Raw genomic sequence first — 57671 nt, 5'->3', positions numbered from 1 at the left:
TCGATCTGAATTTTCTTTAAACCGAGCATTTGATATAGTACGTTAGAACTTGTGTTTATTGTTTGGACACGCTCTTTATTTAAATAGCTCTCCTTCTTCACGAAGAGCCCCTGTTTAACATGTAATACATTATTTTCGACCCAGTATGTTGTGTAATACCATTTTTCAAATGCTGAAAAGATGGTGAGTAAACCGAATGCCGCGGGAATTAAATACCAAAACGGGAATTTTCCGTTTAAGCTAAACATGAAAATAAGTAATGGTATAAAATCTGTTATTTTTAATTCTAATAACATCGTGATTGGATGCTGCCTCTTATACATCCTCATCACTCACTTTCGCTAATTCTGCGATTCTTGTTTTTAACATTTCAGCTTCATACATTGTTAAACCGGGAATACTATGAGAAGTTGCCGCTGTTGAAATATGTAATTCTGCTAATCCATGTTTTCTCATAATTGGCCCTTGTTCAATCGTAACGTGTTGCACACGAATCATCGGTACTAATACGCGCTTTACAACGAAAAGACCGTGCTGAATTTCAAGCTCTTCTTCATTTAGTTGATAGCTGTAATAACGTTGACGCAGTTTCGGAAACGTAAAGTAATCAAACGGCGTATATACAATTGTTAATCCGACGAGCACATAGAAAATCCAGGCCCACCAATTAAACTTAATCATAAAGAAAAGATATGCCAAAATGACTATAATACTAATTCCTAGCTCAATTAAGGAACGCGTTTTCCACACCTTGACCATGTCAGGGTGAATTTCATTTTTCAATGGATCCATGTAACCACTCCAAATCTATTAATCTAATATATGAATTGTCTCAATCTATATTTTACATAACTTTACATAAAATTGAAATTTTATTATTTATCTTCTTTTTTCTCAGGAATAAAATATCCGAACCAAAGTAGCCAAACTAAACTAATTAATGCGAACCAACCTTTATCCGCTTGAAAAGCTTCAATCATACCTGGAATTTTATACACTCCAACGAAGCCAAGAAAACCGAGCCACCAGTTTTTTTGCATTTTCATTTTTACTCCCCCTTCATTACATTTTTCACATTTTGAATCCAAATTTCTTTATACTTTAAATCGAATCCTATTAATATGTAATTACTCATGTTATCAATAACGAGTGCTAACGTATGAGCATTTTCTTCTGTTGCATGTTGTGATACAACGCCAAGTTCCACACCTTGCTTCAATAAATCGTGGAATCCATTTAAAAACTCCTCTTGTATTTCAAATAAACGTTTCTGATACTTTTCATTTCGCGTCGCACTTACGATGAATTCATTTATAACGCGTAGTATACCTTCTTGGCCTCTATACTCAGACAACATATGTAAACCATCTGTGATTAACTTCTCTGCAAAGTTTTCTTTCGTATATTGGTCTTTAACGAAGTAATTGACGAAATGATATCCAGAAAAAATTTCTTCAAATAAAAAATCAATTAATGCTTCTTTAGACGGGAAATGATAATAAATAGCTGGCTTTGATATGCCTACTTCTTTCGCAATCATTGAAAGACTCATCTTCTCAATACCGTGCTCTGCCATTAATTTAAATGATGCCTCTACAATGTGCTGCGATGTTTGTAAATTCTTTGTCATACTGTACCTCACTTATTTTTACTTACCGGTCGGTAAGTAAATTGTAAAATGAAAATGAATGATTTGCAAGTTAATTAGAGTTTTTAAAGGAACTTCTTGATGAACCTAGAAAAATATAAAGTAAAAACAACATATAACAATACGGGGGACATTCATATGGGATATGGCGGTAACGGTGGTAACGGCGGCGGTGAAGATGGCAAAGATGGTACGAGTGGGCTTTTATTACTCATTCTGCTCGTTATCGTATTCATTATAATTGGAGCTAGTTATAGTGTGCTTAGCTTCTAAGAAAAGACACAATTCAGTTAGTTATAGTAGCGTAGAAAACTGAAACAGATTAAACTTTTCCTTCTTAGGGTTTCTTCACCAGTAAGGGCACGCAAAATAAAAAGCCCCGGTTATATATAACAGCCAGCGCTTTCTATTTTTAGCATTCTTATTTTTGTGTGTTTCATCTATATTTCCAACTCGTATACGTGGGTGCTCTGTCACAAACGTAAATCATTATTGATCATCGACAATAATATACGCTGTTCTGATTGGCCCATGTACACCTACGACAAGGTTCATTTCAATATCCGCGCTATTTGACGGACCAGAAACGAAATTTACACAAGCTGGCAGTTTTTCTCCCGCTTTATTTTGATTATGAATCAGTTTTGTAGCTTGGGTTAATCTTGGTACGATCGTACTTTTAGGAACAATTGCAATATATGACTCCGGAAGAAGACTAACATGCCTTCCTTTTAACCCATCATTAAATAGCACAACGGTTCCTGATTCTGCCAAAGTCATATCACTGAACGTAATGCCAAGGTCAGCAGCTTTCGCAAATTCTATGTCCTCTTCTTTATGTTCTAATCCCCATGTACGAAAATGTGTTGTACCTTCATTGCTGAAACATGGAGTAAGACCGTACTCATTAAAGCGCTCATCATTCGAATACATAACAGATTTGATATTCCAGTCTTTTATAAAAGACCCCAATGTTTCAACAAGATTTCCCTTTGTTGTTCGCTTTACTTCTGTATGAATCACTTCGCAGTGCTCCATTAACTTTAATACAAGTTCGTCTTGTGTGAGTCCGTCAAAAACATTCCACTGCGGGGAAAAAGACCATTTCGGTTTTTTCACTGCTTCTGGACGTTCCCTACCAAGCTTTTCTAATAATTGGAATAAAAATTCCTCACGATTTTGGATGGCCATCATCGTTCTCCTTTTCGTGTTTTTTAAACCACTCTCGAAACGGTTGTTTTTTCGGAACTGGAAAATCTCTCGCATCCGTCCAAGCTTTTAACGGTCCAATGCCGCGCTCGATCTTATCTCCTTTTGCAAGAGGCCTTAATGCATACGGAGCACTCTTCGCAGCAAAAGAAAATAGTCTAGGACTCTTCACCGTTTTTTCAAAACCTTTCATAGCCACGTTCCAAGCTACAGGTGATTGTTTTTCTTCTACAATGCGGCTGCGATGTTTAATTAATAAATCGTGTAACGGGATTTTCACTGGACACGCTTCTGTACAAGCACCACAAAGGCTAGATGCATAAGGTAAATCCTTATATTCATCATATCCCCCTAAAAGCGGTGTCAACACAGCTCCAATTGGTCCTGGATAAATAGAGCCATATGCATGTCCCCCAATATGCCTGTAGACAGGACACACATTAATACATGCCGCGCAACGAATGCACTGAAGAACACTTTGGAATTCTGTCCCTACAATATCAGAACGGCCATTATCAACAATGACTAAATGAAATTCCTCAGGCCCATCTGTCCCGCCAGGCTCAGTTAACCCTGTAATATAACTTGTTAACTTTTGTCCTACAGAACTTCGGCAGAGCAGCGTTACTAAAACATCAAGCTCTTCCCATGTCGGAACAATACGTTCCATCCCCATAACTGTAATCAACGTTTTCGGAAGTGTCGTAGTAAGTCTTGCATTTCCTTCGTTTGCTACGATAGAAATTGACCCAGACTCTGCAACAGCAAAGTTACATCCAGTCACCCCTATATCCGCTGCAAAAAAATCATCACGTAAATAATCTCTTACAAACCTCGCCATTTCCGTAGGATCAGATGTTCCAGTATAATCTAACTTTGTTTTAAATATTTCACAAATGTGTTCTTTATCCTTGTGAAGGCATGGAACAACAATATGTGACGGGGGATCGTGGTCGTTCACTTGTAGAATAAATTCAGCAAGATCTGTTTCTAACACTTCCGCTCCAGCTTCTTCAATCGCTTCATTTAAACTAATCTCTTCCGTTACCATAGATTTTGATTTCACAATTTTTTTCGCGTTTTTCTTTTTTACAATCTCTTTTACATATTCCCTTGCGTCTTCTGCAGTCTTTGCAAAATAAACAAAACCACCGTTTTTCTCAATATTTTCACTTAGCTCATATAAATAATAATCCAGGTTTTCTAATGTATGCTTTCGAATTTCTTCTCCTAAAGCTCGCCATTCCTCCCAATTCCCAAGACTCTCAGTAGCTTTTAATTTCTTGACTCTAAGACCATCTTGCGCTTTCCTGACAGCCTTTCGCATAAATTGATCCCCAATGCCTGTTTCAGTACGCTTATGAAAGGGATCGTTCCCAATTTTCATTCCCATCTCTATATCCCCCTCCTATTTTCGATCTTCATTTAATACTTGAGCAATATGTTTTACCTCAATTGGATAACCATTACGAGTTAAACGTCCTTTTATATTCATTAAGCAGCTACAATCCATCCCAATTAACACTTCCGCACCGGTTTCCATAATATGCTTTACTTTTTCATCAACCATTTGCTCAGAGATTTCTGGCATTTTCACCGAGAATGTCCCTCCAAATCCGCAGCAATCATAATTATGCGGCAATGAAACAACTTCCAGTCCCTTTACACATTTCAATAATTTTTGCGGCGGTTCCTTAATCCCCATTAATCGGCTCATATGACAAGATGTATGAACCGTTGCTTTTTTATGAAGCTCCGCACCTAAGTCTTCTTTCCCTAATACTTCAACAAGAAATTGTGTGAATTCATATGTTTTATTTCCAAGTTCAGTAGCTTTTTTCTTCCACTCTGCTTCACTTTCAGAAAATAAGCTAGAAAACTCGTGAACCATCATAGCGCAAGAGCCCGATGGTGCCACAACATATTCTGAACTAGCAAAGGCTTCAATCATATGTTTTGCAGCTGTTTTTGTTTCTTTCACATACCCGCTATTATAAGCAGGTTGTCCGCAGCAAGTTTGACTTTTAGGAAAATCAACTTCACACCCTAAATCTTCAAGAATTTCCACAACATCTCTTCCTACTTCTGGATAAAAGATATCTGCAACACAAGTAATAAATATTGATACTTTCATATTTGCACCCCTAAATACAGTAAAGTAACTTCATATACAAATCTGCCTTATTTGTATATTATTGGTAAAAAAATAAAAAATATGAATAAAAATATAAAAAAAGTGATTGAGAACTATCTCAATCACTAAATGCCAAAGTCGGAACAAACAACGTTCTTGCTTCTGCAAGTGTGTCAACGAGCGAACTTTGATACTGTCTCTTCTTTGAGATGTGTATGAGCCAATCCCGAAATATCGTATATTGATATATCTTGGTGTGAAGAAGGGATATGTGTCAGGACGTGGAATATAGAAGTATCTATGCGATGAAGGGAGTTTTGCATCTTGAAGAAACAAATCGGCATGATTGTATCTGCATTCACTTGTGTATCCATCCTTTTAAGCGGTTGTGGAACAACAAAAACCAACGAAACTCCGAAAACAGAAACGGTACAAACGACAAAGGATGTAAGGGAATTGGTTTGGAACTCGTTATCGCAAGCAGAGAAAGATGAAGTAGATGGCAGTTGGAAAGATGCCAAAGTCAGCAAGGTAATAGCGGATACAACCAAATATCAACTCGATGATGCGTCATTCAAAGGAAAAGAAGTAACACTCGTTACCATTCCGTCTAAACAGCGAGAGTTGTTAGGCGATGTAAATAGACTCGTGGACGAACCATCAGGTAAGGTCGTAGGAAGTTCGATGAGGAAGTAGGAACGAAGAGGGGGAAAGCCCCTCTTTGTTTTTGCATCAAAAGCAACAATATCTACGAAAACAGCCAAAATAATAAATAGAAAAGCCTCCTAAATTACCCATTTAAGAGGCTTTCTTTTTTGATAAAACAAATTAATTTCTATTAAGCAATCGCATACGATAACAATTCATCGTTACTTCCCCAAGTCTTTGCAGTAATTGATAATTCGCATACGCTCCGACCGGGGCACCGATGATTGGGACGAGCTGAAGCATTTTTGCTAAATCGATATAGTCTCGGTATTCTGTTTGGAACTTTTCCCAGTCCATATGGTTTTCTTCTTCTGTATCCCACGTTTCAATTGCTTTCCATATTTCTTTTCTATAATCATCACTCGAAAAAGCAAGTTGGAAAACGTGAAGGATAAAGAGGCGCTCTTCTTTATTACTCGTATCAAATCCGTACAATGTTGCTGCATCAAATAAAAATTTTATTTTAATGGTAAGTAGAAGCGGAAAATCAGCAAGGCCGAGGAGAATACCACCTGCTCCTGTTCCGGCCCCTTCTGCCGCTGCTATTTTTTTGTACTCATCCATTTTTTTACGTACTTCATCGTCTCTTCTTTGCAGTGACCAGTTCGTTTCTTTTAGCTTCGGTTTTATGAAGTTTGATCCAGCACTAATTGTTTGCACCATCATCCGGATCGTTTCTGTTAGTACCTTTTGTACTTTCGCGGGTACTAGTTGTTGCACTTTCACCTGCACTTTTTTAGAGAACCGTGTCATCATAGAAGAATCTTTCATGAATGTAGCTTTCCACTGCTCCAATTCTTTTATAACCTTCTCTTCATATGTAATCATAGGTTCATTCCTTTCAGTTTAAACGCTCAATGCGTTTCGCACCGTATTGATAAACGAAACCAATACTAAATAATATGCTTACGACAAATAAAATGCCGGTCATTATGAATTCCTTCGTCGCAAGTGCAAATACAATTGTAAACACAACGCTACCGATGATGAGAATCGCATTTAATAAAGTAAGAAAATCGTTCTTCTTCTCATCTCCCCCTACTGGATATAAATCAAGCCAAATTTTCATGCGATGATGTTTCCAAAGGGTTAAGAGCTGATAACCGATTAAGTATAAGAAAACAAGGCTTACGATAAATCGCCCATATAAAAATGGAATAAAGTAAAGAATGACTCCTCCAAGAGCGAGTAAGCGCATATATAATCCAAAATAGTTACCTGATCTTAAAAATGTTCTCGTATATAAGTATAAATATGTACGTTTCTCACCAATCATCGAAAGAATGAAATCAAGCCATTTTCGGCGTGATACTCTCTCTTTTAACGCTGGTACATCGACGAACATATTCGCAATGCGGTACAGCAGCATCATTTTTTTACCTTCTTCAGAAATTAAATACTCCCAGTTCAGCGGCTTTCCCTTCACCTTTTGATGCATAACAGCAAGGTATAGCGCCATTAAAAAGACAATTACACCGGTAAAAATGACTGAAGTACGTTCTACAAGGAAATACACAAATAAGCCGTTTAAGATAAAACGAATGAACCAATCTGCTTTTTGAACGCTTTGATCTGTTAAAAATGATTTTTCCCACGCTACGAATAAATTCCACGCCTTTACAATGACAAACGCGATTACAATCCATATGTACACCGCTCCTGTTTGTTTCATTTGCTGGAAATATAACGGGGCAAGCGCAGCTGCTACCATTGCGATTATGTATAACTGAATCATAAACGTAAAGAGAAATGCCTTCGTAAAATAGGGCTTTAACTTTTCTTCAACTGGCAGTAAATAAACGAGGTCTGCTTCTTTTAATAACGTTTGGATTGATCCAGCTGTTAATACGATACCAAGTAAGACTGCCATAACAATCGCTGTCGGAAACGAAGGTGTTAACGTTTGTAACCATTGCTGGTAATAATACGCTCCTGCGCCGATGATAAATACGAAAATAAATTTCAAATGATCATTAAATACGTATTTACTATATGTACGAACTTCTTTTAGAAAGTGCCGAAATCGTTCTTTCCATAACGCTGTGCTATTCATAATCTTCTTCCTTTGTTAATGCAATGTAAATATCATCTAACGTTGCACCAGGCATATTAAACTCGGATTGAAGTTCAGATAATGTTCCCATCGCTCTCACTTCACCTTGATGCAAAATAATGAATGAATCACAATAGCGCTCTGCTGTCGCTAAAATATGTGTACTCATTAAGATGCCCGCACCACTCTTTTTCATTTGATCCATCATTTGAAGCAGCGATTGAATCGCTAACGGATCAAGACCAACGAAAGGTTCGTCCACAATGTAAAGAGATGGTTCCACTAAAAATGCACTCATAATCATCACTTTTTGTTTCATCCCTTTTGAAAAATGAGACGGAAACCATTTCAAGCGATTTTTCATGCGAAATTCTTGTAATAGTTGTCCTACACGTTCTTCGTACTGTTTTTCATCTACACCGTACGCCATCGCTGTTAATTTCAAATGCTCTTCTAACGTTAGCTCATCATATAATACTGGCGTTTCTGGAATGAAGGAGAAACTAGAACGGTACGCTGTCATATCATCACGAATTGTTTTCCCGTTAATTGTGACAGTTCCTTTTTTCGGCTCCATTAAACCGATGATATGTTTAATTGTCGTACTTTTCCCAGCTCCATTTAAACCGATTAAGCCGACAAGTTCGCCTTTATTAACAGAGAACGAAACATTTTGCAGTACAGGTCGTTTCGTATATCCTCCTGTAACATTTTCTACACGCAATAACTCGCTCATACGACACCACTTTCTTCATTAGTATTCATTCTATATTCATCTTACCAAAAATGGCGCTGTACCACATAGTATCGATGTCTTAAAAAAAATTTAAATTTCTTGGCATATATTTTTACGAAAGCGGACATCATAATTAGTGAAGAAGGAACACATTGAAAAAGCAACCACCAATTGATGAGTACAACAACATAGTGAAGTCATCATGAAATGGGGTGTCCAAGTTGGACAATGAAATTTACACATAACCAGATAATTTGTTTCATTTTCGAAACGGGGTGTCTCCGAAAGAGCATATACTGTTTTAAAAAATAAACAATTTCATTTTAAAAAAGATTGCAATTCATTTCACTTGAAAATGGGGTGTCTACGGCAGAAACTTTAGCCGATTTACCGTGCATTTCTTATATAAATGAGGTGTCTGCGAACCGTAAATTATAAAAAATGCTTTTTCAATCCCTCTTCAGAAAACAGGAAGCTGAGTCAGCTTCCTGTTTTTCGTGTTTGTTCTCCTATGTAATTATGGTAAAATACGGCTAAGGCTATTTGAAAGGATGAGATCGATGAATCATACAGCGGACAATTGTATTTTTTGTAAAATCATTGACGGGCAAATCCCTTGCTCAAAAGTATACGAAGATGAACATGTACTCGCATTTTTAGATATTAGTCAAGTAACAAAAGGACATACTCTTGTTATTCCGAAAGTACACAAACAAGACATTTTTGCGTTAACGCCAGAAATCGCATCACATATTTTTGCGGTCGTTCCAAAAATCGCAAATGCAATGAAAGCAGAATTTAATCCAGTTGGCTTTAACTTACTTAACAATAACGGCGAGAAAGCTGGACAAACTGTGTTCCACTTCCACCTTCATTTAATTCCACGCTACGGTGAAAACGATGGTTTCGGTGCTGTTTGGAAATCACATCAAAATGAATACACAATGGAAAATCTACAAAACATCGCAAACACAATTGCAAATAGTGTGAAATAGTGCCACTATAATAAGAAGTAATACATAACAAGCCGATTCCTCTGGCATTTATTGTATAGCTTGTTTCTTCACAAAAAATGCCGGGGATATGTTTTTTTGTGCATAGCATGTACAAGAGAGAAAAGCTCCCTTGTCTTAAAGATATGCACATTTTTATACATCATGAATACGAACGAAAAATAAGGAGGTTTCCTTTTATGTCAAAAGCTAAATCCTTTATTACAGGTGTACTTTGCGGCGGAGCAGTTGCTGGACTAGCCGTTCTTTTCTCAACTCCTTCTTCTGGCAAAGCTATGCGCGGTAAGCTGAAAGAAAAAGGAACTGATATTAAAAAGACATTAGCTGATATTACGGCTGATACAAAGTTATTAAAGCGTCAAATCGTTGAAACTGCTTCAGAAGGTAAAGAAGTATTCCAAGAACTAAAAGACGATATGCATGACACTCTTTCTAACTGGAAACAAGATATTTCTCAAAACAAACGACATATTGAAAAAGAAATTTTAGACATTCAAAAGTCGATTGAGAAACTACAAGAAGCCGTTCCAGAAAAAGCGTAAACATATTCCTGCTTAGTTTTTTGCATATAACAAATATTTTTCATACGAATTGACCTTAACACGGCATATCACATAGATATGCCGTGTTTTTATGCATTTACAATATATGTTATCCCTTAACATGTAAAGACAACACATGTATTCTTGACTCATAAAACGCTTCCATAGTTATGCATGATTTGTATAGAATGTTGTTTTTCCGAAAAATTTTCACAATTCTCACAAAAAGACTTTATTAATTTTTATTTTACTGGCATAATAGATAATAATGAAAAAAGAATGTTAAAGTGGGTGAGTAAATGAAAAGTGGAGAAAAAAATTACTCGGTAAAAGAAGCGATGATTTTCAGCCAACGTATTGCTCAATTATCGAAAGCGTTATGGAAATGCGTAGAGAAAGATTGGCAACAATGGATTAAACCTTACGATTTAAACATTAACGAGCATCATATTTTATCAATCGCTTATCATTTAAAAGGGGCTTCTATTTCTGAGATTGCTAAGTTTGGAGTTATGCACGTATCAACGGCATTTAACTTCTCTAAAAAGCTAGAAGAACGCGGCTATCTTGTATTCTCTAAAAAAGAAGATGATAAACGAAATACGTACATTGAAATTACAGACAAAGGGGAAGAATTACTACTTCGCTTAATGGAGGAGTATGATCCTGAAAATAATTCTGTGTTTAATGGGGCACTTGAACTTCGTAATTTTTACGGTAAGTTCCCAGAAAATATCGAACTTATTGCGATCCTTCGCAATATTTACGGACAGGACTTCATCGATATTTTTGAGAAATCATTAGAGAATATTGAGGAGAACTTTACGGAGACCGATCAAAAATTAGTTAAGAAATAATCTATTTATCCTTTCGCAATCATGCGTAAGAATTCATTCATAAGTGGCACAAATAAGTCCTGTTTTGCTAGCGCTTCCGCAGTTTCGTGTACTTCGAGCTGATGTGGAAGCGCTTTTTCAAATTGATCTAATAGCGCATCGAACAAAAGCAGGCCTTCTGCTTTCTCCACTACATATTGTTCGTTCAGCTTTTCACAAAGTTTTAGTATACGTTCAATGTCTTTTTTACGAGCTTTTTTCTTTATGATTAAAGAATAAAATGGACACTTTTCTTCATCAATCATTTTAAATAGTAGGTCTACGTAGTATTCAGCTTGTTCTAGTCTTCTTACAACGTCCATTTTCTCCCTCGCTTCCTAACACAAAGTCTTCTATTTCTGAATTTTGTAACACGAACAAAATATCGTATGATACAATATATAAAGTATATGTATTTTAGCCAAAAGGAGGTCTCGCCTCATGACTCTTATAACCGTTGTTTTTGTCGCATTCGCACTTCTTGTTATATTTTACACGAATTTCATGACACATACACTGTGTGAGCGAAAACAAATAGCTGCGAGCCGCCAGCCCGGTGTCTTTCGAGTTATTAATGTATGTATTACCATTCTATTAATTTCTAGTTATATAGAAATTATATTTCATGGAAAGTGAGGAAGGAAAGCCCCTTCCTCATTTTTTTCCTCTATAAGCAAATTATACCTACTATAACCAATAAAATAAACAGTACAAGTAATAAAATAAGTTTTGAATTCATCCCCCATCCCCTCCTATTTTCTGTATATGCAGCATGCGCCCAATATGGTACCCTTTCAAAATCTGACACAAACTGGTTAAAATTTCTTTATCAATAGGAAAACCCGTCGAAATATGATATATTAAATTTTGTACATATTGCTTATACTATGAAATAAACGACACGCATCTAAACTTTATCCCAAAGCCGCGGTAAGCCCTGTTAAGCGTGCTTTTACATATAAAAAAAGCAAAGACATCAGTGAGACTTAATCGGGCTCTCATGAACGAAAATAACCTATCATAAGGCAGTTCTTCATTAGGTGGGATAAATTAAAAATACATAATAGTAGGAGTGTTTATTGAATGAAGAAAGCTATGCTTGCCTTAGCCGCAACAAGTGTAATCGCATTATCAGCATGTGGAACATCATCATCATCAGACAAAATTGTTACATCTAAAGCTGGTGACATTACAAAAGAAGAGTTCTACACTCAAATGAAGACACAAGCTGGTAAACAAGTACTAAATAACATGGTTATGGAAAAAGTACTTATCAAAAACTACAAAGTCGATGAAAAAGATGTAGACAAAAAGTTCGATGAAATGAAAAAGCAAGTCGGTGACCAATTCGATACACTAATGAAACAACAAGGCCTTAAAGAAGAAACAGTCAAAAATGGTGTTCGCGCTTCATTAGCTCAAGAAAAAGCTATTGAAAAAACAATCACTGATAAAGAACTAAAAGAAAACTACAAGCCTGAAATTAAAGCAAGCCACATTCTTGTAAAAGATGAAGCTACTGCGAAAAAGGTTAAAGAAGAGCTTGGACAAGGTAAATCTTTCGAAGATTTAGCGAAACAATACTCTGAAGATACTGGTTCAAAAGAAAAAGGCGGAGACCTTGGCTACTTTACAGCTGGTAAAATGGTTAAAGAATTCGAAGATGCTGCTTATAAAATGAAGAAAGATGAAGTAAGCGAACCTGTAAAATCACAATTCGGTTACCACATCATTAAAGTAACAGATATTAAAGAACAAAAACCATTTGATGAAGTAAAAGGCGACATCAAAAAAGACCTTGTTCAAAAGAAATCACAAGATGCTCAATTTATGAACGATCTTATGATGAAAGAAATCAAAAAAGCTGACGTAAAAGTTGACGACAAAGATTTGAAAGATCTTTTCGAAGAGCCAAAAGCTGACGCTAAAAAAGACGAAAAGAAATAATGAAGTGAAAAAAGCTTGGGAATATCCCAAGCTTTTTTATTTTGTAGTAGTTTTTTTGCCGATAAATCGATATACTCCCCCACCTTACTCCATTCAACACAAAAAAACCTTGATTCGCGCAGAACGAAATCAAGGTTTATCTCATTATCATTGATTAAATTAAAAAACTATGTTAAATTAGTACAGAAACGCATTCATTAAAAACAAAAGAATGTATTTATCCGTATCTTAATTTTACACCAAAACACATCTTCAGTCAACCTCTATTTTCACTTTTAAAGGAGTGCTTACGTATGAACAAAAAACTTGATCAAGAGCAAAAACGATTGGATACCGTAATAGAAACAATTACGGAGCAAATTGATAAACTGGAAAGCGAAACTGGCAGACGCCGAGCAGAAGTAATCAACATCCGTAAACACTTCTGGGATGATGTGAAAGTTAATACTGATACTTTTGACGATTATCTTGAAACAGTTATCAACTTAAGACAACAAGCTCAGTCACTAGCCGTAACACAAATCACCCATAAGCACACCTTCAACCGGCTTGCCGCACTAAGGCGTATGCATAAAGCACCTTACTTCGGACGAATCGATTTCAAAGAAGAAGGAGAATCAGGCGCAGAACAAATTTATATCGGGGTGGCTACACTTACCGATGCAAGCGGAGAAAACTTTCTTATATACGATTGGCGCGCACCAATTTCTAGTGTTTACTACGATTATCCACCAGGACCTGCTGAGTACAGTACACCAGGAGGCGTAATCCGCGGTAATGTGGAGAAAAAGTTACAATATATTATTCAAAATGGCGAGATTGATTCCATGTTCGATACGAGTCTCACAATTGGAGATGAAATACTGCAACAAGCGCTCGGAAAAGGTACGAACAAACATATGCAAAGCATCGTTGCTACTATTCAGCGCGAGCAAAATGAAATTATAAGGCACGATAAAGGGCGACTACTTATCGTTCAAGGAGCTGCTGGCAGCGGGAAAACATCAGCTGCCCTGCAGCGAATCGCCTATTTACTATATAAATATCGCGAATGGCTAAAAGCAGATCAAATCATTCTCTTCTCCCCTAACTCTATGTTCAACAGTTACGTATCTAACGTACTACCAGAACTCGGCGAAGAGAATATGCAGCAAGTGACATTCCAGGAATATTTAAACCATAGACTAAGTAAGTCATTTGACGTTGAAGATCCTTATGAGCAACTAGAATATATGCTAACTGAAACGAATAGCCCTGCCTATAAAACTAGAAATGCGAGCATTCGCTTTAAAGCATCTACTCAATTTTTTGAGATGATTAAAACCTACAGACAATCACTCGAATCATCTGGCATGTTATTTAGAGGAATGAAATTTAGAGGAAAAGCCATTGTCTCAGCTAAAGAAATTGCGGAAATCTTTTACAATACTGATAGCTCCCTCCGCTTCCATAGTCGAATTGAGAAGTTAACGGATTGGCTAAACAAACAAATAGATGCACTCGAAAAAACAGAACTGAAAAAGCCGTGGGTAGAAGAAGAAATTGAATTACTTAGTAAAGATGAATATCAAAAAGCTTATAATTACTTACAGAAAAAAGGAGAGTTTGGCGACGACTCCTTTACTGATTATGAGAAAGAAACGAAAGTACTCGGACGAATGATTGTCCGCAAAAAGTTAAAACCGTTGCGCAAAGGCGTTCAAACGCTACGTTTTATCAATTTCACAGGAATATATAAACAGCTCTTCACAGATGCATCATGGGTTACTGAAGAAAAACAGAAAGAATGGGACGATATTTGCTCACTAACGGTGAACACGCTCGATGAAGGCAAGTTATATTACGAGGATGCGACCCCATTTTTACTTTTAAAAGAATTAATTGAAGGATTCCAAACGAACAGATCCATTAAACATGTACTCGTAGACGAAGCACAAGATTATTCTCCGTTTCAGTTCGAGTTTTTAAAGCGTCTCTTCCCTGCCGCAAAAATGACCGTACTTGGAGACTTCAACCAAGCGATATTCGCTCACGCTAGTGAAACAGTTGATTTCCATACACTTACTAGCTTATACGGGCCTGATGAAACAAACGGCATCAACTTAACTCGTAGCTATCGCTCAACAAAACCGATCATTGAATTTACACGTGATCTCGTACCTGAAGGAAAGAACATTAACGCCTTTGAACGTGACGGTGAGAAACCTACAGTGACTACAGTTTCTGATCACAGTGAACTGCATAATTGTATCACTTCCAAAGTCGCTGAATTACAAGAACAACAGCACAATACGATCGCAATTATATGTAAATCCGCAGCTGAAAGCGCCGCTGCATACGAGGCACTCAGTCATATCGAAAATATTAAACTTGTGAAAAGTAACTCAGCCGAGTATGAGCAAGGTATTGTCGTTATCCCTGCTTACTTAGCGAAAGGTATCGAATTTGATGCCGTTATTATTTACGATACTTCTAAAGATGTGTACAGTGATGAGAGCCTTCGTAGACTGTTCTACACTGCTTGTACACGCGCAATGCATGAGTTGCATATGTATAGCATCGGTGAGGTTAGTCCTTTTGTACTTGGGGCTGATTCGGAAAGTTTTAAATGTATAACGAAAACACCTTGATTTTTATCAAGGTGTTTTTCTCATTCTAAATGACATATCTTTACGTCGATATACACTCAGCACGATTCCCATTAATAGCGCATGAAATAAAGTTGGCGTTAATCCATAACTAATAAAAGGCAATGATATAGAAGCAATCGGCAATAAGCCTAGAATCATGCCAACGTTATAAATGAACTGGACTACAAAAAGAGTCATTCCTCCAACGAGAAGCAATTTACCATACCGATCATTTATTTTATAAAATATGACCACTAACCTTGCTACAAAAAGAGAAAGAATCAATACAAGGATTAACGCAAGCACATATCCATAATAGTAAGTCAAACTTGCAAACACAAAATCAGTATCCGGAGCAGGGATGAACTTTGTATCTCCAGATGTACCAAACCAACCTGCTGACGACATTACCTCTTTTAAACGTACATACATAAACCCTGCGCCCCCTGCATCACGCTCTGGGTTTAAATATCCTAAAAATCTATCCAAATGATATCCTTTTACTGCGGACCAGGAAAAGAATACTCTTATACTCAATAAACAAATTGGTACAATTGTAATAATCAATGCTTTTTTCTTTCCTAACTTACTCCACCAAAGCATAACAAATATCATCGTGATATAGATAAAAATTGTTGAAAGAGTTGATACAATGAAGAATAAATACAAAGAAAATAAATACAAAACCACAAGATGCATGACCTTTATCCTACTATTATTAAAAAAAGAAGCCCAAGATAGAAAAAAGAACGGTACTGCCATTAAACAGTCAATTGCAATGGGACCAATTTTTATTAACGGTTCGCCAGCCATCGAAGCGTTTGGAAAACAGTATAGTATTAATAGGATGAGTACTCCGATTGTATAAAAGAGCCATCCCATTCTCTCTAATTTCCGGTAATCAATCAGCATCATCCCAAGGGCTGTTACAACACCGAGAATAACAAATATCACTTTATTCATTATTACATCATTCGTATATCCAAAAGCTAAAACTGGCAAAAAGCCTAGCCCCATAGCAGCCACTAACAAAATAATTAAGAACCAATCAACCTTTGGCTTATGAAGTTTATTAAGTTCTTGCCCTAGTTTAATTGGACTTCCCATTTGTTCCACAGCTTTATTTTCAGCAACTTCCTCACTTAACCCTTTTTCTATCCACGTGTTCTTCGCCTGCTTCAAGTGAAAATCTAGTTCAGTTGCCACAAAGCTCTTTGCTTCTTTTGATTTAATATGATTGGTAACTTCGCTTAAAAAACGCTCCCCTTTTTTATTCAATTCCGCCTCACTCCTGTACTAAGCCTTTTAATATAAACCGTGCCTTTGTAGAATTTTTTTCTGCCTTGCGTAGCATCTTTCTTCCCTTATCATTCAATTGATAATATTTAGCTCCTGAATGATCCCAACTTGATTGGATAAAACGATTCTGTTCCAATCGATGTAATACGGTGTATAAAAAACCTTCATTTCCTTCGAATTTTTGAATCCCTCTCCCCCGCAATAGCTGCGCCAGTTCGTACCCTGTTTTTTCATTCATGAGAAGTTGTAAAACCGCTACAGAGATGTCTTCTTCATTTTCGTGTGATTGATTGATTTTTTCACGCACCTGCTTCCGATGCTGATCAGAAAAACTCAAATGTTTAAAAGTTGTGTTCTCCATTGATTTTCGCAAGCCTTTTAATCGATCTTCCATTTGATTATTCCTCCAATCCTTTCTTCAATAGTTCCTTAGCTCTTTTCAGTCTTGTTTTTATCGTATTTTCATTCATTTCTATGACCATAGCAATATCTCTAATTGGTAATTCCTCATAATAAAATAGGTAAATGACCTCTCGATATTTGATCGGTAAATTCATTACTGCAGAAGCCAGCCTACGGTCTTCTGCATTTTGAATGACAGTTTGTTCAACACTTTCTTTTTGACTCCCAATATACGTAAATTCATCCTCTGTAACGATTACCTTTTTGTTATACCAACTTTTTATATAGTCTTTACAATGATTAATGGCAATTCTCCACAACCACGTTTTTACATTTGATTTCCCTTTGTATGTATGAAGAGATTTATAACATTTAACAAATATATCTTGCGTTAAATCCTCCGCAACCTCTTTATTATTCACATATGAATAAACAAGCTGTAAGATCTCCTGTCCATACTTGTTCATTATTTCGTCGATAAGGTCCTCCTTATCTTCTATTTCAAATGCTTCTACCGTTAATTCATCCACATCATTTCCTCCTTCCCATTTATTAGACGACGCACTCTATGGAAAAGTTTTATAAAGTGAAACTTTAATCAGTGGGGGTTTTGTTCATCCCCCACTGATTATTAGTTGAACCAATCGGGCATTTACGGGCAGTTGATCTCCCACCTGAATTTTGAGTTTGGAGTTTTACTGCCCGTTAATGCGGGATAAATTCATAAAAAATACGGTTGGTAATGTCCATACCGTTTTTTGAAACCTTAATTTTTCTTTACCTATTGTCCCCTCGCACTAACGCTCTGTTTAAAGACAGGAATTTTTAGATAAACCAAAATAACAAGCAAAAAATCCCTTCAAATTTTGAAGGGACTTTTTAGTATATAGAGATTAGCTTAAACCCAAGATAACATCTCTTGAAAGGGGGCATTTTTATGTTATTCAGGTTTATTGAGGAGCTTTCGTTTGAAGCAACTTTAACCCCATACCAATAAAAATCATTCCTGTTACCTTATTTAGAATCATTCCTACCTTTTGATTTCCTCTTAATTTTTTTGTGACATATGAAGAGAAATAAGCAACAAATAAACACCACAATAGTCCAGTTACTGTAAAAGTAAGTCCTAAAATGATAAAAGGCATAGGACCTGAAGCCTTTGTATCTATAAATTGCGGAAGAAACGCAATAAAGAATAAAGAGACTTTTGGATTCGTAAGACTTGTTAAAAGTCCTTGTAAATAGATCTTTTTAATGTTCAATTTATTGGATGAAGCTTGGAAAGCTACATTTGTCTTATCAAGTATCATTTTAATCCCTAAATATACAAGATAAATAACACCTATAACCTTAATGATGTTAAATAACACAATGGATTTTGTAAGTATAATAGATAAACCAAAAGCAACCAATAACGTATGAACTAAAGAACCAGTAATAATACCAAAAACAGAATACACACCTGCTTTTCTACCTTGTGAAATACTTCTCCCCACAATATACATGGTGTCCGCGCCAGGGATTAGATTTAATAAAATCCCTGTTAGTAAAAACACTTCATAATTAATAATACCGTACATTCTAGCACCTCTATCCATTTTTTTGGTGCCCTTATTGATATTAAAGTAACTAAAAGAAAAAGAAAAGTATTTTCTTTTTCTTCAAGAAAATCAGTGACTTTTTGATTTCCAACCAATAACACTGATTATGTGAATAGAAAATTCCTTCATTACTTCTGAAGGGACTTTTAAATGTTTTGCGAGACTTTTTATGTTAGCGAAAAGTACTTTCATGTACAGAAAACACCTTTTCAGTCTACAACTATTTTTTAACAGTCTAATACTTTTTTCTATAGTCTAAAACATTTTTTTAATAAGACAGGTGTGGCTATCATCTCTTCCATTTCGCAAAAAGGGGGAGGTGATATAATGATCGCGATGTTTGTCCCGCATTAACGGGCAGTAAGACTCCCACCTCAAAATCCGGCTGCATAGTATAGAAGTTAGGCGAGAGATCAACTGCCTGTAAAAGCCCGATTGGTGCAGGCTAATAATCAAATTAGTGTATGGTATCCTAACCGGAACTGGCGTTGTCATCGGTAGAAGATACGTCGGTCCGTGGCTAATTTCTGTATACAAAAAAGCGAGAACCACCCTGCTTCGTGGAAAAGGTAAGGGCGGTTCTCGGCTAAAACGTTAATGTAATTGTCTTATAACCGCACCTACTACCACCACAATAGCAAGTTAGGTTACAAAAGGCAGAAGTTTCTCAGGCTTCTGTCTTCTTTATTTTATGCAAAATTCATACGAAATACTCTATCATTATAGTAACACGTTATATTTATTTGTAGTCAAAATAAAAACCACCTAAAGGCTCCCCTTCAGGTGGTTCTCTATTTTACGCTAACGCAGCTGCCTGTTCTTGTTGATCGACAGGAATTACAGCGTCTCTTAATGCTTTTTCTAGTTCAGCTGTGTATTTCATTTGCTCTTCTTTGCTCCAGCCTAGTTTTGCAGCCATGTAGTTGATTACTGCTTCTTTCCACTCATATACCCAGTGGATGTTGAAGAATACAGCGCCTCTGCGGCGTATGAAGAAGTCAACTGGTTTCGCTGTCATTTCGTAGTCCATCGCATATACAAGCGGGATTAGAACATCTAATGGCATGTTGTATTCTTTTGCTTCGCCTTTATGCTTTTTCGCTAAGTCGAACAGTACGTCAACGTTAGAGCCGTAGAATTTCGCGAATTCTTCCGCTTGCGCTGTTGTTAAACCGTATTTCGTACCTTCGCCTGCTTTTTTCGCGATAAATGCCGGGAAACCGTGTGAACCACTTACATGCCCACCAGAGATTGGCATATGTTTCGTATCGCTCTTCGGATATGCACTATGTCCTTCTTTTTGTAATAGATTCGTTACGTAATCTACTACCATTTCAGCCATTTTACGGTATCCTGTTAATTTACCGCCAGCGATTGTAATTAAACCAGATTCAGAAGTCCAAATTTCATCTTTACGAGAAATTTCAGATGCATTCTTACCTTCTTCATAAATTAACGGACGTACACCAGCCCAGCTTGACTCCACATCTTTTTCTGTAATTTTCACACTTGGGAACATGTAGTTAATCGCATTAATGATGTATGTGCGATCTTCTGTTGTCATGTGTGGTACAGCTGCGTCTTTATCATAAAACGTATCTGTTGTACCTACGTACGTTTTTCCTCCGCGAGGAATCGCGAACACCATACGTTTATCTGGTGTATCAAAGTAAATTGCTTGCCCTAATGGGAAACGTTTTTGATCAATTACTAAATGCACACCTTTTGATAATTGAAGTACTTTCCCTTTTTTAGAGTTATCTTTTTCACGAAGTGTATCTACCCAAGGACCAGCTGCGTTTACAATTTTTTTACCGTAAACTTCGTATACTTCTCCGTCTAGTAAATCGATTACACGTACACCGCATACTTTTCCATCTTTATATAAGAAACTGTCTACTTTTGCGTAGTTAACAGCTTTTGCGCCATGTTCAATCGCTTCTTTCATTACTTCAATTGTAAGACGCGCATCGTCTGTACGATATTCTACGTAGTAACCGCCGCCTTTTAATCCTTCTTGTTTTACAAGAGGCTCTTTATTTAGCGTTTCTTCACGGCTAAACATCTTTCTGCGCTCGCTTCGTTTTACACCTGCTAAGAAGTCGTATACACGAAGACCAATTGATGTACTAAATGACCCGAACGTGCCGCCTGTATGGAACGGAAGTAACATCCACTCTGGTGTTGTTACATGGGGACCGTTCTCATATACGATCGCACGCTCTTTCCCCACCTCTGCTACCATTTTCACTTCAAGTTGTTTTAAATAACGTAAACCACCGTGTACAAGTTTCGTTGAACGACTTGATGTACCTGCTGCAAAGTCCTGCATTTCAAACACAATTGTTGATAAACCGCGTGTTGCCCCATCTAATGCAATACCAGAACCAGTAATACCTCCACCAATTACGATCACATCTAACTCTTGTTTATTTACTCCGTTTAATACGTCTTTACGTTGTTTACTTGAAAATTTCATGGTAATTCCTCCCTTTGATAACGAAAAAAGAGACCACGAACTCCACTATAGATTTCGCCTCTATAGCGTGTTGTGGTCTCTCCAAATCTCCTACCGAATTATTAACTTGTCATCATTATAACACTGTTTATGATTATTTGAAAGCTTTAGTTGCTTCAATTGCCTTTTTCCATCCAGCATATAGCTCTTCGCTTGTTTCCGCTTCCATTGCTGGTGTAAAGCGTTTATCCATATGCCACTGCGATTTAATTTCGTCTTGGTTTTTCCAATATCCAACCGCAAGACCAGCTAAATATGCTGCACCTAAAGCTGTCGTTTCATTGATTACTGGACGCTCTACAGGAACGTCTAACATATCGCTTTGGAACTGCATTAAGAAGTTATTCTTAACTGCCCCGCCATCAACGCGTAATGTATTCAGTTCAATACCTGAATCTGCTTCCATTGCGCATAGTACATCTTTCGTTTGGTATGCTAAAGACTCTAGCGTCGCACGAATGAAATGCTCCTTCGTCGTACCGCGCGTTACACCAAACATAGCGCCGCGTACTTCACTATCCCAGTACGGTGTACCTAGTCCTACGAATGCCGGTACTATGTATACACCTTCAGTTGATTCAACACGGCTAGCGTACACTTCACTTTCACTCGCATCTTTAAACATACGCATTCCGTCACGTAACCACTGAATTGCAGAACCTGCTACGAAAATACTTCCTTCTAATGCGTAATTTACTTTACCATCTAAACCCCATGCAATTGTTGTTAATAGGCCATGCTCAGAAGCAACTGCTTTTTCGCCCGTGTTCATTAACATGAAGCAACCCGTTCCGTAAGTGTTCTTCGCCATACCTTCACCGAAACAAGCTTGTCCAAATAATGCTGCTTGCTGGTCACCAGCTATACCTGCAATCGGTACATTTTGGCCGAAGAAGTGGTAATCAATTGTTTCTCCATATATTTCAGATGATTGACGTACTTCTGGAAGCATGCTCTTTGGTACTGTTAACATGTCTAGAAGTTTATCATCCCACTGTAAATCATGAATGTTAAACATTAATGTGCGTGATGCATTCGAGTAGTCTGTTACGTGCGCTTTACCACCAGACAATTTCCATACAAGCCATGTATCAATTGTTCCGAATAATAGCTCGCCGTTTTCCGCTTTTTCTCTTGCACCTTCAACGTTATCTAAAATCCATTTTACTTTCGTACCAGAGAAGTATGCGTCAATTAAAAGACCTGTTTTTTCGCGAACCATATCGCTATAACCTTTTTCTTTTAACTCCTCACAAATTTCAACTGTTTGACGAGATTGCCATACGATTGCGTTATAAATTGGTTTTCCAGTTGTTTTATCCCATACAACCGCTGTTTCACGTTGGTTCGTAATACCGATACCAGCGATTTGCTCTGGTTTTACATCCGCTTCGCTTAAGCAAGTTGCAATAACTGCTAAAATAGATCCCCAAATTTCTTGTGCATTATGCTCTACCCAGCCCGGCTTTGGAAAATGTTGTGTAAACTCTTTTTGAGCTGAATGAACGATTTTTCCTTCTTTATTGAAAAGAATTGCGCGTGAGCTTGTTGTTCCTTGGTCTAATGAAAGAATATATTTTTTCATATCGGTTTCCCCCTATGCTACTTTTCTACTATTTGTAGTACTTCCACTTTTTTTACTTGTCATATACGAGATTGCTAGTACAATCACAGTTGCAATAATCACATAAATAAGTGCTGAATTTTGTTTCCCATCAAATACAACTTGATGGAATAAACCTGCAAGTGATCCACCTAGAATCGGACCAACTACTGGAATCCATGCATACTTCCAATTTGAACCGCCCTTTCCTGCAATCGGAAGGAAGAAGTGTGCAATACGCGGACCTAAATCACGAGCTGGGTTGATTGCGTATCCTGTTGTTCCACCTAATGATAAACCAATACTTACAATTAAGAAACCTACGATAAATGGATTTAATCCATCTGCAAATTTATTTGCTCCAATTGCTAATATACCAAATACTAAAACGAATGTTCCAATCATTTCACTTAAAAGGTTTGCAAATGTGTTCGGAATTGCTGGACCTGTTGCAAATACACCTAACTTTGTTCCTGGATCTTCTGTTTCTTTCCAGTGTGGTAAGTAGTGTAAATATACGATAACTGCCCCGATAATTGCCCCAATCATTTGTGCTGCGATATACATAGGTACATCACTCCATGGAAACGCTCCCTTAAAAGCAAGTCCTATTGTTAAAGCCGGATTCAAATGTGCCCCACTAATTGATCCAACTGCATACGCTGCCATAGCAACCGCTAGACCCCAACCCATTGTAATTACAATCCAACCAGAATCTTTCGCAAACGATTTCTTTAAACTTACACCAGCACAAACGCCGCCACCAAGTACGATTAACAACGCTGTCCCTATTAATTCCCCTAAAAATGCTGACATAAAATCCCTCCACAATCAATTTAAATGCTTTCGAAAAGTGATAGAGGTAAAATGAATGGCCATTCGTTTTTTTTTCAAAAGAAAAAGATCCACAGCTTACATGCTTCTATATAATATATATAGAAACAATAAAATGTGGATCTCTTCTTTTCTCCGTCACGTTTATTAACTTGTCTATAATGTTAACCCCTAATGAAAGCGGTGTCAACAGAATTTTTTCACATTTTCGTCACTTTTTTTGGTAATGTTTCCACAATTCTTTTTTCGATGTCGTAATTGCTGTCGCACCAGCATTTAAAGCTCTTTCAACGTCTTCTACAGTTCGAATGAAGCCACCTGCTAAAATTGGTACACCTGTACGCTCTTTCACTTCAGCGATCACACCCGTTAATGCACCAGGAAGCACCTCTATATAATCCGGTTTCGTCTTTTCTAGCAAATTACAGCTCTTTTCCATCGCGCTAGAATCAATTAAAAAGATGCGTTGAATGGAGACGACACCTTTTTGCTTCGCCTTCATAATTACGCTCGCCTTTGTTGACAATAACCCGTACGGTTTATATTCCTGACATAAAAACTCCGTCGCATGCCCATCACTTTGTAATCCATGGATCAAATCAACATGTAAAAACACCTTTTTACTATGCTGCTTCGCAAGTGACACAACACTCTTCAATTGACCGACATGAATATCTAAAATAACAATATACTCATACGAACTATGTAATAGCTTTTCCAAATCTTTAATTTGTCTCACTGCCGGCAAAATCTTTTGCTCATGAAATTCCATTCTAAATGTCCCCTTCTTTATATCATCCTATCCTTTATAGTACACAATTTGAATAGAAAGAACAGCTAGTGTGGGGAATTTCTTTCGAATCTTTCCTTTACCTATATATTTTCTTCAACTTATCAGAAACCGTACCACCTATAACCATTAATATGACGGGTAAAAAATTCATTACATATGGCGCGTCTGCTACAATTGTAATGCTTGCCCCTGCAAACTTATTTAACATCCATACAACGATTTTTGTAATAAATAAAAATACGCCCATCATAAAGAGACTGTCGAAAAACACCTTCCATTTTGGATACGCTAATTGCCTACTATCCTCAATTACTTTTTGCGTCAACTCGTCATCACTCCTCAGCAACTCATCAATTGTAATACCAAACAGATCGCTTAAATGAATAATAATTTCAATGCTCGGATAGTTCTTTCCCGTCTCCCATTTCGAAACAGATTGCCTACTTACATGAATTTTTTCAGCCAAATCATTTTGTGACCAATTTCGTTTTTCTCGTTCTTCTTTTAGACGTTCACTAAAAATCATACTGTGTTTATCACCTCTCTACGTCTAGTATGGTCAAATAAATGATGAAGAGTAAAGCGAGTTATCGTTGCGTAACCTACGCAACTTGTGCGTTACAGCTTAAAACGGCGCTATTTAATATGTAGCTTTCATATACTATGCTCCGATAATAATTTCCCGAACAATAATATAAATAACGGATCCGAGTAAAGACAGGATTAGACATAAAAAATACGCCATCCCTTCCTATCATTCTCCAGAAAGAATAACGCATATATCCATATTTACCCCTCCGCTTTCGGATTATATGAAAACCCCGGATATTTCACAACAGGCCACTTTTGCTTACGTAGGGAATCCAGCAATTGCGGGCTAACATGCACATTACTTTCCACTATTTCTTTAGGAGTCAATGCCATCCATTGATTTAACGATACATCTTCAAAAAGGTTACTTTTGAACATTTCTAAAAACCATAATGCTTCATCACCTGTATTTTGAATATAGTGTCCCGTCGCAAACGGTACATATCCGACATCGCCAGCTCTATAATCAAATGTACGAGCTATACCATTTCCAAGAAACACAGTCATTCTTCCTTGCCCTGTCAAATAATATTGCCACTCATCGTTGTTAGGATGCCAATGAAGTTCTCTCATTCCACCAGGCTCAATCTCAACGAGTGCTGCTGCAATTGTTTTTGAAATAGGAAAATTTGTGGAGTCTACAATTCGGACGCTACCACCAGGAGTCTTAATCGGATTTTGTTTTAACAGTTCATGTTTAAACGTTAAAGGAACTTCTCCTTTTGGTGACTGAACTTCCTGACTTTCAAGCGAACCCGGTACCTTCCCTTGATAAATATAAACTTGATCTGAAGGGATAGAATTAAAAGCACTCTCAGGTACTCCGAAGTTAGCCGACAATACTTCTTTTGGCGTATGCGCAAACCAATCAGAAATAGCTAAAGTAGATAAATCAGAAAAATGTCCATCATCGAAAACGAGTAGAAATTCACAATGTTCCAACCCTTGAATGGAATGCGGGATACCAGGCGGGAAATACCAAAGGTCACCCGGACCAACATCAGCAATAAAATTCCGTCCATTTTGATCAACTGCAGTTATTCGTGCCCGTCCTAAAAGCATATACGCCCACTCTGCTTCTTTATGCCAATGAAGTTCTCGTACTCCTCCGGCCGTTAAACTCATATTCACTCCAGCAATTGTAGTCGAAACCGGCAGTTCCCTAACCGTAATCTCCCGAGACCACCCGCCTTGTTTCAAAATCATAGAAGTATCTGAGAATGAAAACTTCAAGTTAGGAACTAACCCTGCATCCGTTATAGGCGGAACGAGCATATTCGGATTTTGAATATCCCGCATAATATTACGTGGTCCAGAATCAATCGCACCTGCTCCATCGCTGCGGATTGGTTGTGGTACACTCCCTCCCGCTTCATTAACAGTACGTTTTTTCATCATAACGCCCCTTTTTCATCCGATTATTAAGTAAAAGGCCTCCATCATAGTGTATGAATTGGGCTTTGGATGGTTACAGTGACTATTGATTTGAACCGTAAAAAAGAATCGTCTACTATTGTTTTTTTTAGAAAGTCGATATTCCTCGTCAAATCGTTGATATAAATTTCATATACTATGTTGCTTCCCCATGCCCATTAAGCTAAGGTATTGAAATAACCCAAAATAAAAATTTGATATCTCTACGATTATCTATGAGAATCCAGCTCACTTTTTTCGTTTCGGGAAGATATTAAAGAAAATAAATTAAAACTAACAAAAAAACTCTGTAAAATCTATTACAGAGTTTTTTGCCAATCATTTATTGTTTTGCATATCGAATACGAACGTTATCGTCCATATGATAAATTTGTAATGTGTTTCCATCATAGTTTTGTAATTTGTACATTATACTATCATTTGTTAGCTTCACTTCTTGACCATCTTTAACTGCTTTTGTTACTTTTAAGGATAACTGGAATGATGGAACATCTACCGCATATGTTCCTGTTAAGTAGTTATCTTTATTCGGATAAGAACCATTCGCATAAGACTCAAATGTTTTATCACCTTTTAGTACTAACGTAGTTTTTATGCCACTACCGTAATCAATACCCCAATTACCAATAATCTCAGTACCGTCTTTGATGTTCTTCTTCATGTTTCCATAACTAATTCCTAACTCTTCCTCTGTACCAACTGTACCTACAAATACACCAGTTTTAGCTTGATTTTTATCTGTTTGAGCCTGACTACCAGTAGTTGGGTTTGTTGATGTAGAACTACTAGAACTACTTGTTGTACTAGAAAGTTTATCTGTGGTTGTATCACCTTTTACTTCGGATCTTAACTTATCGAATGTAGGTTTCCAAATACGTTTTGCTTCCTCTAGTTTTGTATTTGCTTTATTTAAGATTTCCTTATCAGTCTCTAAGCTGAAACCTTTATCGTTGAATAACTTCTCTATTTCACCGAATGTTTCTCTTAGTTTACCTGTAGCTCTTTCAATCTCTTTTTGGTCTTCTTTATGTTTTGGTGGTGCGGAAATCTTCTCTATCTTATCAAATACTTTATAGATGTCTTTAATACTATCTAATACCTCAGCTTTTGATTTACTTCCATTTCTCAAATCCCTTACAGAAGCATCATAGTAATCGAATCGTCTTAACATATCTTGTTCAATGTCCAATAAATATTGTGCATAATCTTCATCTAAAATACGAACCTTTTGAACATCTTTACTTTCTTCTTTCGAATTAGTTGATTTTTCTTTCGTTTCAGAAGACTTAGCTTTACTTGTTTCTTCTGTCTTTTCTTCTTTACTTGCCGATTCTTTTACTGTAACACAACCACTTAATAACAATGCAACTGGAACTGCAACAGCTATTAGTTTCTTCACTTTCATACCTCATACCCCTTTGAGTGATGTATTCTTAGTTGGTTTTACTAGCGATACTCTTTGCTGCTTCTTCAAACAGTTTTGAACCTTCTTGTGCTTTACTTACTGATTGATGCATTTTACTCTCGTCTTCTTGGTCCAATGCATCAAAGAGAAGCTGGAAACAATCCGCATATAGTTCCATTGACTGCTTTATCTTCGCCTGTTCTCCCTGTAACTCAGGAGGTGCTTGTAGATTCTTCAGTTTCGTTGCGGTTGCCTTTGCTCCACCTAAACTCAGTTGTACTTCACTTTTCTTTTGTTTGTATGACTTTACGTCTGAACCTGCTATTCCTTCAATTAATTTCATTGTATCTTCAATTTGAGTAGCACTGTTTATGATATCTGACTTGTATCTTTCAACATCTGAACCAGTTACCTTACCAGTTGAAGAACTAGAAGAAGTTGAGTTGTTTGAAGAAGAACTTGGTTGACTACTTGATGAACTACTATTTGTACCTTCACCTTTCGCTACAGATAAGCTATCCTCTTTTTTGCTATCAGTTGACTTACTCTCTTTTTCAGAATTCTTACTCTCTTTCTCTACCTTTTGCGTTTCTTCTTTCTTTGGTTCAGCTTTCTTACCATCAGTTTCAATTGTAATACAACCACTCAATAACATAACTGGTAACGCTAAACTTACTAATTTCTTTGCTTTCATGATTCCTAATACCCCTTTATTTGTAAAATTTAGTGCAAACAAGTTAATATACTTAACTAAAAAATTTACCCCGAAAAATTTCTTAGAATCCACTCCCCATAGATTTCCTGTATATTCATAATCTTTCCGTATATATCATTTTACAAAGAATTACATATTTGGTCAAAGGTATTTATGTAGTCTTGAAAGGTAAATTTACTAGATGAAAAGATAATTTTTATTTTGTTTTTTATCTCTTCATCCTCTAAAAGTTTCATTTTTAAACCTTTTCATCACAAGGAAAAGAAGCTAACAATAAATTGTTAACTTCTCAGCTTAAGGAAAAATAGTATCTTTCCTTATCTTCTACTATCTAGATTGTGATTTAATATTTGTAAGATGAGCATCAAACATATCAATTATTTCAAGAAATCTATCAGCTTCACGAAATACATGGTCTGCTAATAATGGATGAATGATACTCTTTATTTTACATTGCTCAATTAAATCACGTGCCGTTTTCTTAAAATCCCGAAGAGATGTGACTGACACACGATTTTGATCTAAAAATTGATCTAAAAGAGGAACTGTTTGAGATTGTGGTTTCATAGATTCTAAGTCAATTGCTTGATACATTAATTCATCAAAATCATTGCTGAAATTCCGGGCTGTATCTACAAGCTTTCTTTCCGATGGATCAAGAAGATGACCAATAAATTTAGCATGGTCTGTCATAATCCTTAAAAAGAAAACGTTTTCTAAAATAATCAGCTTCCCTACTTGTATGGTCAACTAACAGCGGAAAATTATTTTGCCCTGGCAATTTACATGTGAGAATTAATCCTAGAATTTTTCGTTTAAATCCCCAAATATTAGTTGCAGCTTGTTGTACTTCTGAATTAAATCTTTTTATTTGCCCAGGATCTGTTTCATTTGTATAGGAATACGCTATTTGTTCGATATGTTCAAACAATCGATAAAATTGATTAGCTTCTTCGATTAATTGGGTATCCTCACATCTAAACCCCAATCGAAGAAAAGAAGAATGTTCCTTCATGATTCTAGACCAAAAACGAATTTCATTTAATGATCGTTCAACAAACATTACAGACGTAACACCCGTATCAGGATGTAATGAGGTTTCATCCCTATTCATTCTTAATCCCCCCAGTAAATACTATGCTAGTTCCATTCTTATGAGTAAATATAAATGCCATCAATAAAAGTTCATGATGAATCTCGTATATATGTAAAATTAAACTTATATAAGCTTAACTTGATGGACATGGACATGTACTTGCTCCCCTCAAAAGAAAAAAGACTACCAACCTAGATGTAAAGTTCTACTAGGTGGTAGCCTTTCAAAATTTCTATTAAAGCAATACCGAATCTTTATCACTATCCTGATTACGTTTCTCTCGTTCTTCTTCTAAGCGCTTCATATATACTTCGCCTTCTTTTTCGATAAACTCATTATCCATATCTTGCTCTTTTTTCGAAGTATATAAAACCATGTAGCCACTTAGTACGATACCAACGATTACAAGATAAACCCACCATGGTAAAGTTTCCACTCTACTTCATTCCTTTCCTTAGACAAGCCTTATTAGTTTCACTGTATGAGGAAAGAAGTGGATTTATGCTAAAATTTTATTGTGGATTCTTCGCGAAGAACGCTTGTACATATTCCATAAACTCGATTGGCTCCTGACGAAACGGTGCGTGGTATCCTTTTTCAATGATATGAAACGTACTATTTGCAAATAACTGATGATACAGCTCACCATTTTTCCAAGAAACGCTCTTATCGTTCCTACCCCAAATAATTAAAGTCGGCACCTTAATTTTATCAGCTTCCATCGCAATGCGGCGCTCTCTCATTTTCGTAAGCTCATCATAATGCTTTTTATCATCACGACTATTTTTCACTTCATTTTTATTATAATCCGTAATCTCTGTTACAGTTTGTAAGTCCGTTGATAGTGGCGGCACTTCATAACTTTCTTTTTGCTGGAAAGACTCTATCCCTGTAGAATCCGCTAAAACGAGATGAGTAACCGCGTCCGGATATAAATACGCTAAATTAAGAGACATCTCTCCCCCCATCGAATGACCAAGTACCGCAAATTGATCATATCCAAGTTTCTTCATTAACTTATAATATAAATTCACTTGCGCAGGAAACGAATACTGAAAATCAATCGGCTTAGAAGAACGCCCAAATCCTAAAATATCAATAGCGATAATCGTATGATCTCTCACGAGTTCCGGATAAATATCACTAAACCCATCTGAAGAACCCCCAAACCCGTGAAGCATAAGTAAGGGCGGTTTTCCTTCACCAATTTGTTTAAAATAAATCGTCTGTCCATCGATCTGCGCCATCTTCTCTTTCGTATTGAACTTCATCATAACAGTATCCTTCACTTCCTCAACCTTCGCAATCGGTTTATCAACGAAGTTACATACTATTAACAAAACAAGCACAATACCGCTAATCATATAAAACTTAAACCGTTTCAAAATCCCCGTCTCCTTTCTCATGTTGCTATTTAAAGTTTTTACATTTTTTGGTTGTTTTATGTTTTCTTTTTAATTGTAACCGCACTAGTTACAATTGTATTAAAAAAATATAACTCACTGCTATTACAGATGGTTATTTTGTAACTATTATAGTTACATATGAAAAGTAAGTCAATTCTTTTCTCTGCAGAGCCAAAAAATAAAGAAAGGAACTTCATGTTGAAGTCCCTTTCTTTATTTTTATTATAGTTGGCTTACTCCGCCGCCGTCGCCTTTATTATCTGCTGGCGCTCCGCCATCTCCTTTATTGAAGTTAGCTGGTGCTCCACCTGTTTCGCCAATGTTAACGTAATCTGGTCTTGCTGGTGCCCCTCCAGTATCCCCTCGAGTAGCGTATTGATTAGATCCAGTAGAACTGTTTAAGCCTATTGCTAAAGTCGCCAAAAGTGCTAATCCCGTTATTACTCTACTAAGTTTTTTCATTATTTCAAAGCTCCCTTTTCTAAATATTTTTTATTCGTTTTATTATTTATATAAAAATATTTACTTGCTTTGATATGATTATCTTCTTCATAAAATTGCATTGCTAATTTTTCGCTGTATTCTTTTATGCATTCTAACAGATTTTTACTTTCAAAATACGCAATGCTTTCTAATACAATTTTCTCCATTTCATTCGCATTAGAGCCCTTATTCAATTCTCCCAATATCATAAAACGATATTGAAATTCTTTATTTTTTAATTCATTACATATTTCAATTCCCATCGCAATATATTTTTGCGCTAACTCAGTTTTACCCAATTTACAATACTCTTCAGCCACTGTAAAAATCGCTTTATAATGTTTAGGTAATTTTTTAGCAACTTCAGAAGCATGTCGAATTGCTAAATCAGATAGATTTTGAGTACCATATAACCAACCTAAATTGTTTCTAATCATCAGAACGTACTTTCTATGATTTACTCTTTGGAATACATCTAAAGCAATATTAAAACTTTCTTCAGCTAATTCAAATTGCTTTAATTCCACGCAACATAAACCATATATATTTTCACATAATGCAACATTAATTTGGTACCCAGGATGATTTACAAATTCTTCTTTCGCTTTTTGAATATGGTGAATAGCTTTCACTTCCTGGTATGTATGATAGTAAAATTCACCTAAACGATAATTAAATTCTGCTTTTTCACAAGGATTTTGAATGTATTCTAATAATTTTGCTGCCTGTTCAAATTCTTTACTAGCTTCCTCATAATTTTCAACCATTCTAAAATAAAGCGCTTTAAACAAATGATAATAATAAGCTAGCACACCTTCTTGTGGAACTTCAAAAGATTCTACTTGATTAAAGTTACCTTCTTTAATGGAAACCCAATCATTCAAAACTTGATACCTAAAGTTCAACAACGCACGATATAGCAATACATTCTGATCCACGTCCAACCCACTAATCTTACTATCAATCTCTTCCTTCATTTCCGTAGCTTTCTCTATGTTTTGCTGCAACATTACACGATACCAATTATCTAAAGAATGTTTCATTTGCTCCTTCGTTACTACATCTGCTCCCATACACCTGCATCCCCTTTTCTCCAAACTTACAAAATTAGGATATTTATACAATTATCCAAATTGTATACTACCACCCCTTTTCTATGTATTGAAAAACAATTATCAGAAAATTTATAATTTAAATTAATTATACCAAATATTTCTTTTTCGAAAACTTGAGAAACAATTGTCAGAAAACTTTATAGACCAAATAAAAAAACAAGCAATTCCAGCGATTCGCTAAAACTACTTGCTCTTCTACTTATTATCTCTAAACAAAAATGTATTTTAAATCGTACATTTTTACTCTTTAATAAATTCCTTCGTACTTCTCACTGTATCAATCGGACGAACTAATTTTTCAATTTCTTCACGTTTTGGCTCTAGGAATGGAGGTAAAGATAATTTTTCTCCAAGTGTTTCATAAGGCTCATCTCCCATAAAACCAGGGCCATCTGTCGCAAACTCGAATAAAATTTGCGGCGCAACTCTTGCGTATAATGACTCAAAGAAGTGACGATTTACATAACCAGATGAAGGGAGTCCAACTCGACTTAGTCGCTCAATCCACTCTTCTAATACAGCGCGATCCTCTACGCGGAATGCTGCATGATGCACTGTACCAAAACCTTGTTGTGCTTCTGGAAGAACTGTATTATGTTCTACAATGACAGATGCACCGTTTCCACCTTCATTCACTTCAAATAAATAGAATTCTCCTTCTTGAGCAATCTCTTTAAATAATAGAACTTTTTCTAACACTTCTTTGAAATAACTAAAGTTCGCGATACGAATAAACACAGGTCCTAAGCCAGTAATTGCATATTCTAATGGAACTGGCCCATTTTGCCAAGGTGTACCTGATTCCACCCCTTTATCCAATTCATCTGAGATTAATTGATAGTGTTGATCATCAAAATCAACGAAAGAAAGAGTCTTCTTACCGAATTGCTCTTTGATTCCTGTATGTTTCACTTCAAGACGATCAAAACGTTTCACCCAATATGCTAGTGCTGCATCACTTGGAACGCGGAATGAAGTTTTTGAAATTTCATTTGTACCGTGTACACCTTTTGGAACGCCTGGGAAGTCAAAGAAAGTCATATCCGTTCCTGCGCTACCTTTATCATCTGCAAAGAATAAATGATACGTTTGAATGTCATCTTGATTTACCGTTTTTTTAACTAAACGCATTCCTAAAACGTAAGTGAAAAATTCATAGTTCTTTTCTGCACTACTTGTAATCGCTGTAACGTGGTGTATTCCTTTTAATTGGTTCATTTTATATTCCTCCAATAGTTTTAATTTATCTTTTAGGGTTATATGTCTGCTCGCTGGTCAACGAAGCGCGTGTTTATAAAGTGAAACTTTAATCAGTGGGGGTTTTGTTCATCCCGCACTGATTATTAGCCCTCACCAATCGGGCGTTTACGGGCAGCAGGGCTCCCACCTAACTTCTTTGCTTCAGCCGAATTTTGAGGTGGGAGTTTTACTGCCCGCAAATAGCGGGATAAAAGTAATTATTTCATTTTACTAATCAAGTGATAGCCAAAAAATAATTCGTACGAAAGCAATTTAGAGAACGAATTGTACCTTTCTCATATGACTCATTTCCTTTCGTTATTATCACTTTACAACTCAAGTGATTAAAAAGCAAGGGATTTATCTCGGATTCGAGATATTTTCGATATCTCATTATTAGTTTAGTTAAATTCTATATGTTTTGCGGCGTAATTATTTTCATGTCTACTGATAATAAAATCATTTCACTCACCAAAATAAATAGCCTACAATCAAAGAACTGATTATAGGCTATTAAAATTCTTTAATAGTTAAATATCCTTACAATAACTTGTAATTTTAGCGAATAATAAAGTTATTTCATTTCCAGATAGCGAATAATTAATATTAGTAATTCTCTGTTTCATTAAACGATTTATTTTATATATTCCAAAAATCACTATTTATATCACTGTTATATTTATAATCAACCTTTTCTTTACCACATTTTTCGCACTTATAAATATTAGCTGTCCCAATCTGCCCTGTTTTAAAATTTTCGCTATTCTGGGTTTTAATGAATTTATAATTGTGTATACATCTGGGTTCTCTTACTTTATCCATCCATTTTCCTAGCATAAAGTAATCACTCTCCTTAAAAGAATATTCCTAATACACTTCTATATTTAGAATACTCTACAAAAGGTTTCCCATCAACGAACACGTCCTCTTGCCTCCCTTGCACCACATGATATGCAAAAGAATTGTTTTGTTTAAAATCCGTTTTTTTATTGACAACAGACTCTCATCCTTTAGCTTTACACCAGCTAATGCAATATAAATTTGCCGTATGATTTACATCTTTTTCTCTCATTATTTGTTTCCTCATCAAGGAATAAATAATGGTTTTTAAAGCTGATTGCAGTTTCTTCCCTTATCGGGACAATAAAAAATGGTGTGAAAACTTAATTTCACACCATTTTTTTAAACAATTTTATTGTCATGCCACACTTAATGAGGCCATCTATCCACAATCTTAGTTATGGAACGTCGGTTTATAGAACGAACGATTATCAAGAGCAAATACACGCTCTGTGTATTCGCCTGGTTTTGTGCGTCCTAATGCGCGGTCCATCATGTTCATTTTTGCATCTAAGTTGTCGATGTAGTGCAGAATTTCTGCTTCTTTTACTAATGGTGGTTTTGGGCTACCCCATTCTGCTTTTCCGTGATGGGAAAGGACGATGTGCTGAAGGATTAATACTTCTTCTGCATCGATTTGTAGTTCATCTGCTGCTTTACCAATTTCGTTCACCATGATAGAAATGTGGCCTAGTAAATTTCCTTCTAACGTATACGTTGTAGAAATTGGGCCAGATAGTTCGAATACTTTACCAAGGTCGTGTAAAATAACGCCTGCATAAAGTAAATCTTTATCTAACGATGGGTATAGATCCGAGATAGCTTTCGCTAAATCTAGCATCGATACAACGTGGTAAGCTAGTCCAGATACGAACTCGTGATGGTTCTTTGTCGCTGCTGGATATTCTAAAAATTCATTTTGATGCTTATTTAACAAATGTCTTGTTAGACGCTGAATGTTCGGGTTTCTCATTTCAAATATGTATTGCGTAATTTTTTCAACCATATCTTCTTTTTTTATTGGAGCTTTTTCTACAAAGTCCGAGATGTCCGTTACTTCATTCTCATTCGCAACACGAATTTGTTTCACACGTAACTGAATACGTCCTTTGTAGTTTAGAATATCACCAGCTACTTTAACGATCGTTTCCGCTACATATTGTTTCTCAACTTCTGGCGATACATCCCATAGCTTCGCTTCAATATCTCCACTTGGGTCTTGTAAGATTACTGTTAAAAACGGCTTTCCATTACTTGCGAGACCTTTTGTCGCTGTTTTAATTAATAAGAAAACATCGACTTGTTCACCAACTTCATATTCTGCAATTTTCTTTTTCATTCGAATTCCTCCACCAAATCAATTACTTTTAGTATAGCATACTACAACTCATTTTCTTTACGCTTACGTGTTAATTTTATAATCTGTTTTTCTGTAAAATACGTTAATAAATGCGCATGACATGTAAAGAAGATAACTTGTCTATCTTTCGCAATTTCCTTTATTAGTTCAATCGTTCGATTCGTCCTTACCGCATCAAAATGCACGAAACTATCATCAATAATAAATGGATAATCATGCTCAAACGTTTTTGCTAATGCAAATCGTAACGATAAATATAACTGCTCCGCTGTCGCTTGGCTCAGTTCATGACTGTAAAAACGCATACCATCGTTACGTTCGACGATGAACGGTTCCGCCTCTGATGGCGAGAATATTTTACTATATCTTCCGCCCGTTAAATAAACGAAATACTCTTCGGATTTTTGTAAAATACGCGGAAGATGCACTTCATGATAATATTGCTTCGTTTTCGTTAAAACCGTCTTTGCGGCCGCATATGCAGCCCATTTTTTCACTTGTTCACGCACTTGCGATTTTTTCATTTCCCACTCATGTAGTAAATCACCATACGTACTGCCTTCTTCTAAATTCGCAATTTCTATTCGATGTTTCGCAATACGCTCTGTCAATTCTTTCTCTTGCGCCAGACATTGTTGCGCGGCTGTAATTTCTTGCTTTAATTTTTCATCATAACCGTCAGCCTCATAATGCTCAGCTAATGACAAACTCGTTAAGCGCTGTTCTAAAAGATCAATTTGAGGTAATAAACGCCCCACTTGCTTATCTGCATCTTCACGTTTCTCTGCCAATTTTCCTGCTTCTAAAAACATCTCTTCATCAGTAGAATCTGCGATATGCCATAAGCCATCTCGTTCTACTAGTAGTTGTTTTAATTGCTCTTGCATGAACTCGAATTCTTCTTGCCATTCCGCCCGCTTCTCTTTTAGCTGCTTACAAGTTTGGCGCTTCTCTTTCTCATTTTGCATACGACTTTGCGCCTCATGCAAATTACTATACTCTTTACTACCGATAACAGTTTCTAGTTTATGTTCAAAGTGCGAAATCATTTCATACAATGAAGATTTGCGCGCGCCTCGCTTCTCTAAATCACGATATAATGACTGCATTTTTTCAATACGCTCAAACGCTGGCAATATGTGCGCATACGTATAAAATTCAGGGAACATATAGCGCGTTTTATACGCATCTACTTGTTCTCCCTCGCGGAACGTTTCCCGTTCCCATTCCTCATACGATGAAACGACTTTATCATAAGCACGTTCCATTTGCTGCAATTTATAAGACTCTCGCTCAAATAACTTTCGAATCTCTTCATCCTTTTCTAACTGATAGCGAACCGACATCGCCTCTTCACTTTGTCGCCCGCCAGCACTTTGCTGAAGAGTAAGCAGCTCTTCTTGTAATCCACCCGAAGGATCTTTATATAAAACGAGTGCAAGGACAATCCCTACAAAAACAATAACACTAATAAATAACAGCACGCGGTTATCTATAAATAGACTCGTGAATAAAATGCCCGTGTTAATAAGAAGTAACAGAAGACAAATTCTTTGCCACTGTTTTTTCTTTTGCTTTGCAAATCCTGCTTTCTCTTCATACTTACGCTTCATTCTCTCTGCGCCCATACCGATAAACGCCGCATCTTGAAATGATTTTTCTTTCTCAACTAACGTATTTCGTTCTTCATCCGCTAACATTTGTTTCTTGATCTGTCTTATATTTTCTTCTTGCTCTTCTAATTGCTCCTGAGCCGTTTTAAAACGTTCATCTAGTTGTGCTTTTTGCGTTTCTAATTCGCGCGCCTTTTGCACCGTTTGTGTAATTAATTCTTTCGTCGCTAAACTTATATCAAATGAAAGAACAGTCTCTTTTTCAAAAGTAGCGCCAATTTGTTGCTCCAGTTCTGCGATTTCTTCTTTTATATTCGCAATACTTCCTGTCATATCACGCATTTCTTGGCGTGTATTTTCATAAGACATATGCTGCATACGAAGTTCTTCTACATAACTTTCTTTTTGTAAAAATGCTTCATCTATTTCTGTGGAATCAATTTCTGATTGCACTGTTTCTATCTTTTTTTGAAGTGAATCTACTTGTACTTGCAGCGGTTCTATCTTTGCTTTTATCGCCTCATAGCGCACCATTCCGTTTACAGGAAACTGCCCGTTCTCGTTTTCTAACACTTTCTCGTGCGCACTCTTTTCAATAACGAGAGGCTCAAGCGCTGCTAATATTTCATAGTCTTGCTTTCGTTTTTCGGCACTCTCTTTTTCCGCACGAACAGAGGCAAGTTTCTCTTCACTTTCTTTTAGCTGCTCAACTTGCTTTTCATACGTACCAATTTTCCCTTGCCACTCTTTCATCTTCTCTTCAAGCTTTTTCATTTCTTGCAGTGACACGTTAATTTCAGGATTACGACCACTCGGCTTAAAACGCTGATTCATTTCTTTTTCTAATCTTTTATCTAATTGTAATAACGCATCGCTTCCAACTGCACTTGCCGAAAATAAATAATTACCGATATCCGCTTCGCCGAGCTGATGAATATTTTGAAGACCATGCATATCAAATGAAAAAACAGAATCAAATAAGCTTTCATTCACACCGCTTAATATATCGTTTAAAATATCTTCGCCGCCAGTTTTCCCGCCTTCAAAATAAACGGTCACTTCACCAGATGCCGTCTTTGGCAATCGTTCAATTTTCAAACGGCCGTACTTCTCTGTTTGAACAGTCATCGCCCCGCCGTACTTCCCGCCTTCTTTTGGCTCATAACGGCGCTGGCCTCTCGTCGGAAAACCGAATAAAATACTTTTCATAAACGAGCGAATTGTCGATTTCCCTGCTTCATTTTCACCGTACAACACCGTCAGCAATGAAAGATCCATTTCCACATTTTCTAGTTTTCCATAGCCATAAATATGGAGTTTTTCAATTCTCATTTTTTATCCCTCTCTTGCTGGAATAATTGCTCTAAAATAATATTTTCCGCTTCCTTTTGAATCTCTCTCTTCTCTTCTTCCGTAAAAGCTTCAATGCTATTACGTGCTACAGGAGATGTCCAAATGGTGCGTAATACGCCGTCCATATTTGTAAAAGCTTCTAACTCCTGAAGCACACTACCGACGAAATGATTTTCCGCTTTCAAACGTTCAATTTCCGCAAAAGAAACCGTCTCGTTTTTCCACTTCATCGCATACACAAAATCTTTTCGCTCTTCTCCCGCTGCTAAAATATGAAAAATCTCTTCCACACGCTTGTCTTCACGCAAATAAGGAGAAAGTGGCCCCTGCCCTATAAATACGACAGTTAAAAGCGTGCCTTCCTCTTCTCTTCGGCATTCATTCATCGCATTTGACGCGCTCGTCATAAGATCATCAACAGTTTCAATTCCATCGATACTAACTTCAATCTCATCCCACACAACATCCGCCGTATGGAAAAATGAACATTGCGATCCTTGTTTCGTGAGTTCAATAAGGTACGCACCCTTTTCCCCTGTTTCCTTCCGATGACGCCCTTGTATATTACCTGGATAAATAATGCATGGCTCTTCCGATAAAATTTCACGTTTATGTATATGACCAAGAGCCCAATAATCAAACTGCTTTTCTTTCAGCTCACGAATTTGAAACGGTGCATAGCGATTATGCTCTGCATCCCCTTCCACACTTCCGTGAAGCATTCCAATATGAAAAGGCGCATCACTCATTTTCGTATACTGCGCTGTCATATTATCCGTTACCGCTTGCTGCAAATAACTAAAACCGTAAATAGAAGCTAACAGCTCACCATTTTTATAAAACGACTTCTCTTCTACATAAGGCTCCGTAAACACATGAACATTTTCCGGAAACTCAATTGCCGCCCAGCTTCCCCCTAAATGATCGTGGTTACCATGAATAATAAAAATGGGGATATCATAATGCGAAAGTCGCTTCATTTGCTCACGCACAAACACTTGCGCTCGTAAACTTCTCGTCTCCGCATCATACAAATCCCCAGCTAGTAATACGAAATCAACGCGCTCTTGAATTGCTTTATCAACAATACGCTCGAATGATTCAAACGTACTTTGCTTCATTCTCTCCCAAACAGACTGTGGTACATTCATTTCCATCCCTTTAAACGGACTATCCAAATGCAAATCAGCCGCATGTATAAATTTCACTTGTTTCACAAATAAACGATCCTTTCTATGTTTCAAAAGTTTCATCTTATCCGCATGAACAAAAACAATAAATGCCCAATTGGTGAAAACTAGTAATAAGCAGGAGATAAAAAACTCCCCCACTGATTAAAGTTTCACTTTATTGTAACACGCAATGTCACATATTTCTTTGCATATTCTATTAATTTGTGACAAAATAGTTATAAGATTCTGATTTTAATTATTGGAGGGAATTTTCATGGGAGTATACGTTCTAACAGTCTTTGAAAAAGATGGTTCAAAAGCATTAGACGAATCATTCGAGGCGGCAACTGAAAAAGAAGCGAAAGCAAAAGGTGAATCTATTTTACAAGAAAAAGGATTGTACGAAAAAACACATCGCTGCACATCTACTGCAGGCAAGCTCGTTTTATTCCAGCGCTAAAAAAAGAAGCGTCATCCGCTTCTTTTTCACTCTACTATATCTTCGTCACACCACGTAAACACCACATCTAGAATGCGATTACCGATACGTACGCGCTTATTCCATTTTCCTGTTTGGATCTGATGTTGCAATTCCGCTTTCATCTTTTCCGTCCAGTCGTGAATCGTTTCACTACCGCCGTACGGATATACGCTCGGAAACTCTTCCTGCAGAAGATGTAAGCTCTCTGCATCAAAATGAAAATGGAAGAAGTAGTTTGCTGTAAGCGATGGTTCTTGCAATTGTAAAAAGTAATCGTCAATTTGCTTTCTATTTCTATAGAAAGTAAAGATATTCACTTTACCGCTCGTAATTTGGTCAATTTGAATTTCGTGCTTCTCTATAATCACGTCTTGCCCACCTCGTTGTATACTACCTTTAGTATATATGTCTTTTGCAACAAAGTTAACCATTTTCGCGCGAAATCCATTTCCTTCATTATATTACCTGTACCTCCAAGTACAATCAGAACTACTAAAAACAAAGTTGAAGGGGAGCGATCACATGTATTTCGGAAGCAAAGGTTGGTATGTAAAAGAACTTAAAAAATTAGGTATCCGTACTTATGAAGGTAAAAAGCTAGAATCTTATCGTACACATATTTTATCTAGCTTACTTGAAAGAATGAAGAAAGCTTCGGCTTAATAGAAGAAGGAAGCAACAATTAGTTGCTTCCTTTTTTTTATTTAGTAAATAAAAACTGGAATCATTATAAATTAACAATCTACCTTTACTATTATACTCTCTTGATAAAAACCACCTAATATCAACTGAACTTTTATTATCAAATACTCTTCCAGATGATTATTCGTATATATTTTAAATTCTCCATACTCATTAACCCGTCCACTTCCAACAAGCATATCGCCGCTCGTTATGACAATTGTTGAATAAGGTTCCGCATGGCCCGATACATAATTATCACCATATTTCACAAAATCTATCGTTATTTCCTCATGAATATTACTAACTGAATCTATACATTTCTTTTCATACAAATTAGCATTTAGTTCTTCGACCCCCGAAAACGCTCGATTCCTGCTAACCTTTTCTGAAGAGAAAGCAAAACTCTCCAGCCAACTAAACCTATAAAATGTAGTAATAGGTAGAACCATCTATGTTAACTCCCCCATTTTTTATCAACTGCAATCTTTGAATGAATTTACAGCAATACGTTCTATATTGGGATAAAAGAAAACAGCTTTGATTTTCCAGTCAATTTCGCACTGTTAATTTGTACAGAACACATATAATACAGTTTTTTAGCCCAGATGCAATGACAACACTACACAAAAGGAACCACACTCCATTAAATATAAATCCGCCTTCAAATGTATAAATAATAATTATGTTGCCAATTATTAAGAGAATCCATGAAATGGAATACTGTTTTCCATTTGTAATATATAAAATTCCATCCTCATAACAGACTGTAATTCCCCCACCTTGCCAAACACCAATAGCGAAAGAAAAAATCGTAACTGCCAGTAACTCTGCTTGTAAATCCCTAGTCATTGGTTGCGGCGCCGTATAAGTAATAATCCCTATCATCATTAGAAAAGTTATAATATCTATCCAGTTTATTTTTCTTTGTTTGCTTTGCAGCCAAATAAAGAAAAATACTACAGAAATTAAAAACAAAGTTGCCATTTAATTATTCTTCTTCCTTTCCTACATTAGAAACGTCTGTAATTGTACTGTTCTTAAATCTCTCATACTTTCTGAAGCATAACATAAGGAAGAAATAAAAAAATCGTACAAAAGGGCAAGCCTTTAATGTACGATTGGGCATATATAATGTTTTAAAAATGAATTAACTTCCTTTCAATAGATACAGCTACCGCTTCTGACCGCGAATTAACACCTAGTTTATTGTATATATTCGTTAAATACGCTTTTACTGTTCGCTCAGCTATCCCCATATCAAATGCAATTTCTTTATTCTTATATCCGCGTGCAATAGCTTTCAACACAAACAGTTCTTTTTCTGTTAAGTTATTTTCTTCAACCTTATCAGCATGTACTTCTTTCCTTTTATACTTCACTATCTTTTCCATGATATTTGGTTGTAGTAAAATCTCACCCCGAATAGCTGCTTCCAATGTTCGGAACAAATTCTCACGATCCGTATCTTTTAGCAAATATCCTTTTGCTCCTAACTCAATTCCCTTTAACATTAATTCATCTTCGTTATAAGTAGTTAATATAATAATCGGCGTATGATTTTGTTTTTTATTTAAAGCCTCAATTGTTTCTAAACCACTCATTTTAGGCATATTTAAATCCATTAAAATGACATCAGGTTTCTTTTTTTCTATGAAAGAAAGGGCTTCTTCTCCGTTTGCAGCCTCACCTATAATTTGAAATGAATCACTCGTTTCTATTATTAATTTCAGACCTTCTCTTACAACGAAATGATCATCCACAATTAATACGTTATACTTCATGGCTATCTCCTTCTTTATTTATAGGCACTTGAATATACACTTTCGTACCCTTCATCTTTTCACTCAATATATGTATTTCTCCCTTAATCAATCGAACACGCTCATTTAAGCCAATTAAACCATAGTGTCCAGGATTCTTACCGATATATCCAGTGTCAAAACCAATTCCATTATCTTCAACCTCAATAGTAATCTTTTCAAGGTCATCGATATATTCAACTTTTAAATTTACATCTGTTGCCTGTGAATGTTTTGCGATATTCGTTAAACATTCACTAATTACATATAAACAGTGCTCCTTTACTAAGCTTGAAATATGCGGGGGGCTTTGAATAGTAAATCTCACACGTATAGACGTAGCCTCAGAAAAACGTTGAACCTCTTCCTCAACTGCTTCATTAAATGAATTGGTAGTATGACGCAAATCATCAATAACCAACCTTGCATCATGTAAAGTTTGTCTCGCTCTTATCATAGTTTGTTTCATAATCTCTTGAGATCGTCCTGTACTCCCTTTTTGCATATGGGCATCTATTGCTTCCAATTGCATGATTAAGCTTACTAAACCTTGTGCTAACGTATCATGTAAATCTCTTGCCATTCGCTGCCTTTCATTAGCTAATGTCAATTCTTCCACTCTCATATATGCAGACTCTAACTCTTGAATATAGCTCTGTATACGATTACGTGCATCAAATTGCTGCTTATTAATATAAGAAAAAGGAATAATAATTGCTAACACTAAAAGGAATATAGAGATAAGAATAGCTACTTTATTCACACCATAATTGATACTAATTGCAGTACAAAATATTGCATACATGAGAGTAAAAACTGCCATTACTTTAAATATATTGTTATAAACATATAGGCTTTGGGCAATTAAAATAGGAGTTAATCCAACCAAAATCGCTATCGAACCATTTGGCACAATAAATGCAGCGAAAAACACAATGAAGAGTTGTACAAAAAAGAAGTACAACAATTGCCTATTCTTTAATGAACTCGCATACCAATGAAAAATAGTATGAATAACAATGATTATTGTAAAGAAGAAATTATCCATAGAGAAAATATTATTACGAAATTCTAAAAGCATTGAAGCTATATATACGAGTGTAATCCATAAAATAATAAACCTTCTTGGAATAAATACCGCTTCCAATACATTTGTATCCAAATCTATATTTGAATTTACTTTTTTCATATTCGACCTCCACCACTATATTATACTATACAAGATGCGACTTGCATTTTGATAAAGTGAAACTTTAATCCGTGGGAGTTTTGTCCATCCCCACTGATTATTAGCCCTCACCAATCAGGCTTTACGGGCAGCCCCACTCCCACCTAACTTCTTTGCTTCAGCCGAATGTTGAGGTAGAAGTCTTACTGCCCGCAAATAGCGGGATAAGTTACTGATTCCTCTTTATCTTCATTACCGAATACAAATATGAAATATTGCATATCGAAATGCATTGATGTTATTGTAAACGCTTACTATAATGAGGGTATAAAGATTTATTACATCTTATTACTAAAAAAAGGAGGCGATCATATGGAAATCGCAATGGCAGTTTTAAAATTTGTAGGTGGAGTAATCCCATTGGTTCAAGAACTTTTAAAAGCATTCATGTAAGGTTATCATTCAGCAATTATCTATAAAAATTATCATACAAATGATCTGTATATCAAAAACAAATTGATACACAGATCATTTGTGTGAAATAACTTTAAACGAGAGCTATGTAAGCTAGCAGAACAATAATGCTACATCTATCTCAAATTGGAAAAAGGCGCTCACAAGGGCGTCTTTTTATTATATTACTATGTACCTAATAACTTATTCAGGAAATCGATTTTACAATCCATACAATGCTACATAATTAATGTATCTTTTTAAAATTTGCAAGATAAAAATCCCCTCAAAGCATAAGCTTCAAGGGGTGAGCCTGTTTTTCATTAAATCTTGTACATACAGCAATACCATTTTCTACGATTTTATCAAATGTATAAACGACGACTGTCTGTTCCTCTTTATTTAGTGCTACTGAAATAATCAATTAAGCTAAAAATGCTATAATTAACCCAATCACACTAAGGGGGGACCATTTATTTTGCGCGGAACATGCATTCAATTTCATGAGTTTGGCAGTCCGAAAGATGTGTTACAGGTTGAATATAAAAATATCGAACCATTAAAAGATAATGAAGTTTTAGTTCGTATGCTAGTCAGACCGATTAATCCATCCGACTTAATTCCAATAACCGGGGCATACACACATAGAATCCCTTTACCCAACATACCTGGTTATGAAGGTGTTGGGATTGTAGAAGATGTAGGCTCTTTCGTTTCTAGAGAGCTCATCGGCAAACGTGTTTTGCCATTACGCGGAGAAGGTACTTGGCAAGAGTTTGTTACAACATCGGCTGACTTTGTGGTCCCAATTCCTGATTCAATTGATGATTTCACAGCTGCCCAAATGTATATTAATCCCCTTACAGCATGGGTTACGTGTACAGAAACGCTAAACTTAAAACGTAATGACGTTTTATTAGTAAACGCTTGTGGATCCGCTATCGGTCACCTTTTTGCTCAGTTATCGCAAATTTTAAACTTCCGATTAATTGCGGTGACAAGAAATAATAAACATACAGATGAATTACTTCAGCTCGGTGCTGAATATGTAATAGATACTTCCACTGCCCCGCTTTATGAAACAGTTATGGAATTAACAAATGGAATCGGGGCAGATGCTGCGATTGATTCTATTGGAGGACCTGACGGAAATGAATTAGCATTTTGTATACGTCCAAATGGACACTTTTTAACTATCGGTCTTCTATCAGGCGTACAAGTAAACTGGGCAGAGATTGTCACGAAAGCAAAGGTGCATGCTAATATATTTCATTTACGACATTGGAATAAAGACGTGTCAGCATATAACTGGCAGGAGACGTTTCGTCATTTAATCCGCTTAGTAGAGAATAAACAATTATGTTTTATGAAGGTACATTCTACGTATGACTTAGCAGATGTGAAAACTGCGGTTGATGTCGTTCAATCTGCTGAGAAAGCAAAAGGGAAAGTGTTTTTAACGAGCTATTGAATTCGTTTTGATTAATCTTTTAAATAGACCAAATTAATCCGTGGATATTACGTTTAACGGAAAATAATTGTAAATATATTGTATAGTTTAATACCCATAGGAATGCTTCTCGGTTGTACTATCGGTGTGATTTTCGGCATATTTCCCCCGGTTTCTTTAATGTTTTCAGTTAGTTTAGGAGCTGGAATAGGATATTTATTTGGTTTTTTGCTTATGAAATTTATAGCAAGAAAGGACACAATTATTCATAAATACCTATCTTCCAGAAACAGACGCGATTGTGGCATAAGCGGGGACAGTACATATTAGTCATGTAAAATATGTACTGTCCTTTAATTTATTTATTTTTGCATCAACGTTATCACCTTACCCACTCCATCTAAGAACACTCTGTCTTCCCCATTTGTATCACCATCTCTACATTTATTAATACCACTAGTTCTCCCATTACCCCAAATAACAATTTTATTATTTATCATAAAGTTCACACTCACGTTAAAGATATGTAACATTACTGTTTCTTTTCAATTTAGCCCTTGAAACTGTTCTATAATTTAAACGAGCGAGCGAGTGAGTCCGCTTTTTTGTACAAGGTACCATCTATGGAATGCCAGGATAAATCCTGGCTTTTTTTTGCACAATACAGATTTTGTACTAATTAAACTACGTCAAAATCTCTCTACTAATTTTGTTATTTCCAACAATCGATAGTGTATCATTTAGCACAACTTTTTTATGTGAACGCATAGACTATGATGCAATCAGGCGGAGATATTATCGGCGGATCTTAGTAGGAATCGCTTGTGACTATTTTGATGGTTGGATGTAAGTTTTTATTATAATGGCACTTCTATTTTTCTAAGGAATACAGCCCGTTCTTTTTACTTCTACAACTTAAGAACAAAAAATCCCCTCAAAGCATAAGCTTCGAGGGGTGAGCCTGTATTTTTATTTACTTATATACGTACAGCTGTACCACTTACAGCAACCATTAACATTCCATCACGAACAACTTCATAATCTACGTCAATACCAACGATAGCGTTCGCACCTTTTTGTTTTGCAAGTTCTTTCATTTCTCCCATTGCAATATCACGAGCTTCTTTTAACTTACTTTCATAAGCGCCAGCACGGCCACCGACAACATCACGAACTGAAGCGAATAAATCGCGGACAATATTTGCACCCATAATAGCTTCACCATTTACAATATCAATATACTCTATAATTTCTTTACCTTGAATTCCAGACGTTGTTGTTACAATCATGACTGACACTCTCCTAATAAGTTGTAGTTTTAATTAGCTTTCTTATGTCTTTATTATGACATGGAAAAAGTATCTAATCTATTGAATTACCTTACATGAATGTGACAATTTTGTAAGGGTGAAATATTATTCTACCTTTTCCTTACAATAACTACCTAAATTAACAGAATATTGTTATAATTAAATTAGAGGAGGAGATAAAATGAAAAAAATCACTTACATATGTGCTCTAAGTGTTCTATCTTTAACTTTAATAGGTTGTACAAGCACTTCTACTACAAATAATACTCCAAAAACTAAGCAAGAAAATACGAAAAATGCCATTCAATTAAACTCTGCAGACATTACAAATATTGAGTTACTTAGAACAACAAGTAATACTAGTTCCAAATCTCAAACAGATAACGAGGAAATGATACAATCCATCGCTTCAGCAGTCCAAAACGGAACACCGAAAACAATCACATTAGATCAAAAAAAGAGAGCATCTGCACATTCTACAATAACCGTTACACATAAAGATGACTCAAAAGAAGAGTTTCTTGTGTGGGTTGATAATAAGGAACAAATTACGATTGCTAAAGATGAAAAGAAAGATACAGTAGAAGGTGTGACGGTGAATATTAAGGGCGCTAAGATAATGAAGGATTTTTTTAAAAATGATAAAACGTAAAAGGATCCCCATCAACTTAAGGATTCAAAATTAGCACAAAATTTTGTTCAGAAACACTATAAAATTTCAGCCTAATAGGTCAGTGGCGAGACCGTATATTATTAAACTTAAAATGTTTCAAATCGAAGGAAGACACCTTATAAGGTGTCTTTTCTTTATTTTCAAAAGGACCTGCTCCATTCATAAATGCATAAAGTAAATTGAATCCGTTAAAACACATGAGTGAACCTTTGTTTTCCCCCTCCTATCTAAAGGAGGAACTGTTATGGGCTTTGGTGGTAGTTGTGGCGGCTGTGGCTTCGCTGGAGGATTTGCTTTATTAGTTGTATTGTTTATTTTATTAATCATCGTTGGAGCTGCTTGCTTCTGCTAAAAAACTATCGGAAAAGACACTCATGTGAGTGTCTTTTCTTCATGAAAAAATCCCCGTGCTAAACAAAAAATAAAATAAGCTGCCCATATGGACAGCTTATTTACATAATTATCGTTATCAGAAGTAAAATTCAACTCGAAAATATCTAATTTTATCAGTTGTTGAATGTCTGAAAAAAATCAAACCAATGATATTGTTGAGATCCTTTGGTAACTTCTTGCTGTGATGACTATCATAGTGACTTTTTCTCCAGCAACCACTATTAGTGGCTAATTACCATAAGGACTTATTTTTGAAATTTGCTATTTTTTAGAAAGTATGTTAATTTAAGAAAGACCTATTTTTGTTCGGTTTGAGATTAAGAATAAATTTTGTTTTTCGTCTAAGGTATTTGAGCAAGGGTAGTAACATATGTGTGGGTATCCATACTAGGAGGCAACAATTATGGAACAAGGTAAAGTAAAATGGTTTAATGCAGACAAAGGTTTTGGATTCATCGAGCGTGAAGATGGAGAAGACGTATTCGTACATTTCTCAGCTATCCAAATCGACGGTTTCAAATCTTTAGACGAAGGACAAAGTGTAACGTTTGAAGTAGAAAAAGGACAACGTGGCCTACAAGCTACTAATGTTCAAAAAGCTTAATATTAGCTGATGAAAGACCCTCTTGTAGGGTCTTTTTTTGATTTTGTTACAATATTCCGAATACAACTTTTTTAAGGGGATTTGGGGTGCTTAACTTTTAATAAAAAAGAAGATGTTAGAAATCATAATTTTAGCATTATGGGCTTTTTCTTTTAGTTATCTTGCAATTATATTAGGAATACCAAAAAACGGATTATATATAGTCGTAGGATTTCCAATCTTATTTGTTGGTGGACTTTTGATTGTGCATCTATTTCAAAATAAGAATGAAAATGGAAAATAACTTTGTTTGATTGTATATCTCATACACGTCTAGTTAACATAATGACCTATTATCGGTAGCAAGAATAAGGAGGAACCCTAATCTCACAAGTAAATCTCCTTTTTTTGTTCTATGGATCTATGCATTTTTTTATACATTCCTATCCTAGCGCGGTTTTAGGGTTCTCGTTTGTTATTGGATTAGCAGAAAAACTGTATAAAATCTTGCATGCTCTTAGCGGGGTACCGCCAACAAAACGCAATTTCGTACGCTAAGAAAAAAGCCTTGCTACATAGGTAATGTAGCAAAGCTTTTTTAAGTTGTTTAATTCTCGCTCCACTATCGGCTTTGTTAACTAACACTTTAATTATTTTAACAGCCTTTTGTTTAATTCCCACAAAGCCGTTTTGTTACTATCCCATTTTACAAGCGTTACGGCTTCCTCAAAGCACAGCCATTTATAATTGAAGTGTTCTTTAGATAATTTAATATTTTTTGTAGGAACTTTAACTCCAAAAGAAAATTCTTTTATTACATAAACATCTTCGCCCCAAAGAAATTCACCAACTACATCCTCTACTGGTAGTGAAGACACAGAATCTAGTTTTATATATGGACTTTCTCTTGTAATACCAGCCTCTTCAAACGCTTCTCGTTTTGCTGATTCAATAGGAGTCTCACCATCTTCTCCACCACCAGCTATTCCTTGCCAATAACCATAATCACTTCGATTAAAAATGGCATATTGAATGGAATCGTCAGTTTTTATATAAGGAAATATCAATACTTGATACGGTGCTCTCATTGCTTAACCTCCTTCCGAAAAAATATGAACAATTTATTCACTAACTTGCTATTTTAGTAAATAAAGTATTTGCATTTAAACTTTATAAAACTCAAATGTATTTTTTTCTAAACATATTGTTTCATTGGAATTTTTGATAATAATATCAAAACGTTGACTATACGGATGCATAAACACTTCATACTGAATCCGACGTTCTTCATGAGACTTCCTTAAGTAATTAATATCGGCTCCTCTTTCAATAATATCACGGCTAGACCTTCTCATTAATTCTGTTTCTCCATCTGTATAGAAGTAAATTTTCAAATCAAATAAATTTGGATTACTAAATGCGACACTCATTCCTTCTACAATCGTCACCTTATTTTTCGAAGAAATTAACTCACTTTTTATATAATGTGTATCCATTGTATAAAAATCTAAACCAGCTCTTACCATTTGAACATCTCTCTCTAACGCAGACAAATGATGGGCTGATGGATGACAAGCTGTCATTTTATCATAATGATTTTCATTCTGATATGTATAGTGGATATTTGTATACTTTCGTACATTTGAACTAACAATGTATGGATCTGTATTAATATAATTCACTTTATTTTGATTTAATTGGTTTATGAGCTTATTGGCGAACGTTGTTTTTCCAGCAGCACCGTGTCCTGAAATGCCAATAACAATCTGTTCATCGGTCATACTGATCCAATTTATAATTTCTTGTAATAACTTTTTCATTATTCTCCCCCTGTTACTAATCTATCCCCTTATTTACATCATCTTAATATAGAGGTATCCTACTGTAAAATCATACATGAAGTGAAAAAATGGTATGATTATCCATAATATCATCTCTATTTTTAAAAAACCATATTAATTTTCGAAGGATTTTATTGTTATTTGGGGTAGTACTCCATGTCCATCAAGCTAATATTTTGAAGTGTCCCCAAAATGAAAATTTTATTATTTTACAGTTGTTTATAAGAATTTAGCTTATTTTCTTCGTTTTGGAGAACTACCAATTTCTTAAGTTGATGGATGTGTAAGGCTACCTCACAAAGAACAATGTAAAAGTAACATCCATAATTTTGCACTCACCCTATTTTACGTTTACTCTGATTCTGCCATTTCATCCATATGAATCTGTTTTCCTGTGAATAGTTTGTAAAACAGATGTGTGCGAATATCTAACAATTTATGTAGCGCATGCCATTGGCTCCAATGGTGTGCGTTTTGAGTATATATATATGTTTGGAGTGCCGGTGGTACTTTTTCTTTATATCCTAATCAAAAAAACGTAGGCTCACGCATACCGATATTCATCTCCTACCTAAAATTGGTATTTCACACCTTCATATTTTTGAGGAATGAGTCTTTTGTCGGAAAACAATAAAATCTTATTAATTTTTATAATTAGTAGAATTTTTATAGAATTAATCTTCTTAATCTATTAAAATTATATCGAATGATGTCAAATTATATCATATGATGTCAGATTGTAATAAGGGGAGAGAAAATTTTATGTTGAAAAAAATCATTCCAGTTGCTTTAGCATTAAGTACAGTTACCTTTTCAAGTGTATTTGCTACGCCTCCAGCTCACGCAACTACAGAACCAAACCGCTACATAGATGTACAAATGCTCGGTATTAACGATTTTCATGGGCAACTAGACACTGTAAAGAAAATTAACAATAAAGATGCAGGGGGAATCGAGTACTTAGCGGCTTATTTACGTGATCATGAAAAACAAAATCCGAATACATTAAAGGTTCATGCTGGCGATGTTGTTGGAGCAAGTCCTCCTGTTTCAGCATTATTACAAGACGAACCCACGATTGAATTTCTAAATGATTTAAAATTTGATGTTGGAACCATAGGAAATCATGAATTTGATGAAGGTATTGAAGAAATGCACCGCCTTATTTATGGTGGATACCATGAAAAAACAGGGAATTTTAAAGGAGCAAAATTCCCATATGTTGCCGCAAATTTCTATAATAAATCCACCGGTCGTCTATTTTTACCACCATTTACTATAAAAAAGGTACAAGGAGTTCCTGTTGGCTTTATCGGAGTCGTAACAACAGATGTTCCTAACCTTGTTATGCCTACTATGCTAAAGAATGTAGAAATTACAGATGAAGTTGAAGCCATTAACAAATCCGTAAAAAAATTGAAAGAACTTGGCGTTAAATCTATCGTTGTTCTTGCACATAACGGAGGTACAACAGATGAGAACGGCGTAACAAATGGTGATCTCGTCCGACTAGCAAATGAGACTGATCCAGAAGTCGATGTTATTTTTGGGGGGCATAGCCACACCTATGTAAATGGAACTGTTAATAATAAACTTGTCGTACAAGCAAATTCTTATGGAATGGCTTTTGCTGATGTTGATGTAAAGATTGATCGTAAGACAAAAGATATTGTTGAGAAAAAAGCAGAAATTATTACAACCTACCATGAAGGCATAGAGCCTGATAAAAAAATAAAGAAAAAGATGGAGAAATATCAAGAAAAAATCGCACCTCTTGTCAATGAGGTTGTTGGTAAATCTACAGCCCCACTAGATCGAAAACAAAATACGGCTGGTGAATCTACTCTCGGCAATTTAATCGCTGATGCTCAGCGTGCAACAATGCAATCCCAAATTGCTCTTATGAACCCTGGTGGTATTCGTAATGACTTAGATGCTGGTGATATTACATGGGGAGAGGTATATGGCATTCAACCATTCGGAAATCAATTAATAAAAGTTAATTTAACGGGTCAAGACATTCGTGATATTTTAAATCAACAATGGCAAAAAGACATAACAAGAATGCTTCAAATTTCAGGGATCCAATACACTTGGGATGCGAACAAGCCAAATGGAGAAAAAGTCACAAGTATTCGCTTAACAAATGGAGAAGAAATTATTCCTTCTAAAACTTACAGCGTCGTTGCGAACGCATTTCTAGCTTCAGGTGGAGATGGATTTGTGTCCTTTAAAAATGGGAAAGATGCTGAAACAGGACCAACTGATTTTGAAGCATTAGTAGATTATATAAAACAAGCAAAAGAACCAATTCAGCCTATTATTGATGGAAGAATTCAAAAAATAAATTAGCTTTTCATTAATCTCAAAATACCTAGATTACCTGTTCGCTATACTTTTTAGTGTGCAGGTAATCTAATTTTTCTTGTGTGGGTTTGAAATAAAGTCCTACCGTGGTCAACAGATTTACCATCGATATGCAAAGTGCCGAAAAAAAGTAAAGCCAACAAAAAATAACCCCAAAATCAACTTTTATTGTTTATTTTGGGGTTATTTGACGTTTACACTAATTTGAACTGATTTGAATTATCTAGATATATTTTCCACCTACAATATTATATAGCTCTCACATGTTCAGAAAAACGGCTTTTTCTTTTAAAAACTTTGCTTAACGTACGAAATTCGCGTTTTGTTGGTGCTACTCCATCCGCCATCAAGCTAAAATTTTATAGTACCCCCAGAACGAAATTTTTATCTCTCTACAGTTATTTATGTGAATTCAGCTCGTTTTTTTCGTTTTGGGGGATAATTAATTTTTTTAACTTGATGACGATGAGGTGGTACCCCTACTAAACGAGCAATTATCTGGTGTCAATTTACATTTAAGGTTGCCCCATCCATATTTTCATAAGATGGGCCTACTGCTTGCATAACTATTGCGGTCATTACTGGAACCGTGACACCTACTCCTAAATTGATTATTGAGAAAATAATTACTAACAACAAATATGGCATATATGGATAAATTCACCAGAACTTCCTTTTTTGTTGTATGATTAATTAGGTGGTATTATTTCTAAAATTAATCACGGAATTTCTTTAGCAAATCCTGAACTGTTTAATAGCTTAGTCGAAAACTGGATTGAACATGATGCCCTGCCGAAAGAAGTAAAAGAAGTTAATTAAGTTCTCTTTTAACCCTAGATAAACAGCAATATATGTTCTAATTCCCTTAAATGTTGCAGGAGGTGGTGAAATTATGAATAAAAAAACTTGGTTTATATTTACTTTTTCAGCTATTTTAGTAGCTGGTTATGCTGTTTTCCAATATTTTATTATGGATGGATTTCAAGCAGGGTTTGTTCAAATGAAGCTTATGTTTCTATCTAAAATGAGTGCGTTTTGGTACATTATGTTATTTCTACATATTGCAACTAGTGTAGTAGCATTAGTAATTGGTCCTTTTACATTATCCACAAAATTTAGAGAAAAGAATATCAGTCGCCATCGAATGATTGGAAAAATCTATATGATTGGTGTATTATTTGGCGGCGTTTCAGGACTTTATTTATCCTTTTACGCTACGGGAGGATTAGTAGGAAAGCTTGGTTTCGGTTTGTTATCCGTATTTTGGCTAACATCGGCATATCAAGCATTAAACAGAGTTAAGAATAAAAAAATTCAAGACCATCGGAATTGGATGATCAGAAATTATTCCTTAACCTTTGCGGCAGTTACATTAAGAATTTGGCTACCTTTATTTGTATTGCTATTTGGACTGAAGCATTTCGAACTTAGTTATGCTGTTATTGCTTGGTTAGCGTGGGTGCCAAATTTAATCATTGCAGAATTATTTATAAAACAAAGTCTTAATAAAGGACAACAACAGAAAAATGCTGATTTACATTTTTGATGCAATTTATACGTAACTCGGCTGAATCCCTTGATGGCAACCCGGAAGGAAGGCCGATGTCTTCCCGCCCTACATAAGAAGATCACCTTAGGGTGTCTTTTTTTATTTTCAAAAGGACCTGCTCAATTAATGCGTAAAAACATAAAGTAAATTGAATCCGTTAAATACATGAGTGACACCTTGTTTTCTCCTCTTATCTAAAGGAGGAAGAACTATTATGGGCTTTGGTGGTAGTTGTAGTAGTTGTGGCGGTGGCTTTGCTTTATTAGTTGTATTATTTATTTTATTAATCATAGTTGGAGCTAGCTGCTTCTGCTAAACAAACTATTAGAAAAGACACTCATATATGGGTGTCTTTTCTTTATGGGGTAGCGTCAGAAAAATGCTGATTTACAACGTTAAGGAAATTTCAATATTAAAAAGCCTAATTTCTCAATTAAATGTGAAGAAATTAGGCTTTTTTCATTTAGTGATGAAACCCATTATCACATTTCGTATCATGTGGCATAGGCCCGTCCAGGGAATCCAGAAAGGCAACGGTCTGTTTGAGGTTCCTCAAAAATAAATGCGCGAGATCCATGGAAAATCCATTTCGAACCACAACGCGCATAATCGTCACCGCTTCCATATCTGGAGGCAATGGATAGGCGGGTACTTGCCAGCCAAACACACGCAATTGTCGAGATAAATCATAAAGATTCCAGTTTAATGTGTAACCATCTTTCAGTCGCCAAGCGAAAACCGGAATATCCGAACCATCGGACAAAAGTTCGAACGGTTCCATCTTCTGAATCGCCTTGCTAAGAAAAAGAGCGACTTTCTGAGAAGCCCTTTGGACATCATAGTACCCACTTTTCCCCAAACGCAGGTAATTGTAATATTGCAGGAGCACTTGTGCGCCAGGACGAGAGAAATTCAGGGCAAAAGTCGGCATGTTCCCGCCCAAATAGGAGACGCGGAAGATTAGATCCTCAGGGAGATCTTCAGCTTCCCGCCAAATTATCCAACCCAACCCAGGGTAGACTAATCCATATTTATGTCCGGATACATTGATGGACTTCACCCTCGGTAATTGAAAATCCCAGACTAAATCTGGTTGAAGAAACGGTGCTATAAATCCCCCCGAAGCCGCATCCACATGCATGGGAATGTCGAGGCCCGTCCTCTCCTGCAAATCGTCCAACGCTTTCGCAATGGCGGCAACCGGTTCGTAAAGCCCGGTATAAGTCTCACCGAGAATCGGTACCACACCAATCGTATTTTCATCCACGGCAGCGAGGACCCCCTGAGGATCCAATCGGGGATGCTCTGGGCTAACCTTCACATAGCGTGGTTCAACCTCCCAATAGTTCGCGAATTTTTCCCACACGACTTGAACAGCAGAACTAAACACAATATTGGGCCGATCCACCGGCTTCCCTTCGCTTTTGCGTGCATTTTGCCAGCGTCTCTTTAACGCAAGCCCCCCGAGCATACATGCTTCCGACGATCCAGTTGTTGAAACGCCCATAGTCGTAAGAGGGGTGGGCGAATGCCAGAGGTTTGCTAAAATGCGGACACACCGCTCCTCAATTTCGGCTGTCTGTGGATATTCATCCTTGTCAATCATGTTCTTGTCGAATGATTTGGCATATAAGTGCTCTGCGGCAGGCTCCATTCATGTGCTAACGAATGTTGCAAGATTCAAGCGGGCATTGCCATCAAGAGCAATTTCATCATGGACGATTTGATACGCTGTTTCTGGTAACATGCCTTCATCAGGCATGTGAAAGCGTGGAACGACTGATTCTCCTTCGCGGGCAAACAGAGGATTTACAGAAAATTCGTGAGGCAGCTCCATTTGCACGTGACGCGGTAGATATTGTGGATTATCTGGCATGATCTCTTTTCCTTCGTATGCATCGTTTTGAACTTCTGCTTTTCGATCCTGTGGCATACAAGTCCCCCTTAATTAATTGTTTAACAAACATATTATTTACAAAAAAGCATTTGTTACACCAAGAGGACAATTCTAATAAAAGGTGCTGCCACCATTCGAATTAAAGGAGAAGCCATGAATGGACTTGCAAGAGCTATTTTCTTCGGAAAACAAGGTGAGCTTAGGGAACAAACCATACAGCATCAATTGCAAAGGGCCAGTACCTTAAACATAATTATCAATGCCATCAGTATCTGGAATACTTTACATCTAACAAAAGCAGTTAAATATCAAAAACGGATAGGTAGTTTTAATGAGGACTTATTGCATCATATGTCACCTTTAGGTTGGGAACATATCAATTTACTAGGAGAATACCATTTTAATTCAGAGAAAGTGGTCTCATTAGATTCTCTAAGACCATTGAAACTTTCTTAGCGTTGTTAAAAATAGGGGAATCGTCTTGGAAATGGGCTTAGCGTTGTAAATCCGCATTTTCCTGACGGTCCCCCTCTTTATACTATTAATCATAGTTGGAGCTGCTTGCTTCTGCTAAAAAACCATCAGAAAAGCCCACCTATTTCCGTAGGTGGGCTTTATCTTTATTACACAATACCAAAGTATACTCTCTTTTTCTC

60 protein-coding genes and 5 pseudogenes (1 of these 65 running past the window's edge) are annotated in these 57671 nt (G+C 36.2%); 22 read left to right on the top strand and 43 right to left on the bottom strand.

Features of this window, described 5'->3' with window-relative positions; translation table 11 throughout:
* From FT637_RS06250 to FT637_RS06235, 4 genes are all read right to left on the bottom strand, one after another.
* Positions 1-323 carry the start of a PH domain-containing protein gene (locus FT637_RS06250; protein WP_193646227.1) on the bottom strand. 1129 nt of this gene lie to the left of the window's left edge, so 323 of the gene's 1452 nt are visible here — the first part of the coding sequence; its start codon is at positions 321-323; its stop codon lies off the left edge, out of view.
* Positions 316-792 carry a PH domain-containing protein gene (locus FT637_RS06245; protein ID WP_193645570.1) on the bottom strand — a complete coding sequence of 159 codons (477 nt, stop codon included), beginning with the start codon at positions 790-792 and terminating at the stop codon, positions 316-318. The genes FT637_RS06250 and FT637_RS06245 overlap by 8 nt, the downstream gene beginning before the upstream one ends.
* Positions 793-875: 83 nt before the next feature.
* Positions 876-1046 carry a hypothetical protein gene (locus FT637_RS06240; protein ID WP_193645569.1) on the bottom strand — a complete coding sequence of 57 codons (171 nt, stop codon included), beginning with the start codon at positions 1044-1046 and terminating at the stop codon, positions 876-878.
* 2 nt (positions 1047-1048) lie between these two features.
* On the bottom strand, positions 1049-1630 hold the full coding sequence (locus FT637_RS06235) for a TetR/AcrR family transcriptional regulator (RefSeq protein ID WP_193645568.1): 582 nt from the start codon (positions 1628-1630) through the stop codon (positions 1049-1051).
* A gap of 99 nt (positions 1631-1729) precedes the next feature.
* Between FT637_RS06235 and FT637_RS06230 the strand changes: the two genes are divergently transcribed.
* Positions 1730-1921, top strand: coding sequence for a sporulation protein YjcZ (locus tag FT637_RS06230; RefSeq protein WP_227493716.1), 192 nt, complete (start codon positions 1730-1732; stop codon positions 1919-1921).
* Between the two features lie 216 nt (positions 1922-2137).
* Here FT637_RS06230 and FT637_RS06225 read toward each other — a convergent pair whose 3' ends face one another.
* From FT637_RS06225 to FT637_RS06215, 3 genes are read right to left on the bottom strand one after another with little or no spacing between them, the layout of a single operon-like run.
* On the bottom strand, positions 2138-2839 hold the full coding sequence (locus FT637_RS06225; RefSeq protein ID WP_193645567.1) for a LutC/YkgG family protein: 702 nt from the start codon (positions 2837-2839) through the stop codon (positions 2138-2140).
* Positions 2820-4250 carry a LutB/LldF family L-lactate oxidation iron-sulfur protein gene (locus tag FT637_RS06220; protein ID WP_193645566.1) on the bottom strand — a complete coding sequence of 477 codons (1431 nt, stop codon included), beginning with the start codon at positions 4248-4250 and terminating at the stop codon, positions 2820-2822. Before FT637_RS06220 ends, FT637_RS06225 begins: the two co-directional genes overlap by 20 nt.
* 15 nt (positions 4251-4265) lie before the next feature.
* Positions 4266-4991, bottom strand: a complete 726-nt coding sequence (locus FT637_RS06215; RefSeq protein ID WP_193645565.1) for a (Fe-S)-binding protein — start codon at positions 4989-4991, stop codon at positions 4266-4268.
* 456 nt (positions 4992-5447) lie between these two features.
* Between FT637_RS06215 and FT637_RS29815 the strand changes: the two genes are divergently transcribed.
* The gene (locus tag FT637_RS29815) at positions 5448-5687 is read left to right on the top strand and encodes a hypothetical protein (RefSeq protein WP_227493715.1); all 240 of its coding nucleotides are present in this window, start codon (positions 5448-5450) and stop codon (positions 5685-5687) included.
* A gap of 132 nt (positions 5688-5819) precedes the next feature.
* Here FT637_RS29815 and ecsC read toward each other — a convergent pair whose 3' ends face one another.
* From ecsC to ecsA, 3 genes are read right to left on the bottom strand one after another with little or no spacing between them, the layout of a single operon-like run.
* Positions 5820-6527 carry an ecs operon protein EcsC gene (ecsC, locus tag FT637_RS06205; protein WP_193645563.1) on the bottom strand — a complete coding sequence of 236 codons (708 nt, stop codon included), beginning with the start codon at positions 6525-6527 and terminating at the stop codon, positions 5820-5822.
* 13 nt (positions 6528-6540) lie between these two features.
* Complete coding sequence (locus FT637_RS06200; protein WP_193645562.1) at positions 6541-7752, bottom strand: ABC transporter permease; 1212 nt, start codon at positions 7750-7752, stop codon at positions 6541-6543.
* Complete coding sequence (ecsA, locus tag FT637_RS06195; RefSeq protein ID WP_193645561.1) at positions 7745-8488, bottom strand: ABC transporter ATP-binding protein EcsA; 744 nt, start codon at positions 8486-8488, stop codon at positions 7745-7747. Before ecsA ends, FT637_RS06200 begins: the two co-directional genes overlap by 8 nt.
* Before the next feature lie 560 nt (positions 8489-9048).
* Here ecsA and FT637_RS06190 point away from each other — a divergent pair.
* From FT637_RS06190 to FT637_RS06180, 3 genes are all read left to right on the top strand, one after another.
* Positions 9049-9483: an HIT family protein gene (locus FT637_RS06190; RefSeq protein ID WP_193645560.1), complete on the top strand. Its 435-nt coding sequence runs from the start codon at positions 9049-9051 to the stop codon at positions 9481-9483.
* A 197-nt stretch (positions 9484-9680) separates the two neighbouring features.
* Positions 9681-10043 carry a YtxH domain-containing protein gene (locus FT637_RS06185; RefSeq protein WP_002011120.1) on the top strand — a complete coding sequence of 121 codons (363 nt, stop codon included), beginning with the start codon at positions 9681-9683 and terminating at the stop codon, positions 10041-10043.
* 299 nt (positions 10044-10342) lie between these two features.
* Entirely contained in the window at positions 10343-10900 is a 558-nt protein-coding gene (locus FT637_RS06180) for an HTH-type transcriptional regulator Hpr (protein ID WP_002011118.1), read from the top strand.
* Between the two features lie 5 nt (positions 10901-10905).
* Here the strand turns inward: FT637_RS06180 and FT637_RS06175 are convergent, their stop codons facing one another.
* Entirely contained in the window at positions 10906-11241 is a 336-nt protein-coding gene (locus FT637_RS06175) for a DUF1878 family protein (protein WP_193645559.1), read from the bottom strand.
* Between the two features lie 118 nt (positions 11242-11359).
* Here FT637_RS06175 and FT637_RS06170 point away from each other — a divergent pair, with 118 nt between their 5' ends.
* The 3 genes from FT637_RS06170 (at position 11360) to helD (ending at position 15495) form a co-directional block, all read left to right on the top strand.
* Positions 11360-11554, top strand: coding sequence for a hypothetical protein (locus tag FT637_RS06170; RefSeq protein WP_000172690.1), 195 nt, complete (start codon positions 11360-11362; stop codon positions 11552-11554).
* A 447-nt stretch (positions 11555-12001) separates the two neighbouring features.
* Complete coding sequence (gene prsA, locus FT637_RS06165) at positions 12002-12865, top strand: peptidylprolyl isomerase PrsA (RefSeq protein ID WP_193645558.1); 864 nt, start codon at positions 12002-12004, stop codon at positions 12863-12865.
* A gap of 293 nt (positions 12866-13158) precedes the next feature.
* Positions 13159-15495, top strand: coding sequence for an RNA polymerase recycling motor HelD (helD, locus tag FT637_RS06160; RefSeq protein WP_193645557.1), 2337 nt, complete (start codon positions 13159-13161; stop codon positions 15493-15495).
* Between the two features lie 6 nt (positions 15496-15501).
* On the opposite strand, the gene FT637_RS06155 is transcribed toward helD, so the two are convergent.
* From FT637_RS06155 to FT637_RS06050, 22 genes and pseudogenes are all read right to left on the bottom strand, one after another.
* On the bottom strand, positions 15502-16773 hold the full coding sequence (locus tag FT637_RS06155) for an FtsW/RodA/SpoVE family cell cycle protein (RefSeq protein ID WP_193645556.1): 1272 nt from the start codon (positions 16771-16773) through the stop codon (positions 15502-15504).
* A 7-nt stretch (positions 16774-16780) separates the two neighbouring features.
* Positions 16781-17188, bottom strand: coding sequence for a PadR family transcriptional regulator (locus tag FT637_RS06150; RefSeq protein WP_193645555.1), 408 nt, complete (start codon positions 17186-17188; stop codon positions 16781-16783).
* A 4-nt stretch (positions 17189-17192) separates the two neighbouring features.
* Complete coding sequence (locus FT637_RS06145) at positions 17193-17726, bottom strand: sigma-70 family RNA polymerase sigma factor (protein WP_193645554.1); 534 nt, start codon at positions 17724-17726, stop codon at positions 17193-17195.
* A gap of 420 nt (positions 17727-18146) precedes the next feature.
* The gene (locus FT637_RS06140) at positions 18147-18776 is read right to left on the bottom strand and encodes a LysE family translocator (RefSeq protein WP_193646225.1); all 630 of its coding nucleotides are present in this window, start codon (positions 18774-18776) and stop codon (positions 18147-18149) included.
* An 817-nt stretch (positions 18777-19593) separates the two neighbouring features.
* Positions 19594-21276 carry an aerobic glycerol-3-phosphate dehydrogenase gene (glpD, locus tag FT637_RS06135; RefSeq protein ID WP_193645553.1) on the bottom strand — a complete coding sequence of 561 codons (1683 nt, stop codon included), beginning with the start codon at positions 21274-21276 and terminating at the stop codon, positions 19594-19596.
* A 133-nt stretch (positions 21277-21409) separates the two neighbouring features.
* A complete protein-coding gene (glpK, locus tag FT637_RS06130) occupies positions 21410-22900 on the bottom strand; it encodes a glycerol kinase GlpK (RefSeq protein ID WP_193645552.1) in 1491 nt (496 codons plus the stop codon).
* A 12-nt stretch (positions 22901-22912) separates the two neighbouring features.
* Positions 22913-23734 carry a glycerol uptake facilitator protein GlpF gene (glpF, locus tag FT637_RS06125; protein ID WP_193645551.1) on the bottom strand — a complete coding sequence of 274 codons (822 nt, stop codon included), beginning with the start codon at positions 23732-23734 and terminating at the stop codon, positions 22913-22915.
* A 229-nt stretch (positions 23735-23963) separates the two neighbouring features.
* Positions 23964-24524 (bottom strand): glycerol uptake operon antiterminator GlpP, encoded by a 561-nt coding sequence (gene glpP / locus FT637_RS06120; protein WP_044444073.1) that lies wholly within the window; start codon positions 24522-24524, stop codon positions 23964-23966.
* A 97-nt stretch (positions 24525-24621) separates the two neighbouring features.
* The gene (locus tag FT637_RS06115; protein ID WP_193645550.1) at positions 24622-25071 is read right to left on the bottom strand and encodes a helix-turn-helix domain-containing protein; all 450 of its coding nucleotides are present in this window, start codon (positions 25069-25071) and stop codon (positions 24622-24624) included.
* Between the two features lie 263 nt (positions 25072-25334).
* Positions 25335-26531, bottom strand: a complete 1197-nt coding sequence (locus FT637_RS06110; RefSeq protein ID WP_193645549.1) for an oxalate decarboxylase family bicupin — start codon at positions 26529-26531, stop codon at positions 25335-25337.
* 361 nt (positions 26532-26892) lie between these two features.
* Positions 26893-27975: a DUF3994 domain-containing protein gene (locus FT637_RS06105; RefSeq protein ID WP_193645548.1), complete on the bottom strand. Its 1083-nt coding sequence runs from the start codon at positions 27973-27975 to the stop codon at positions 26893-26895.
* Positions 27976-28003: 28 nt separating this feature from the next.
* Positions 28004-28669, bottom strand: coding sequence for a DUF7018 domain-containing (lipo)protein (locus FT637_RS06100; protein ID WP_193645547.1), 666 nt, complete (start codon positions 28667-28669; stop codon positions 28004-28006).
* Between the two features lie 348 nt (positions 28670-29017).
* Positions 29018-29804 (bottom strand): annotated as a pseudogene (locus FT637_RS06095) (DUF2935 domain-containing protein).
* Positions 29805-30021: 217 nt separating this feature from the next.
* The gene (locus FT637_RS06090) at positions 30022-30222 is read right to left on the bottom strand and encodes a sporulation YhaL family protein (protein WP_000449223.1); all 201 of its coding nucleotides are present in this window, start codon (positions 30220-30222) and stop codon (positions 30022-30024) included.
* Between the two features lie 76 nt (positions 30223-30298).
* Entirely contained in the window at positions 30299-31171 is an 873-nt protein-coding gene (locus FT637_RS06085) for an alpha/beta fold hydrolase (protein WP_193645546.1), read from the bottom strand.
* Positions 31172-31414: 243 nt separating this feature from the next.
* On the bottom strand, positions 31415-31654 hold the full coding sequence (locus FT637_RS06080) for a Phr family secreted Rap phosphatase inhibitor (RefSeq protein WP_193645545.1): 240 nt from the start codon (positions 31652-31654) through the stop codon (positions 31415-31417).
* Positions 31654-32748, bottom strand: coding sequence for a tetratricopeptide repeat protein (locus FT637_RS06075; protein ID WP_193645544.1), 1095 nt, complete (start codon positions 32746-32748; stop codon positions 31654-31656). The genes FT637_RS06080 and FT637_RS06075 overlap by 1 nt, the downstream gene beginning before the upstream one ends.
* Positions 32749-33030: 282 nt before the next feature.
* Positions 33031-34008 (bottom strand): ring-cleaving dioxygenase, encoded by a 978-nt coding sequence (locus FT637_RS06070; RefSeq protein ID WP_193645543.1) that lies wholly within the window; start codon positions 34006-34008, stop codon positions 33031-33033.
* A gap of 660 nt (positions 34009-34668) precedes the next feature.
* A complete protein-coding gene (locus FT637_RS06065; RefSeq protein WP_193645542.1) occupies positions 34669-34866 on the bottom strand; it encodes a hypothetical protein in 198 nt (65 codons plus the stop codon).
* Positions 34867-35263: 397 nt separating this feature from the next.
* Entirely contained in the window at positions 35264-36208 is a 945-nt protein-coding gene (gene yhaM, locus FT637_RS06060; RefSeq protein WP_193645541.1) for a 3'-5' exoribonuclease YhaM, read from the bottom strand.
* Between the two features lie 41 nt (positions 36209-36249).
* A complete protein-coding gene (locus tag FT637_RS06055) occupies positions 36250-39174 on the bottom strand; it encodes an ATP-binding protein (protein ID WP_193645540.1) in 2925 nt (974 codons plus the stop codon).
* Entirely contained in the window at positions 39171-40412 is a 1242-nt protein-coding gene (locus FT637_RS06050; protein WP_193646224.1) for a metallophosphoesterase family protein, read from the bottom strand. Before FT637_RS06050 ends, FT637_RS06055 begins: the two co-directional genes overlap by 4 nt.
* A 229-nt stretch (positions 40413-40641) precedes the next feature.
* Here FT637_RS06050 and FT637_RS06045 point away from each other — a divergent pair, with 229 nt between their 5' ends.
* Entirely contained in the window at positions 40642-40827 is a 186-nt protein-coding gene (locus tag FT637_RS06045; protein WP_000539552.1) for a YhzD family protein, read from the top strand.
* A 26-nt stretch (positions 40828-40853) separates the two neighbouring features.
* Here FT637_RS06045 and FT637_RS06040 read toward each other — a convergent pair whose 3' ends face one another.
* On the bottom strand, positions 40854-41216 hold the full coding sequence (locus FT637_RS06040) for a hypothetical protein (protein ID WP_193645539.1): 363 nt from the start codon (positions 41214-41216) through the stop codon (positions 40854-40856).
* Positions 41217-41370: 154 nt separating this feature from the next.
* Between FT637_RS06040 and FT637_RS06035 the strand changes: the two genes are divergently transcribed.
* Positions 41371-41511: a YflJ family protein gene (locus FT637_RS06035; RefSeq protein WP_000273535.1), complete on the top strand. Its 141-nt coding sequence runs from the start codon at positions 41371-41373 to the stop codon at positions 41509-41511.
* 71 nt (positions 41512-41582) lie between these two features.
* Here the strand turns inward: FT637_RS06035 and FT637_RS06030 are convergent, their stop codons facing one another.
* The 4 genes from FT637_RS06030 to FT637_RS06015 form a co-directional block, all read right to left on the bottom strand.
* A complete protein-coding gene (locus FT637_RS06030) occupies positions 41583-41981 on the bottom strand; it encodes an Ig-like domain-containing protein (RefSeq protein ID WP_193645538.1) in 399 nt (132 codons plus the stop codon).
* A 100-nt stretch (positions 41982-42081) separates the two neighbouring features.
* The gene (locus FT637_RS06025; RefSeq protein WP_193645537.1) at positions 42082-42516 is read right to left on the bottom strand and encodes a hypothetical protein; all 435 of its coding nucleotides are present in this window, start codon (positions 42514-42516) and stop codon (positions 42082-42084) included.
* Between the two features lie 152 nt (positions 42517-42668).
* Positions 42669-43313, bottom strand: a complete 645-nt coding sequence (locus FT637_RS06020; RefSeq protein WP_193645536.1) for a response regulator — start codon at positions 43311-43313, stop codon at positions 42669-42671.
* On the bottom strand, positions 43303-44520 hold the full coding sequence (locus FT637_RS06015; RefSeq protein WP_193645535.1) for a histidine kinase: 1218 nt from the start codon (positions 44518-44520) through the stop codon (positions 43303-43305). Before FT637_RS06015 ends, FT637_RS06020 begins: the two co-directional genes overlap by 11 nt.
* Before the next feature lie 246 nt (positions 44521-44766).
* Between FT637_RS06015 and FT637_RS30420 the strand changes: the two genes are divergently transcribed.
* Both FT637_RS30420 and FT637_RS06010 read left to right on the top strand, forming a co-directional pair.
* Positions 44767-44952: a hypothetical protein gene (locus FT637_RS30420; protein ID WP_319805941.1), complete on the top strand. Its 186-nt coding sequence runs from the start codon at positions 44767-44769 to the stop codon at positions 44950-44952.
* Between the two features lie 478 nt (positions 44953-45430).
* On the top strand, positions 45431-46423 hold the full coding sequence (locus tag FT637_RS06010; protein ID WP_193645534.1) for a zinc-dependent alcohol dehydrogenase family protein: 993 nt from the start codon (positions 45431-45433) through the stop codon (positions 46421-46423).
* Positions 46424-47379: 956 nt separating this feature from the next.
* Here the strand turns inward: FT637_RS06010 and FT637_RS06005 are convergent.
* Positions 47380-47691, bottom strand: a complete 312-nt coding sequence (locus FT637_RS06005; protein WP_000637508.1) for a heavy metal-binding domain-containing protein — start codon at positions 47689-47691, stop codon at positions 47380-47382.
* 202 nt (positions 47692-47893) lie between these two features.
* Here FT637_RS06005 and FT637_RS06000 point away from each other — a divergent pair, with 202 nt between their 5' ends.
* The 4 genes from FT637_RS06000 to FT637_RS05985 all read left to right on the top strand — a co-directional run bounded on the left by FT637_RS06000 (position 47894) and on the right by FT637_RS05985 (position 49665).
* The gene (locus FT637_RS06000; protein WP_193645533.1) at positions 47894-48364 is read left to right on the top strand and encodes a hypothetical protein; all 471 of its coding nucleotides are present in this window, start codon (positions 47894-47896) and stop codon (positions 48362-48364) included.
* Positions 48365-48629: 265 nt separating this feature from the next.
* Positions 48630-48737: a YjcZ family sporulation protein gene (locus FT637_RS05995; protein WP_000505670.1), complete on the top strand. Its 108-nt coding sequence runs from the start codon at positions 48630-48632 to the stop codon at positions 48735-48737.
* Positions 48738-49181: 444 nt separating this feature from the next.
* Positions 49182-49382 carry a cold-shock protein gene (locus tag FT637_RS05990; RefSeq protein ID WP_002160121.1) on the top strand — a complete coding sequence of 67 codons (201 nt, stop codon included), beginning with the start codon at positions 49182-49184 and terminating at the stop codon, positions 49380-49382.
* 112 nt (positions 49383-49494) lie between these two features.
* Positions 49495-49665, top strand: a complete 171-nt coding sequence (locus FT637_RS05985; RefSeq protein ID WP_154214626.1) for a hypothetical protein — start codon at positions 49495-49497, stop codon at positions 49663-49665.
* Between the two features lie 346 nt (positions 49666-50011).
* Here FT637_RS05985 and FT637_RS05980 read toward each other — a convergent pair whose 3' ends face one another.
* Entirely contained in the window at positions 50012-50449 is a 438-nt protein-coding gene (locus tag FT637_RS05980) for an NUDIX hydrolase (RefSeq protein WP_193645532.1), read from the bottom strand.
* A 75-nt stretch (positions 50450-50524) separates the two neighbouring features.
* Entirely contained in the window at positions 50525-51181 is a 657-nt protein-coding gene (locus FT637_RS05975; RefSeq protein ID WP_193645531.1) for a uridine kinase, read from the bottom strand.
* A gap of 783 nt (positions 51182-51964) precedes the next feature.
* Here FT637_RS05975 and FT637_RS05970 point away from each other — a divergent pair.
* Entirely contained in the window at positions 51965-53554 is a 1590-nt protein-coding gene (locus FT637_RS05970; RefSeq protein ID WP_193645530.1) for a bifunctional metallophosphatase/5'-nucleotidase, read from the top strand.
* A 519-nt stretch (positions 53555-54073) separates the two neighbouring features.
* Here FT637_RS05970 and FT637_RS05965 read toward each other — a convergent pair.
* On the bottom strand, positions 54074-54217 hold the full coding sequence (locus FT637_RS05965; RefSeq protein WP_227493712.1) for a methylenomycin A resistance protein: 144 nt from the start codon (positions 54215-54217) through the stop codon (positions 54074-54076).
* Between the two features lie 48 nt (positions 54218-54265).
* Here FT637_RS05965 and FT637_RS29810 point away from each other — a divergent pair.
* The 3 genes and pseudogenes from FT637_RS29810 to FT637_RS05955 form a co-directional block, all read left to right on the top strand.
* A pseudogene (locus tag FT637_RS29810) lies at positions 54266-54388 on the top strand (alpha/beta hydrolase); the annotation flags it as partial.
* A 73-nt stretch (positions 54389-54461) separates the two neighbouring features.
* A complete protein-coding gene (locus tag FT637_RS05960; RefSeq protein WP_193645529.1) occupies positions 54462-55115 on the top strand; it encodes a DUF2306 domain-containing protein in 654 nt (217 codons plus the stop codon).
* A gap of 217 nt (positions 55116-55332) precedes the next feature.
* On the top strand, positions 55333-55434 hold the full coding sequence (locus tag FT637_RS05955) for a YjcZ family sporulation protein (RefSeq protein WP_000505688.1): 102 nt from the start codon (positions 55333-55335) through the stop codon (positions 55432-55434).
* Between the two features lie 147 nt (positions 55435-55581).
* Here the strand turns inward: FT637_RS05955 and FT637_RS05950 are convergent.
* A pseudogene (locus FT637_RS05950) lies at positions 55582-57051 on the bottom strand (glutamate decarboxylase).
* Positions 57052-57156: 105 nt separating this feature from the next.
* Here FT637_RS05950 and FT637_RS05945 point away from each other — a divergent pair.
* Together FT637_RS05945 and FT637_RS05940 are read left to right on the top strand one after the other, a co-directional pair.
* Positions 57157-57471, top strand: a pseudogene (locus FT637_RS05945) (Tn3 family transposase); the annotation flags it as partial.
* Between the two features lie 61 nt (positions 57472-57532).
* Positions 57533-57589 (top strand): annotated as a pseudogene (locus FT637_RS05940) (YjcZ family sporulation protein); the annotation flags it as partial.
* Positions 57590-57671 lie beyond the last annotated feature (82 nt).

It is taken from the genome of Bacillus cereus, assembly GCF_015071065.1.
Lineage (GTDB): Bacteria > Bacillota > Bacilli > Bacillales > Bacillaceae_G > Bacillus_A > Bacillus_A cereus_BA.
Note: the sequence above shows the minus strand (reverse complement) of the source record. Positions and strands in the feature narration are given on the sequence as shown.

What these genes read in the sequence shown, in the direction of transcription:
- FT637_RS06245 (WP_193645570.1), bottom strand. Translation starts at nt 792, where the DNA reads ATGGATCCATTGAAAAATGAAATTCACCCTGACATGGTCAAGGTGTGG.
- FT637_RS06240 (WP_193645569.1), bottom strand. Translation starts at nt 1,046, where the DNA reads ATGAAAATGCAAAAAAACTGGTGGCTCGGTTTTCTTGGCTTCGTTGGA.
- FT637_RS06235 (WP_193645568.1), bottom strand. Translation starts at nt 1,630, where the DNA reads ATGACAAAGAATTTACAAACATCGCAGCACATTGTAGAGGCATCATTT.
- FT637_RS06230 (WP_227493716.1), top strand. Translation starts at nt 1,730, where the DNA reads ATGAACCTAGAAAAATATAAAGTAAAAACAACATATAACAATACGGGG.
- FT637_RS06225 (WP_193645567.1), bottom strand. Translation starts at nt 2,839, where the DNA reads ATGGCCATCCAAAATCGTGAGGAATTTTTATTCCAATTATTAGAAAAG.
- FT637_RS06220 (WP_193645566.1), bottom strand. Translation starts at nt 4,250, where the DNA reads ATGGGAATGAAAATTGGGAACGATCCCTTTCATAAGCGTACTGAAACA.
- FT637_RS06215 (WP_193645565.1), bottom strand. Translation starts at nt 4,991, where the DNA reads ATGAAAGTATCAATATTTATTACTTGTGTTGCAGATATCTTTTATCCA.
- ecsC (WP_193645563.1), bottom strand. Translation starts at nt 6,527, where the DNA reads ATGATTACATATGAAGAGAAGGTTATAAAAGAATTGGAGCAGTGGAAA.
- FT637_RS06200 (WP_193645562.1), bottom strand. Translation starts at nt 7,752, where the DNA reads ATGAATAGCACAGCGTTATGGAAAGAACGATTTCGGCACTTTCTAAAA.
- ecsA (WP_193645561.1), bottom strand. Translation starts at nt 8,488, where the DNA reads ATGAGCGAGTTATTGCGTGTAGAAAATGTTACAGGAGGATATACGAAA.
- FT637_RS06190 (WP_193645560.1), top strand. Translation starts at nt 9,049, where the DNA reads ATGAATCATACAGCGGACAATTGTATTTTTTGTAAAATCATTGACGGG.
- FT637_RS06185 (WP_002011120.1), top strand. Translation starts at nt 9,681, where the DNA reads ATGTCAAAAGCTAAATCCTTTATTACAGGTGTACTTTGCGGCGGAGCA.
- FT637_RS06180 (WP_002011118.1), top strand. Translation starts at nt 10,343, where the DNA reads ATGAAAAGTGGAGAAAAAAATTACTCGGTAAAAGAAGCGATGATTTTC.
- FT637_RS06175 (WP_193645559.1), bottom strand. Translation starts at nt 11,241, where the DNA reads ATGGACGTTGTAAGAAGACTAGAACAAGCTGAATACTACGTAGACCTA.
- FT637_RS06170 (WP_000172690.1), top strand. Translation starts at nt 11,360, where the DNA reads ATGACTCTTATAACCGTTGTTTTTGTCGCATTCGCACTTCTTGTTATA.
- prsA (WP_193645558.1), top strand. Translation starts at nt 12,002, where the DNA reads ATGAAGAAAGCTATGCTTGCCTTAGCCGCAACAAGTGTAATCGCATTA.
- helD (WP_193645557.1), top strand. Translation starts at nt 13,159, where the DNA reads ATGAACAAAAAACTTGATCAAGAGCAAAAACGATTGGATACCGTAATA.
- FT637_RS06150 (WP_193645555.1), bottom strand. Translation starts at nt 17,188, where the DNA reads ATGGAAGATCGATTAAAAGGCTTGCGAAAATCAATGGAGAACACAACT.
- FT637_RS06140 (WP_193646225.1), bottom strand. Translation starts at nt 18,776, where the DNA reads ATGTACGGTATTATTAATTATGAAGTGTTTTTACTAACAGGGATTTTA.
- glpD (WP_193645553.1), bottom strand. Translation starts at nt 21,276, where the DNA reads ATGAAATTTTCAAGTAAACAACGTAAAGACGTATTAAACGGAGTAAAT.
- glpK (WP_193645552.1), bottom strand. Translation starts at nt 22,900, where the DNA reads ATGAAAAAATATATTCTTTCATTAGACCAAGGAACAACAAGCTCACGC.
- glpF (WP_193645551.1), bottom strand. Translation starts at nt 23,734, where the DNA reads ATGTCAGCATTTTTAGGGGAATTAATAGGGACAGCGTTGTTAATCGTA.
- glpP (WP_044444073.1), bottom strand. Translation starts at nt 24,524, where the DNA reads ATGGAATTTCATGAGCAAAAGATTTTGCCGGCAGTGAGACAAATTAAA.
- FT637_RS06115 (WP_193645550.1), bottom strand. Translation starts at nt 25,071, where the DNA reads ATGATTTTTAGTGAACGTCTAAAAGAAGAACGAGAAAAACGAAATTGG.
- FT637_RS06110 (WP_193645549.1), bottom strand. Translation starts at nt 26,531, where the DNA reads ATGAAAAAACGTACTGTTAATGAAGCGGGAGGGAGTGTACCACAACCA.
- FT637_RS06105 (WP_193645548.1), bottom strand. Translation starts at nt 27,975, where the DNA reads ATGAAAGTGAAGAAACTAATAGCTGTTGCAGTTCCAGTTGCATTGTTA.
- FT637_RS06100 (WP_193645547.1), bottom strand. Translation starts at nt 28,669, where the DNA reads ATGAAAGCAAAGAAATTAGTAAGTTTAGCGTTACCAGTTATGTTATTG.
- FT637_RS06080 (WP_193645545.1), bottom strand. Translation starts at nt 31,654, where the DNA reads ATGAAAAAACTTAGTAGAGTAATAACGGGATTAGCACTTTTGGCGACT.
- FT637_RS06075 (WP_193645544.1), bottom strand. Translation starts at nt 32,748, where the DNA reads ATGGGAGCAGATGTAGTAACGAAGGAGCAAATGAAACATTCTTTAGAT.
- FT637_RS06070 (WP_193645543.1), bottom strand. Translation starts at nt 34,008, where the DNA reads ATGAACCAATTAAAAGGAATACACCACGTTACAGCGATTACAAGTAGT.
- FT637_RS06065 (WP_193645542.1), bottom strand. Translation starts at nt 34,866, where the DNA reads ATGCTAGGAAAATGGATGGATAAAGTAAGAGAACCCAGATGTATACAC.
- yhaM (WP_193645541.1), bottom strand. Translation starts at nt 36,208, where the DNA reads ATGAAAAAGAAAATTGCAGAATATGAAGTTGGTGAACAAGTCGATGTT.
- FT637_RS06055 (WP_193645540.1), bottom strand. Translation starts at nt 39,174, where the DNA reads ATGAGAATTGAAAAACTCCATATTTATGGCTATGGAAAACTAGAAAAT.
- FT637_RS06045 (WP_000539552.1), top strand. Translation starts at nt 40,642, where the DNA reads ATGGGAGTATACGTTCTAACAGTCTTTGAAAAAGATGGTTCAAAAGCA.
- FT637_RS06035 (WP_000273535.1), top strand. Translation starts at nt 41,371, where the DNA reads ATGTATTTCGGAAGCAAAGGTTGGTATGTAAAAGAACTTAAAAAATTA.
- FT637_RS06030 (WP_193645538.1), bottom strand. Translation starts at nt 41,981, where the DNA reads ATGGTTCTACCTATTACTACATTTTATAGGTTTAGTTGGCTGGAGAGT.
- FT637_RS06025 (WP_193645537.1), bottom strand. Translation starts at nt 42,516, where the DNA reads ATGGCAACTTTGTTTTTAATTTCTGTAGTATTTTTCTTTATTTGGCTG.
- FT637_RS06020 (WP_193645536.1), bottom strand. Translation starts at nt 43,313, where the DNA reads ATGAAGTATAACGTATTAATTGTGGATGATCATTTCGTTGTAAGAGAA.
- FT637_RS06015 (WP_193645535.1), bottom strand. Translation starts at nt 44,520, where the DNA reads ATGAAAAAAGTAAATTCAAATATAGATTTGGATACAAATGTATTGGAA.
- FT637_RS30420 (WP_319805941.1), top strand. Translation starts at nt 44,767, where the DNA reads ATGAAATATTGCATATCGAAATGCATTGATGTTATTGTAAACGCTTAC.
- FT637_RS06005 (WP_000637508.1), bottom strand. Translation starts at nt 47,691, where the DNA reads ATGATTGTAACAACAACGTCTGGAATTCAAGGTAAAGAAATTATAGAG.
- FT637_RS06000 (WP_193645533.1), top strand. Translation starts at nt 47,894, where the DNA reads ATGAAAAAAATCACTTACATATGTGCTCTAAGTGTTCTATCTTTAACT.
- FT637_RS05995 (WP_000505670.1), top strand. Translation starts at nt 48,630, where the DNA reads ATGGGCTTTGGTGGTAGTTGTGGCGGCTGTGGCTTCGCTGGAGGATTT.
- FT637_RS05990 (WP_002160121.1), top strand. Translation starts at nt 49,182, where the DNA reads ATGGAACAAGGTAAAGTAAAATGGTTTAATGCAGACAAAGGTTTTGGA.
- FT637_RS05985 (WP_154214626.1), top strand. Translation starts at nt 49,495, where the DNA reads ATGTTAGAAATCATAATTTTAGCATTATGGGCTTTTTCTTTTAGTTAT.
- FT637_RS05980 (WP_193645532.1), bottom strand. Translation starts at nt 50,449, where the DNA reads ATGAGAGCACCGTATCAAGTATTGATATTTCCTTATATAAAAACTGAC.
- FT637_RS05975 (WP_193645531.1), bottom strand. Translation starts at nt 51,181, where the DNA reads ATGAAAAAGTTATTACAAGAAATTATAAATTGGATCAGTATGACCGAT.
- FT637_RS05970 (WP_193645530.1), top strand. Translation starts at nt 51,965, where the DNA reads ATGTTGAAAAAAATCATTCCAGTTGCTTTAGCATTAAGTACAGTTACC.
- FT637_RS05965 (WP_227493712.1), bottom strand. Translation starts at nt 54,217, where the DNA reads ATGCCATATTTGTTGTTAGTAATTATTTTCTCAATAATCAATTTAGGA.
- FT637_RS05960 (WP_193645529.1), top strand. Translation starts at nt 54,462, where the DNA reads ATGAATAAAAAAACTTGGTTTATATTTACTTTTTCAGCTATTTTAGTA.
- FT637_RS05955 (WP_000505688.1), top strand. Translation starts at nt 55,333, where the DNA reads ATGGGCTTTGGTGGTAGTTGTAGTAGTTGTGGCGGTGGCTTTGCTTTA.